This window comes from Pedobacter sp. ok626, assembly GCF_900100435.1.
Taxonomy (GTDB): Bacteria; Bacteroidota; Bacteroidia; order Sphingobacteriales; family Sphingobacteriaceae; genus Pedobacter.
Genome location: NZ_FNEX01000007.1, coordinates 115,344 through 173,014 on the forward strand (window position 1 = coordinate 115,344; position 57,671 = coordinate 173,014).

Here is a 57,671-nt window from a genome sequence, read left to right on the forward strand (position 1 = left end):
TGGTTAATGTTCAGATTTCGGTAAATTAAAACGGCTACCAACACCAGTATTCCATAAAAAAAGAGGATGGCCAAGGCAATAGGGAAAAAATAACCAAAAATCTCTCTATCAATAAATGATTTTGAAGAGATAAAGAACAGTTTATAATCAGAAAATGGCCCCGGCAAAGTAATCTCAGTACTCAGATATACTTCTGTAGTATCTAATGGGTCGTAAGTAAGTGGTGCTATTCTAATATATTGATACAACAACGGACGAGGGTTGATGATCTTTATTTTATAAGGATCTAATTGAAAGGACAACATATCCTGTTGATAAACAGGACTGGGATTTAAAGTATTCCGCAACATCTCCTTATAGATCTTCAAATCCTCAAGTCTTGGAATATTCAGGTAAGTGATCTTATTGGTACGAACATTACTAAAATTACTAAATAGCTCATCCTGCGTAGGGATACGATTGGTATCCAGACTTTCAATATAAGATACCAGCTTTAATGCCAGCGCATTAAAATCATCGCCAACAATAAAATTCCGGGTGTTATTTCTTGAGAATAGGCGAATAGAATCATTCGGTACCAGGCTTCCAAACTGATAAATATTTTTAGGCCCGAAAGAGAACTTGCCAGTATTTAAGCCATCATTAACCGGCGTATTACTTACCTCAGAATCGTAAAAAATAACCTTTGAGACAAAAGGGTATTCCAACAAAACGGTGTCTACAAACCTCGAAGCTGTTGCAGAATCCAGATATCCGTTATAGAAAGAAACTTCAGGAAGTTTTTTTTGAAAGAAATCGTTATAAGGTTTAATACTTTGCTCCAGCACATTTACCTTTTCCGAGACAAATTCGTTTTCGATATATTTAGTACTGAACCTATAGGCTAATCCCAAAGAGAGCAGAAACAGCACAGACATCAACACGATGAAAGTGAGTATCAACGAAAAATTCTTACGGTAACCGTCTTTCTTCTCTGAAGCCATAGGCTGTGAATTTACTTCCTTTTCAGGTTAAATTCTAAAAACTCATCCAGTGTAGTGTAAAATTTGTGCCTTAAAGCTTCATTTTTACCGGCATATATATCACCTTGATTTTCGATATAAGTAACACTTACATTGCGTTTTTTGAGATTCTTAACAAACTGCATGGTTTCACTCGAGTTGTTATTTGGATCTTTAATATTTTGAGCCAGCAATACAGGTGAATTAATTTTATCTGTTTGGAACAATGGCGACACTTGCCTCATTTTATCTATATCTGTAAGTGGATTACCAATAATTTCGTAATACATCTGCAAAATAGGTTTTTGATAAGGCGGAATTGACTTTAAGTAAGTAAACAGGTTGATCACACCAGCATTTGAAGCGGCACAAACATACTTATCTGGGTGTAAATACAAGCTATTTAAAGCAATATAGCCACCAAAACCAGTACCATAAATACCAATCCTCTTTGGATCGGCAATTTTATTGTCAACAAGCCATTTCACACCGTCATCAATATCATCCTGTATTTTACCACCCCATTGCTTAAATCCTGCCGCTACAAAGGTTTTTCCATAGCCTGAAGAGCCTCTGTAATTTATCTGTAATACGGCATATCCTCTATTCGCCAAAAACTGAACTTCCGGATTATATCCCCATAAGTTCCTTTCTACAGGACCGTCGTGAGGCAATACCACCACAGGCAAATTTTCTGCTTTTTCATTGAGCGGAAGGGTCAAATATCCATGAATCAACAAGCCGTCCCTTGATTGGTAACTTACATGCTTCATTTCACACATTTCTTCTTCCCGGATAGACGAATTAAAATCACTCAGCTTCCTAACCTTACTTGTATTAGCGAAATAAAGATAATAAGAGCCCGGATTTTTATCTGTAAATGTCCTTAGTATGAATACATTTTCAGCTTCGTCCTTATCAAAAATTCTGGCTTCCGTTTTCGGCAAAAGCTTATCCAAATTGGCATACACCTGCCTTACCGAATCGTCCAAAAAGTACTTCTCCTTTTTCCAGGTTTCGTAAACCACAAAAGATATTTTTTGTTTCTTTCTAGAATATTGCGCTTCAGTAATATTTAAAGTATCGTTACAAAAAAGATTCTTTACTTCTTTTCCTGTATTGCAATCCACCTCTACCAAGGCCGTTTTATCTCTGTTGATGTCAGATATGGCATAGATAATATTAGGCTGGCTATGACTAAAAGCAATGGGTCTGAAAGTATCTTTAAAATTACTCGTAAGTACAGATTTAAAGGGTTGATTTTCTGTAGCTCTGTAAAGAATAGTTGTATTAACCCCGTCGCTACTCATAGCCAGTCTTAACTTACCTTCTGCATCAGTTCTCCAGTCGATAATATTCCCAGGATTTTTAGCCGCCATTTCCATAGCACCATTACGTACATTTAAACGATAAACATCAAATACCGTCGAATCTCGTTTATTAGAAGACACCAGTAAGTATTTATCATCAATCAATTGATCATCAACAATTTTTAACCTACTCTTCTCATTCTTTACAAGCTGACGCTCATTTTCTCCTTCTTTGTCAATAATATACATATCAGACCGATTGCTGCCAGCATCAACCTCTTTATAATAGATCAGTTCGTTATCGCTCACCCAGCAATAAAAAACAATATTCATCCCTTTAAACTGGGTGATACTCTTTCCTTCACCGGTTTTAAGGTCTTCAATGTAAATATTCCTGTCTGCTCCCTTTAATTTAAGGTAGGAAAGATTTTTCCCATCTGGGGACAAACGATAGCCCACCTTATTTTGTGATTTGAAAAAATCATCAACAGGTATCGTTCGTGTCTCTTTCTGGCGCTGACATGCAAAAGCAAACAGTACCAGAATGAAGAAAAAATATTTTTTAAATCCAATCATATCATTCAAAGCCCACAAAGCTACACAACACCAGCTTTGTAAATAGGCAATACACCAATATTGTTACTTTAAAATCTTAATGTTACGTTTAATGCAAATGCGCACAATCCTACTGTTTCTTCACACCTGGTTCACACCTCCTTCACACCAAGGCCACAATCAGGTACCTTTTTGTGAAGAATGTCTGTAGAATGTGTGTATCATGTGAGGACTTATCCTTACCTGTGGTACAGATCCCCTACTGTTCCTGGGAGGAAGTTAGTTAAAAATCATTAATTTTAGGTCCGGAACTTTAATCCTTGAAATGAAAAAACTGGTCATAATCGTTGTATTTTGTTTTGTAAACCTATTTTGCCTTGGACAAGATAATGTAGACGATGCCCTGGCCTACCAATATTATCAGCAAGGCCAATACCAACAAGCGGTAGTTTTACTCGAAAAACTATTTAACAAGACCAAAAGCGATACCCATTTTGAGCTCTATCTCAACACACTACTTAAACTAAAAAAGTATGATGATGCCGAAAAACTGGTCAAAAAGCTAATCCGGCAAGATTCAAAGAATTTAGAATATGGCATTGCATTAGCAAGAGTTTATCAGGATAAAGGCCAAACAGAAGCCGCCAATAAACTCTATATGCAAGTGATCAGCAACCTGCCAGCTGATGAATTCAAAATCAGAGAAATTGCCAATTATTTTTATGGTTTTCAAGCTTATGACCTGGCCATTTCTGCCTTTTTACAGGGGCGAAAAATATTGAATGACGAAAAACCCTTTACTTATGAACTGTTGAGCATTTACCGTTATAAGAAAGACAAAAACATGCTTGTTCAAGAATACCTGAACGCATTACCGGAAATGCCCCAATTGCTACCCCAGGCAGAAAGCGTATTATCAACTGTATTTGAAGACAACAATGATTATCAGATTTTACAGTCCGCCCTGCTAAAAAAAATACAAAAAGAACCTCAGACAGAAATTTACACCAAACTACTCATTTGGCAATACCTGCAACAGCAGGAATACGACATGGCTTTAAGGCAACTTATTGCGCAAGATAAGCGCATCAAGGATGATGGAACTATTTTATTTAATACCACTAATACTTTTCTGGACAACAAAGCTTATCCAGTAGCGATTAAAGCCTACGAGTATTTGTTAACCAAGGGCAAAGAAAATCCCTATTATCTGCCTTCGAAGGTCGAAATGATCAATGCGAAATATCAGCAGGTGATGGGCGGTCAGAATGACAAAAAAATCATAACAGAATTGGCCGCTGAATACCAGGCTATAATTGATGAATATGGCAAAAATCGCCAAACACTTTTCGCACTAAAGAAACTGGCCAATTTACAAGCTTATTATCTCAACGACCATAAAAAAGCTGAAGCTGCACTCGAAAATATACTAACTATCCCGGGTATTCCTGCCACTGAAATCGGACAAATAAAATTAGACCTCGGCGATGTGTACATCTTAACACAACAACCCTGGGAAGCATTTTTGATTTATGAACAAGTGGCTAAGCAATTCGAGAATCAGGATATAGGTAATGAAGCTAGATACCGATCTGCCCGACTTTCTTTTTATCAAGGCAACTTTACTTATGCCAAATCACAGGCTGATGTACTGAAAGCCTCTACCTCGCAGTTAATTGCCAATGATGCGCTAAACCTTAGTTTACTGATCTCAGACAACCTACAATCTACTGTCGACAGCAATGCCCTTAAAATGTATGCAGACGCTGAAATGCTTGACTTTAGTAACCTCCCTTCAAAAGCATTAGCAAAACTAGATAGCATCGCGATTGTATTTCCAGGCAATACGCTTGTTGATGATATCTTAATGGCAAAATCAAGGGTATGTATTAAAACCAACGACATCAACAATGCGGTAATTGCACTTAAAATGCTCACCGAGCAACAATCAAGCAGCATTTGGGCCGACGACGCTTTATTTATACTTGCCGATCTTTACGAAACAAAACTGAAGGATACTGAACAAGCCAAAAAGCTATACCAGAAATTAATCAATGACCATCCGGGCAGTATGTATACCAACGAAGCGCGTAAACGTTTCCGAAAACTTCGCGGTGATAATGTTGGTACTTAGTATTATCTTTGCAGCATGCTATTATATAATGTAACTACGATAATTGAAGACGCAGCAGCAGACAGCTGGCTGAAATGGGTGGAGGAGACGCATATTCCTAATGTTATGGCATCAGGAAAGTTTGTTTCTTATCGTTTATTAAGGGTGTTGGACTCACCTAATGAGGGAGTAACCTATTGCGCCCAATATGTTGTTGATCATATGGCTGATTATCTTGATTACCAAACAAACTTTGCCCCAGCATTACAAGCCGAGGTAAACGATCTTTTCGAAAATAAATTTGTTTCTTTCCGTACTTTAATGGAATACATCGCTTAATTATACATGCAAATTACTCAAACCCCAATAGAAGGCCTTTTAATCATCGAGCCGAAAGTATGGAGAGATAACCGTGGTTATTTTTACGAAAGCTATAATGCAAAACTATTTGCAGAAGCAGGTATAAATGTAAATTTTGTTCAGGACAACCAATCCTTTTCGCAAAAAGGAGCCCTACGCGGATTACATGCGCAGGCCCAACCTTTTGAACAAGGAAAATTAGTCCGTGTACTACAAGGTGCCGTTATGGATGTTGCTGTCGACATCAGAAAAAACTCACCTACATATGGACAACATTTCGACATCGAATTAAGTGAAGAGAACCACAAACAACTTTGGGTTCCTGCAGGATTTCTACATGGATTCTTAACGCTGGAAGATCAAACGATTTTCACCTATAAAGTAAGTAATTACTACGATAAAAACTCGGAAATAGGTGTAATGTGGAACGATCCTGACTTGAATATTGAATGGAGCAGAGATATCGCTGAATCTGAATTCTTATTATCTGATAAAGACCAGGTGCTTTCTCAATTTAAAGACTTTAAAAGTCCTTTTTAAATAAAAAAATGCCTTTAATAAAAATCGCCTGTATCATTTCTAGTGATGCAGGCGATTTTTATTTTACTGCTTAATCAAATTGTACAATTCATCCAGTTTCGGTGAAAGCACAATCTCAATTCTACGGTTTTTACTTCTGCCATCAGCAGAGGTGTTTGGACCTAAAGGCTGAAACTCACCTTTACCAGTCGCTGTCATACGGACCCCTTCAACCTTGCTTACTTCGGTTAAATACCGCACCACTGAGGTAGAACGCAATACACTCAAATCCCAATTGTCTTTAATCTGACCAAGATTAGTAATTTTTTGAGAATCTGTATGGCCTTCAACAGCTATATTAATCTCTGGTTGTTGTTTCAACACACTAGCCAGCTGGCTTAAAGCTTGTTTTCCCTTTTCATCAATGATAATACTGCCCGAAGGGAACAATAGTTTATCCATTAATGAAACGTATACTTTACCATTGCGAATTTCAACGGTTAAACCATTTTTAGTAAAGCCCAATAGCGCTTGCTGTAATTTTTCCTTTAACTGGTTGGTGGCCTCATCACGCTTACGCAAAATCTCTTCTACCTCTTTAAGTCGTTGCTCACGTTTCTTTAAGTCGGCAGACAGCTTATTAATCTCATTAGAGCTATTACTACGTAACTTTGTATAGTTGTTATCCATCTCCGAGTATCTACCCTTTAAATCGCTTAAATAGCTATTTAATCCGCTAGTATCTTTTCGCAGTTTAGCGATTAAGCTTTCCAGGTTCTCGTTCATTAATTGTGACTCATTCCAGCCCTTGTTTAAGGAATCTTGTTTGGCCAATAATGTCTTATACTTTTGAGGCGACAGGACTACGCAGGAAGTGAATGCACTGGCAAACAATCCGACAAATAAAAACAAACTGATTTTCTTCATTAGTGTATATTGAATTAAGGATTATATTCTGCTTAAGCCCAGTTGAGCTTACAGGTAGCAGAAATTAGGGTTCATTTGGTTTTAGGACTTAATTTTTTCGATGCAAAAACTATTGCTCAACTGCTTTTCTCAAAAATAGAATAAAAGGATATACACTTTCAAAAGCATTTTTCAACTTATTAACGATCCCGGGTTTTAAAAACTCTTCGTCCTTAATAGGAAAAGTAGCAATAAAGCTTTTTAGCTTCAACAGTTCTATCTGAGGATGATCTACTTCATAACCTTTAGGCGCCTTTTTCAATTTATCTTCCTGACTCAGTGTAAAGGTCTTTTTGAAATTTTCCGCGTTAATAATATCCAAAAAATCACTTGTATTGTAGTCGATCTCTTCTCTAATCTTTTTCAGATCTGATGCTTCCGGCATCCAGAACCCTGCTGCAAAAAAACAGCTTCCAGGTTGTATGTGCAGATAATAGCCTGGTTCGTCTATGCCTCTTCCTTTTACACCGAAAGAAATTCCGTAGTTGTTTTTATAAGGATCCTTATTTTTACTAAAACGTACATCTCTGTAAATACGCATCAGGCATTTTTTTGCCTGTGTCTCTATAGAAAATTCCGGATCGGCAGCAGCAAGCCTTGGGATGAGCTGATCAATAAAGTTCAAGACATCAGTTTTGGCAATTTCATACCTTTCTTTATTTTCAGCAAACCATTCGCGGTTATTATTTTCCGCAACGTCTGTTATAAAGGCAAGTGTTTCTGGCTTAATCATGGCTTATCGTAATACGCGTTATACTTTATTTTTGGAGATAGCCAATGTAATAAAATCACGCGGGAATAGCGATAATTGAAGGGGGATAAAAGTAAACATCCTGTAAAAATTACACCTAGATAAAGCCAGAATGAATCGAAATCCAAACGACCACCAGATAAAACATAGGTAGCAATGCCTAGTGTAATCATTTCAGCACAGTTCATGGCATAGCTAACATACATAGCCGCATAAAAATACCCTGGTTCTATTTCAAACCGCTGGCCACAATGTGGGCAAACCGTATTTGTACGTTGTACATTGAAACCATATAAACTACCGGTAAAGATATCACCGCGGCGACATTGCGGGCATTTGCCATGTATGATTGCGTGAAGCTTTGATGTTTTCTGCATGGTATCAGAAGAACTAAGACATGCCTTGGGTTGGTCTTTTACGGAATTTCACATACCATAAAACGCCAATACCCGTAAGCAAAACATAAGGAATAGCTAACAAATATAAAATACCTGTATTTAGACCATTACCCTGCGTATTGCCATTTTTAACACTTTGCTCTGCATTAACAGAACACATAGCACATTGTGCATCGGCTGTATTACTTACAGCGATGGCCGACAGCACGATAAAAACGAAGACAAATGCAATCCTTTTCATATTTACAAATATAGGGAAACAATCTGATTAAGGAGCGCTTAATAACTATAATAAGGAGAGATCATTAGGTATACCACTACACCGGTAATAGCAACGTATACCCAAAGAGGGAAAGTGATTTTAGCTATCTTTTTATGCTTATCAAAACGCTCAGCTAAAGCCCGTACATAAGTAATCAATACCAAAGGTATGATAGCAATAGACAAGAGAATATGGGTAAGCAAAATAAAGAAGTAAACGTATTTAATAGCTCCTTCACCACCAAATTTCGTAGAAGGAGTTGTCATGTGATAGGCGATATACATCCCCAAAAATAACAACGAACAGGCAATTGCACATTTCATTAAATTCTCATGCAACTTACGCTTGCCATTTTTAATGGCTATAACAGCTACAATTAATAAAACTGCAGTTATACCATTTATGGTCGCGTATATTGGTGGCAAAAATGGCAGTGGTGTAGCATTAGGAATTTTAACGTAAAACAATACGGCTACGGCCAATGGAATAACAATCGAGAGCAAAATGATCCATTTATTATATTTCTGTTCAATTGGGGTGTTGTCACTCATATCTCGTGTAAACGGATTAACGTCCGTCGTTATTGTTTCTTAATTCTTCTATGATTAATACTTTGATCTCGTCGTCTAATTTATTCATATCAACCTGACTAGTGGCCTCATAATAGCCTCTAATGCGGTGATGATAATCCAGCAAAACGAACATGTTGCTGTAAACAAATTTCTTCTCACCATTAACCAGCTCCTGATGGGCATCTACAGAAAGTCCCTTATTAATGAGATTGTAGATTTGCGTACTGTCACCGGTCAGCAAATCCCATTTATCAGGTTTAGCAGAAAGCTTTTCTGCATACGGTTTTAAACGTGCTGGTGTATCATATTCAGGGTCTATACTTAAACTGATTAGGTTTACTTTCTTATTTGGTCTGTACGTGAATTCAAAAGATTGCATTGCTTTATTTGCAATATCTACCGAAGTGGTATTTCCCTTGGTATAAAAAAGATTTACAACCAATATTTTCCCGTCATAATGCTTGTTAGTAACGGTATCACCAGCCTGATCGACCAGCTTAAAATCACCTACCTGATGATAAATTGTATCGGGGATCTGTTTTCCACGAACGGAATGGAAGGTAGTGGCTACTACTTTCGGACCGAAAATAGGCAATGGTCTATACCTGTTTTTGCCCTGATCCTGTAGTAAATAATATAAAAATCCTGGTACCGCTAAGATGGTGACCAGGATTAAAACTTTTTTTATTGAAGTACCCTTCATTAAACCAGAGGCATATGTAAGTGTAAATATCCGCCTTCAATTAACATTAAAACAATAAAGTAGAATATGAAAATGAAAACAACAGATAAAGAGACCTGAAGTCCAACCTTCTCGAATTTAAGGTGCATAAAATATGCAACAATATAAAAGGCTTTTAATAACGTCAATGCGATGTAAACATAGTTCCCGATATGTTGAGTCATGTGTTTACCTGGGATAGCCCACAAAGCGATAATAAACTCAACTACTGTAATGGCCAACAGGATACCAAATACCTGCCAGATTTTCTTTTTGTCTAAAGCCGCATGCTCACCGTGTGCATGCTCATCATGCGTATGTTCTGTATGTTGTGACATAATATCTTAATTGAGAAAAATTAAACTAAATAGAAGAAGGTAAATACGAATACCCAAACAAGGTCTACAAAGTGCCAGTATAAACCAACCTTTTCAACCATTAGGTAATGTCCGCGTTTTTCGAAAGTACCATTAATCGTCATGCATAAAATGATGATGTTAATGATTACACCACTAAATACGTGGAATCCGTGGAATCCTGTGATAGTGAAAAACAAGTTCGAGAACTGCAAAGCAGATACTGTAGACACTTCGCCATCAAACAAATGATGTAAAGTTTCCATTGGAGGAATTTTACCCCATCCAAAACCTTCATGGAATAAGTGAGTCCATTCTGCTGCTTGACAACCAAGGAACATAAAACCACCAATAATGGTCCCTACCATCCACCAAATCACTTCTTTCTTAGATCTCCTGTGTCCTGCTTCAACAGCCAATACCATTGTTACAGAGCTCATGATCAGGATAAAAGTCATGATACCAACAAATACCAGTGGGTATCCTCCTTCTGCTATACCTGGAACTGATTGAAAAACCAAATCCGGATCTGGCCAGGTAAGTTTACTAAAGCGTTGCGCTCCGTAATAAATCAATAATGATGAAAAGGTAAATGCATCAGAAACTAGAAAAAACCACATCATTATTTTGCCGTACTCTACTGACCACGGCGAGCGGCCTCCGCTCCATGGAGTGGTTTTTACCTGATCTAATTGTGATAATGAACTCATTTTATAAATTGTAATAGTTTGTTAAAAAGTCTAACTGTTCAAAAGTAAAAAAACATACAGATATATCCATAATATATCTATAAAATGCCAAAATATAGAAGCAATATCCATCCGGAATTTGCTCTTTTCTGCCGAAATGCCCATGTAAGCACCAACTAAGGTACTTGTCACAAAACATAAACCAGCAAAAATGTGTAACAGGTGAAGTCCTGATACCACGTAAATCATAGAAATTGCTGCATTATTATTTACAAAGGCAGCTCCTGTATGGAATAAAGTCCCCCAGGCATCAACCTGTAAATAACCAAAAACACAGCCCAATACCAATGTTCCCCAAAGCAATAATTTCTGACTGGCAATATTGCCATTCTTTAGGGCTTTTGAGGCCAGAAACAAGCAAATGCTGCTTGCAATTAATACCGCCGTACTGTACATAAAAAGATCTGGCAATACCAAACCATGCCCTTTACCTTTTGATGCAGCAAAAACAATATAGTAACTCGTAAAGCCACCAAACATAATCGTTGATGAAACTACAAATAACCACACTACAAATTTCCTCGGCTTAGCATTAAAGGCCGCTTCCATCTTTAAATCCTCTTCTTTTAATGTGTGTACCATTTAAAATCTATTTAACTATAAAATCAAACAATAAAACCAGCTGAACCAAGGGTAGGTAGAAGAAAGAACAGAACATTACTTTTCTTGCACTGTCCAAATCCATCTTTACCCATAACTTAAATCCCAGCCAGGCAAAGACAAGGCCCGCGAACAACGAAACCCCGCCAATATAATAACCCCCGAAACCGTCAATGGTAGGCAACAAGCTTACCGGGATCAATATCAATGTGCTTAAAAATGTAATAAAAGCACTTACTTTATCTCTTTTTGTCGTAGGCAAAAGTCTAAACCCAGCCTTCTTGTAATCATCATCCAACACCCATGCAATCGCCCAGAAATGCGGAAACTGCCATACAAACTGGATTAAAAATAAAATCACCGCTATTTTATCAATCTTACCGTGTGCCGCTACATATCCAATTAGTGGCGGTAAAGCACCCGGAATTGCGCCAACAAATACGGCAATTGGAGATTTACGCTTTAAAGGTGTATAAGCAAATGCATAAAGGAAAATAGAAAATACCGAAAGTAAACCGGTCTCAATATTTAATTTACCAAGTAAATAAGTCCCCAGTAGTCCCATCACCAATCCTGAAACCAATCCCTGACCAGTAGTCATATGACCTGCAGGCATAGGACGATCCTTAGTTCTGGTCATTAATTTATCAAGATCAACTTCGATCACCTCATTAAAACAATTTGCAGCAGAAGTAACCAAAAAGCCCCCTATAATTAAAATCACCCAGTTCGTCCAATTGATCCCTGGAACTACTCCATCGATCGGCACTTGAGAGCCAATTAAAAAAGTAACTGACGCAGAGAACACTACCAGGAACGTTAACCTGAATTTTATGAGCTTAGAGAAATCTGAGAAAAACCTTTTCAATTTGTATATAATTAATTCTGTTGATTGTAAGTACTAGTCCTGTAAACTAATAAATACAGGTAATATTGTAAACTAAACAAAAGCGTAGAGAACAAAATATGCAACGCCTGTGCATAAGGCGGAAGCGCAAAGTTAGACAATAATAGGCCGGTTACAATTTGAATAATCAAAACAATCCCAATTGAACTCCCTACTCTTAAAGCTATTGTCTTACCATTAAACTTATCCTTAACAATTTTATAAATAATGATATTTACAATCAGTACCAGCATAGCCAGATCGCGGTGATAAGAAAACAGATCCCCCACCTTCGAAACCCAACTGTGTCTACCATTGTATAACATCGCTTTAGATATTGCATCTATGGCCTCCCTAACCTCTGTACCAATCACGATTTGGATCACACTCAAAGCAACAGATCCAATAGTTAAAATCTTAAGCCAACCCAGCTTACCCATAATGATCGTAGCCTCCTTATGCAGCTGATGGGTATAGTTATAAGTATAAACCAAAATACCCAATATCACCAATGCCAATAGCATATGTACGGTAACGATCCAGGGCATTAAATTGGTAGAGACTACTATTGAGCCTAACCAGGCCTGAAAACCAACGATGATAAGATTTAAAAAACTAAGAATAATGATTCTATTTGCTTTACCCTTATAGGTAAATGAAAATACAGCTAAACCTAACAACAGGAATCCGGTAATCGCCCCCATCAGCCTGTTGATGTATTCCGTCCAGGTCTTTCCGGCGTTAAACGTTTCAGGCTGAAGAATAGACTCATCATGTCTGATGCTATCGGCAAGATGCCCTTTACCCATTCTATCGAGTGTTTTCGCAAAACGTTCGTTCTTAGCGACGCGTTCAGCTACATATTTCTCTTTATAATTAGCAGGTAATTGCGAAACAGAGGTTGGTGGAACGTATTGATCAAAACACTTTGGCCAATCCGGACAGCCCATACCAGAACCTGTACTACGTACTATCCCACCTGCCAAAATTAGCAGTAAGGTTACAACTATAGTGATAAGGTTAAGCCTGATAAATCTCGTTTCAGATTTAGGAACCATGGTATGTGTTAGATTAAAAAAAATGAGGTACCTGTTGTAAGTATTTACTTACTGCAGATACCTCATCGTATTAGATACTACGTATTAGTCTATTTTGACGCATCTGCAGAAGGGTTTTCTTCTTCCCATTCTCTTTGTATACGTTCAGACTCGCTATTGCCTTCAAAATCATGAGGCATATTAGAACTCATTGTTTGTGAGAAAGGAACTGTTTGAGGGATAAAATCTTCCTCAGCTCCTGGCTTACTGTAATCATACGGCCAACGGTATACTGTTGGGATTTCTCCTGGCCAGTTACCATGTAAACGCTCCACTGGAGTCGTCCACTCTAAAGTATTTGCACCCCAAGGATTTTGAGTTGCTACTTTACCTTTAAAGATCGAATAGAAGAAGTTGAATAAGAAAGCAACCTGAGCCAGTGCAGCAATAATTGCAGACCAGGTAACTAAAATATTAACAGTAACCCACTTTTGCATAAACTCAAACTCAGTGAATGCATAGTAACGACGTGGAACACCATCTAATCCTAAGAAGTGTAATGGGAAGAATACTAAGTAAGCACAAGCAAAAGTAATCCAGAAGTGTAAGTAACCTAACTTGCTGCTCATCATTCTTCCGAACATTTTAGGGAAGTAGTGATAAACACCCGCAAGCATACCAAATATCGCTGCAGAACCCATTACCAGGTGGAAGTGGGCAATTACAAAGTAAGTATCGTGTAAGTTGATATCTAATGAAGCATTACCTAAGAAAATACCAGTTAAACCACCAGAGATAAAGAAGGACACCATACCGATGGCGAACAACATCGCAGGAGTAAACCTGATGTTACCTCTCCATAATGTAGCTAACCAGTTGAAGGTCTTAACAGCTGAAGGTACCGCAATAATCAATGTTGTGATCATAAATACACCACCCAATAGCGGGTTCATACCAGTCACAAACATGTGGTGACCCCAAACGATAAACGACAGGATAGTAATACCAATCAATGAATAGATCATCGCATGATAACCGAAGATCGGTTTTCTTGCATTCACAGACATAATCTCTGAAGACAAGCCCATCGCTGGCATAATTACGATATATACCTCTGGGTGTCCTAAGAACCAGAATAAATGTTGCCACAGGATTGGAGATCCACCCTCATTTGGAAGGATCTGAGTACCCATAACAATATCAGAAAGGTAGAAACTAGTCCCGAAACTTCTATCAAATATCAATAATACAACACCTGCAACTAAAACAGGGAAAGATAAGATACCTAAAATAGCAGTAAGGAAGAAAGCCCAGATTGTTAAAGGCATTTTCCAAAGGTCCATACCCTTAGTACGCATGTTTAAGATTGTACTTACATAGTTGATACCACCCATTAAAGATGAAGCAACGAAAAGCACCATACTAACTAACCACATAGTCATACCTAAACCAGAACCGCTAATCGCAGTAGGCAAAGCCGACAATGGAGGATAAACCGTCCATCCAGCACTTGCAGGTCCTGTTTGTATAAAGAATGAACCCATCATGATTACACAAGCAGTAAAGAAGAACCAGTAAGAAAGCATGTTCAGGAATGGTGAAGCCATATCCCTTGCACCAATCTGAAGTGGTATCAATAAGTTACTAAAAGTACCGCTCAACCCTGCTGTCAATACAAAGAATACCATGATGGTACCATGTATGGTTACTAAGGCAAGGTAAAAATCCGGTTTAATACGACCACCCTCAGCCCACTTTCCTAGGAAAGTCTCTAAAATAGGGAAGTCTTTTTCTGGCCATGCAAGTTGTAAACGAAACAATATCGACAGTCCCATTGCAATAACAGCCATAATAATACCTGTTATCAGGAACTGCTTAGCAATCATCTTGTGATCCTGACTAAAGACATACTTCGTTAAGAAGGTCTCTTTGTGATGCCCATGATCATCATGGTTATCGTGGTTATGTGTATCGTGTAATGATATAGTTGACATAATGTGCTATTCCAGTATTATTAATTTTTTAAAGCTAATTGTTTTGTTTTAACTGCCGACGTATCCTTTGCTGTTGTATCAGCTGCCACAGCAGTTGCAGCAGGAGTTACAGGTATGTTAAATTCTTTTTTCAAATCGTCAGTTAAATAAGCTGGTTGTTCTTTCACCCATGCCTCATACTCAGCCATAGAAACAACTTTAACTTCTTTTTGCATTTTGTAGTGACCATCTCCACAAATCTTGTTACATAAAAACAAATATTTGAAAGTAGGATCATTTGTCTTAGCCTTCATTTCTTCAGTAGTAATGGTAGGCGTAAACTCAAAGTAAGAAGTCATACCTGGTACAGTGTTCAATTGAACCCTGAAATGTGGCATGTAAAAACTATGGATTACATCTTTACTGGTCAAGATTAAACGCACTGGCTTGTTAACCGGAATAACCATTTCATCTGCCGACTGATCATCAAGTGTATTTTTATCTTTAAAATCAATACCTAAGGCATTAGTAGACGTGATCAGTTTGTAATTTTTTGTACCTACTACCCCATCAGCACCTGCGTAACGGATCGCCCAGGCAAATTGAGATGAAGTAATCTCAATACTGATAGGCTTGTTATTAGGATCTTCGATTTTGTAGAAAATTGATCTCCAGGTCAAGAAACCCATCAATACCAATATTGTTAAAACGAATGCTGGAACAATTGTCCAGATACGCTCAATAGTATTGTTGTGTGGGTAGTAATATGCTTTTCTTTTGTTCGTGTATTTGTAGAAATAAGCGAAAGCAAATAAAAGAATGTGAGTAGCAATAAAAACTATAGTAGTAAGGATCAACGTAATGTTAAACATCTGGTCGATTTTCTTACCGTGCTCCGAAGCCGCTTCAGGTAGAATCATGTTTCCATGAACTGTATACTCCCAGTATACACCATATAGACCTACAATAAGGAACAATGCAAAAAGCACACCGTTAACTTTATTCCAGTCAATTCCTTTTGGTTTATCCTGAGCCTCACGGGTCAATTCATATACCTTCAATGCTTTTCCGATGATTGCTACGAATAAGCAAACCAGCAAAAAGGCCATGGCATAAAATATCACCGATTTATAAATCGGCCCCATATCTACGGGCTTTTTAGCGGTCTCAGCGGCTGCAGCTTGTGCAAAAGCGCTGGTATTTGCAAATGCAGTTAAAATCACTGCTAGTGCCGCTATCGTTTTGTTACTTATAAATTTTCTTAAACTCATTTCCTTAAAAGTAGTAACGCTGTACTTCTATTATACTATTATTTTTTATTCTCTATAAAGACCACCAATTACAGCTGGTGATGTAAACTTTCTTGCAAAAACGGATGGTTCTTAGCAATTAAAGGTTTCTTACTTAAAGCATTTAAAACTGTAAAAGTAAACAAACCTACAAACCCAATTGCAGTACCAACCTCAATTATACCAAATCCGTGTTCTTCAGCAACGGTTCCAGGCATAATCATTTGATAATAATCAACCCAGTGACCGCATAAAACAACAATAGATACAGTTAATAATATATTTTCTTGTCTCTTATTGTCTCTGTCCATTAACAGCAATACTGGAGCTAAGAAGTTCAATACCAGGTTCAGGTAGAACCAGAATTCATAGTGCTCAAATCTTTTATAGAAATAAACTGTCTCCTCTGGCATGTTTGCATAGTAGATCAATAAGAATTGCGCAAACCATACATAAGTCCAGAAAATAGAGAATCCGAAGATAAACTGTCCTAAGTTATGTAGGTGACTGTTATTTACCCAGTTCATATAACCCGCTTTTTTCAACAGGATAATGATAATAGCAATAGTAGCCAAACTGCTTACCCACATGGCAGCAAAGTTGTACCAACCAAACATCGTTGAGAACCAGTGTGCCTCAAGTGACATAACGGTATCAAAAGCGAAGATTGGTGTAGTAAATCCGTAGATCACTAAAAATATACAAGAGTATTTAAAACTCTTTCTGTAAGAATTTAAACCACCTTCAAGATCCTCATTGTTTGACCATTTAGCTAGATAAAAAGCAAAAGCGCTATATATTGCTAAAAAGACAATCTGACGTCCCATAAAGAAAGGAACATTCAGGAAAGCTGACTTACCAGCGATTAATTTATCAAAGTTTGGACTGTTCGGATCAGTTAATCCCTCCGCGTGCCAATGATGATACAAGTTATGTGAGTATAAACCTGCTCCCATTACCAAAAGTAAAATGATAACAGCGATAGGCAACACTTTGGCCATGGCCTCTGGTACACGTAATATAGAGGCAGACCATCCTGCTTGTGCTACAAACTGAACAGCAAGAAAGAAAGCTCCAGACATGCATACACATGCGAAGTAATAAGCCATTAGCAACAGGTTTGCGAAGGTACGCTCATGAAGCGCCTCAGCAGAAAAACCATAACCTATAGCCGCCAGACCTATTACAATAGCGATTATGCTTAAAGTTTTTGCTTTACCTGTAAACTCAAACTGCTCAGTAAAATTATAATTGTGAGTTCCCATTTATATTGTGCTTTTCTATTGTATTTTTTGTAATTGTTGAACATACATCACTACTTTCCATCTTTCTTCTGGAGATAGTTGAGAGGCATGTGATCCCATATTATTTAAACCATACTCAATCGTATGATAAATTTTTCCCGCTGTTAAATCTTTCATCAGACCACCGCGTGAAGAAGCTGCATCACCATGATAAGAAGGTACACCGCTGAATTTATCAATTTTAACTAAGTGACCTTGTCCATCCCCTTTTTCTCCGTGACATGGAGCGCAAAATACAGTGAAATAATGCTTACCCGATTCCAGGTTTGCTCCCGTCAAAGGAAGCGGATTAAGTAAGGACGCACCAGCTGCTTCATAACCTTCCTTAGTGTTAGGATAATCGTCATACTTGTTAAATCCTACCGGTGTAGTATTAGCCGGTGGAACTTGTGCAGTTGCTCCGTTCTTAAAATTCTTGTTCGGTTGATCCGGATTGTATGCAATTGGATCATACATATTCCTGGCGTATTCTAAACCTGTACTTCTTTTATCCTTACATGCCGAAAATAAAACAGCTCCTGTAAGTATACAAAATGAGGCTAAAACTACTCTACTCTTATTCATAGCTAATATACTTCCTTTCATTATGCTTTACTTCCAAAGCACCAGCTTCCTTTAATAAATCATCAATCTTAGTATGATCGGTATTTTCTTTTGCATCAACTGCAATAACAAAACGATCATCCGTTGCCCTTAAATCCATTACTCTTGGTGCTCTTCCCGGAAATAAGTGGGTTGATGCGTAGTAAGAACCTACTAAACCAAAAGCACAAAATAAAATGGTCAACTCAAATGTAATTGGAATAAAATCCGGTAAAGCAAAGTGCGCCTTACCCCCAATGTTAATTGGCCAATCAATAGCAGCTGCATAATATACAAATGAAAGCATGGTACAAGTACCAGTGATTCCGAAAAAGAAAGCGGCGATATCTAACCTAGAACGTTTAACCCCTAACTTTGCCTCTATGCCGTGAATAGGCATTGGTGTATAAACATCATGTATCTTAATGTTGTTTTCCTGCAATTTATCGATGCCGTGCATCATTTCATCAGGATCACCAAAGCTGCCTAAAATATATTTGGTATTGTTCATCGTTATATTTTTGCGTATTCTTCTTGTTTAACACTATCAAATTTCTCCAAAGACTCTACGTATTCTGATACGTGCGTTGGATCCAAATGACCTTCCTTAATTTGTTTCAACTTAGCCTGCTCACTTGCACTCTTCAGTAGCAATTTAACCTCTGCAATTGCAATTGAAGGTAATACCCTTAAGAACAATAAAAACAAAGTAAAGAACAAACCGATCGATCCTACAAACACACTCACATCAACCCATGTTGGATAGAACATCGCCCAACTTGAAGGAATATAATCACGGTGTAATGAAGTTACGATAATTACGAAACGCTCAAACCACATACCAATGTTTACTACGATAGATAGAATCCAGGTAGCAGGAATGCTGGTACGGATCTTTTTGAACCATAACAACTGTGGAGAGATTACGTTACAAGTCATCATCATCCAGTAAGCCCACCAGTATGGACCAGTTGAACGGTTGATGAAAGCATATTGCTCATATTCAGAACCTGAATACCATGCAATAAAGAACTCAGTTAAGTAAGCCACACCCACGATTGATCCTGTCAAGATGATAATCTTGTTCATCGATTCAATGTGGAACATGGTGATGTAGTTCTCAAGACCTAATACTTTACGTGCAACCAATAATAAGGTTAACACCATCGCAAATCCTGAGAAGATCGCCCCAGCCACAAAATATGGAGGGAAGATCGTTGTATGCCATCCCGGAATTACCGAGGTAGCAAAGTCCATAGATACAATCGTGTGTACCGAAAGTACCAATGGTGTAGAGATACCAGCCAAAATGATCGATACAGCCTCAAAACGTTGCCATGTCTTCACATTTCCTGCCCATCCAAAAGATAGTACAGTATAGATTTTACGTTTAACACCTGTTGCACGGTCACGAATAGTCGCGATATCAGGCAATAAACCTGTATACCAGAATAATAGTGATACCGAGAAGTAAGTTGAGATCGCAAACATATCCCAAACAAGCGGTGAGTTAAAGTTTACCCATAATGACCCGAATTGATTTGGTAATGGAAGCACCCAGTAAGCTAACCATGGTCTACCCATGTGAGATACTACATACGTTGCCGCACAAATAACGGCGAAAATCGTCATCGCCTCAGCCGATCGGTTAATCGAGTTACGCCAGTTCTGACGGAAGAGTAATAGTACTGCAGAAATTAGTGTCCCTGCGTGACCAATACCTACCCACCATACGAAACCGGTGATATCCCATGCCCATCCTACTGTTTTATTTAATCCCCAAGCACCGATACCAAACCAGAAGGTGTAACTAACTGCTACTACCCATAGTAAAGCTCCGCATAGTGCGACGATAAATCCTATCCACCAAGCCTTGTTTGGCTTGTTCTCTACCGGCATTAAAATATCATTCGTAATCTTTGCATACGTGATATCCGTGCCGGTGATTAGTGGTTCTCTTAATATTGATTCGTTATGTCCTGACATAATTTATTTTCTTTTAATATCAGCTATCCGCTTACGCTTGTACTGTTGTATCTGTATTTCTAATTTTCGTCATATAACCTATACCCGGTTGTACGTTAATTTCTTCCAACACATAGTAAATACGTTCACTACGTAATGCTTTAGAAACTTCCGATTCAGGATCATTGGAATCACCAAAGATGATTGCATTTGCAGAACAAGCTTGTTGACATGCCATCTTGATATCACCATCTTTCAATGGACGTTTCTCAATTTTAGCTTGCAATTTACCTGCCTGGATACGCTGAATACACATCGAGCATTTTTCCATTACACCTCTTGAACGAGTAGTTACATCAGGGTTAAGTACCAACTGAGTAAATTCATTGTTCAGGTAGTTGTCAAAACGTGAATCATTCCAGTAGTTAAACCAGTTGAAACGACGTACTTTATATGGACAGTTGTTCGCACAGTAACGAGTACCTACACAACGGTTATAAGCCATGTGGTTTAAGCCGTCTGATGAGTGTACAGTTGCCAATACCGGGCAAACCGTCTCACATGGAGCATGATCGCAATGTTGACAAAGCATTGGTTGGTGTACAACCGATACATTGTTCATTTGATCTTCGTTCAAATGAGCGATCTCTTTCTCTTTCGTTACAGAATTAATTGCACTATGACCATGAGCACCTTCAGCATGCGCTTCACCTTCCTGGTTAAAGCTGTAGTAACGATCGATACGGATCCAGTGCATCTCTCTGCGTCTGCGTACTTCATCTTTACCTACAACAGGAATGTTATTCTCAACGTTACAGGCAACAATACAAGAACCACAACCAGTACAAGCATTCAAATCGATTGCCATTACCCAGTTGTTACCTGGTTTTTCGTATTTATCCCATAAATCGTAAGTTTTATGTTTAGCGTGGTCGTTACCCGAACCAGCAGCAGGATTCTTTTGGTATTCAGCAAATGTAGCCTCACGGATTACATTTCTACCTTCAAAAGAATAATGTGTTTGTGTTTGAGCAAGTTCCTCTCTTCTGCCAGTAGCTGCTAATTTAACAGTTGTAGCATACTTTAAAGTACCATTGCTAAAGCTTACAAATGGATAAGCATTTTTACCTACATTATCTCCAGCTTTACCAACTTTGGTACGGCCGTAACCTAATGCAATGGATACAGTACCTATTGCTTGTCCCGGTTGGATCAACAAAGGAAGCTCAATAGTGTAACCGTTATCTGCTTTCACAGAAACGATATCGAATTCTTTAAATCCTAATTTCTCAGCATACTTAGGCGCAATAGCTACATAGTTATCCCAGGTTACTTTCGAAACCGGATCAGGAAGCTCTTGCAAGAAAGCATTGTTAGCATGTTTACCATCGCGCATCGGAACACTCACGTATACCTGAAGCTCAATGTCTTTAGCTAATGCTTTGCTGTTATTTAAGATAGATGGAGCGACAGCAGCTAAAGAAAGATTGAAAGTATAAGCACCAGCAGCTTTTTCAGCAGTAGCGAATACACCTTTTTGTAGTACTTCTTTCCAGTTAGAACCTACTGCAGGTAATATATTTTTCTCCCAGTTGTTACGAACATACTGGTAATATTCTTTAACAGCATTGTCAGACCAGATCAATAAACTCTCTTCTGCTTGACGTGAGTTAAACACAGGGTTAATTGTTGGCTGTACAATAGAGTAAATACCTTCGTACGAACTTGCATCACCCCATGCCTCTAAATAGTTATGGTTAATTGCAACAACATCACACAAGGTAGAAGTTTCATCCTTACGGTCAGAGAACGACACTTTCAAGGCAACTTTCGCTAATGCATCTGTAAACGCTTTACTGTTTGCTACATCGTAAACTGGATTGCTATCTAAAATGAATACAGCAGCAACTTCGCCTCTGTTCATTTCGTTAATCAATTCAGCAAATTCAGCGTCATTACCTGCATAAAGGTTGCAAGGGTTATCCAAATCAATAGTAGTACCGTAACTGCCGATAGCAGCGTTAATGGCATTTACCAAAATTTGAGTAGAAACATCATTTGATCCTGAAACTACAAGGGCTTTACCTTTATTTTGTAAAAGCTCCTTACCAACTAATTTCAATGCTTTATCAGCATTAACGTTATTTGGTAAAGCACCGCCAGCTAAGCCAGCGCCAGTAATTGCATTATATAAGGTAATCAAAGCAGGACCTTCTTCCGATAGTTTTACCGGAACACGTGTATCTGCGTTTGTACCTGTTAAGCTCATTCCTGCCTCAAATTGGAAGTGACGGGACATTTTGCCATTTTTCAACGATTTAGCGTTCCTGTTAGAAACATATTGAGCAGTAAACTCTTCACCGTTAATCCAGGTACCTAAAAAGTCAGCTCCGAAACTTACAATCAGATCTGCCTTGTCAAATTTGTACTTAGGCACAACAGCTTTACCGAAGCTATTCTCATTCGCTTTAATGATACCTGTATAAGAAACCGCATCGTATTGTACGTGTTTAGTATTAGGGTAAGCAGTAGCGAAATCAGCAATAACAGCTTTCGTAGAAGGACTGTTTACAGTAGAAGAAATCACACGGATTTTCTTTCCTGATGCCTGAGCTTTGTTCAACTCGCCTTTTACAAACTCATCTACCTTAGTCCAGGTTGTTTCGTTTTCTTTTAATAAAGGCGACTTTAACTTAGATACATCATACAGATCCAACACTGAGGCCTGAGCATGCGCATCAGTACCACGGTTAAATACACCTGCATTTGTATTTGCTTCAATCTTAATTGGTCTACCTTCTCTGGTTTTAACCAAAACTGGCTGACCTTTAAAACTTGAAACATAATAGTTAGGGATACCCGGAACAACCTCTTCAGGTTTAATTACATAAGGAATTGCCTTATGAACAGGGGCTGTTTGACAAGCCGCAAGTGTCACCGCACCTAATCCAAAGCCTAAAGCTTTTAAAAAGTCACGGCGAGGAGTTACGGTACTTAACCCTGCTTCATTTAAAACATCTTCTATTGGAAGTGGCTCAGCAAATTCGTTCTTGTTGTTTTCAACAAAATCCGGAGTGTTATTATACTCTTCTAAGCCTTTCCAGTATTTTTTATTGCTTTCCATTTAAGCTATATTACTGTTATCGAACGTTCTTTGTTATTAAACTCTATTAATAGTGACATTTACCACACTCTAAACCACCTAGCAATGCAGGAGTGATTTTCTCGCCTTTTTTGATTTTCTCATGGGCTTCGATCACTTTAGTGTAGAATGCGTTGTCTTTACCTGAAACTTCTGCGTTTTTATGGCAGTTGATACACCATTTCATGGTTAGTGGAGAATATTGATAAATTTCTTCCATTGTATCTACCGGACCGTGACATGCAAAACATACAGGCTCATTAGGTTGTAAACCTCTTTCTTTTCTTATCGCTTCTTCACCAACTACAACGTGTTGTGAGTGATTGAAGTAAGCAAAATCAGGCAAGTTGTGTACACGAACCCATTCAACCGGTTTTTCTTTCGATTTATCGTAAGTAAGCGTATTAGGATCATAACCTATAGCTGTGTAGATCTTTTGGATCTCTGGAGAAATCTCTCCGTTATACTTTTCAGTAGCTTGTACAGATTTGTGACAGTTCATACAAACGTTAACCGATGGAATTGAAGCATTTTTAGATTTAAATGCACCAGAGTGACAATATTGACAATCAATCTGATTCACACCAGCGTGTAACTCGTGAGAGAACTTGATCGGTTGTACCGGTTGGTAACCAGTGTGAACACCTGTATTCCACATTCCCATCCAGCCAAATGAACCTAAGGTTACAATTAAACATAGGATGAAGAAGAATACAAACTTCTTGTTTTTAAACATTCTACGTGTGCCGTCTGCAAAAGAAACTGGTTCTTCTTCAACAACCTCAACGCCTTGTTTCTTAAGAATCAAACGCTCTAACATCTTCACCGCACGGCCTAAAACAACCAATACAGCTATAGAGATTAAGATAATTAAGGCAACACCTGCAATAGAGAATGACGAAACCTCGTCAGAACCCGCCGCTACAGCAGCACCTGCTGCCGCTTCTTTTTTCGGCTCGCCTGCTTTTGCGTATGCAATTACACTTTTAATCTGCTCGTCAGTCAACGTTGGAAACGTTGTCATCTCAGCAGGTGAAAACTTCGATGCTTCGATTGCTGTTTTATCACCAGCGTCAACTAAAGCCTTCCAGTTTCTAATCCACTTGATGGCAAAAGCTTCATCCAGCTCTTTCAGCTTAGGTGTTAATGCTGGACCAGTACTGTTACGGTCTAATTGGTGACAAGAAGCACATTTATCTTTAAATATTTTTCTTCCCTCCACTACATCTTGCGCTTGTGTTGCAGAAACGATTAAAACAGATAGAGCCGTAAACATGAATGCCGACTTCCAAACTCTTCTAATGATCAATGAGATATCCCTCATAATGAGTATTTTATGCTATTTTTTAAAAAACTTTATAAACGTTATTGATGTTTAAACACGAGGCCTTCACCAAAACGTCCACAAAAGTAAAATTTATTAACGTACCAATGACAAAGAAATGACAGTAAATACAATTTATAATCAATCTAAATAATGTCATTTTAATGCTTTAAACAAAGAAAATCACCAATTTCTTATGAAAATTGGTGATCATCCAAAGGCAATAGAATATTACCTCATTTGTTATTTTGAATTACATTTTTAATATCCATGCAAACATCAGTGGAGCTACAATAGTTGCATCCGATTCAACAATAAATTTGGGCGTATGAATATCTAACTTTCCCCATGTAATCTTCTCATTAGGCACTGCACCCGAATAAGAGCCGTATGAAGTAGTCGAATCTGAGATCTGGCAGAAATAACTCCAGAACGGAATATTAGGCATTTCCATATCCTGATATAGCATCGGAACCACACAGATTGGGAAATCACCAGCAATACCGCCACCAATCTGGAAGAAGCCAATTCCCTTACCTTCACTGTTCTTGATATACCAATCAGCTAAATAACCCATATACTCAATACCACCTTTTACAGTCGTTGCTTTCACTTCACCTTTCATTACATAAGAAGCGAAAATATTACCCATTGTCGAATCTTCCCATCCTGGTACTACAATCGGCAAGTTCTTTTCTGCCGCTGCAAGCATCCATGAGTTTTTAGGATCAATCTCATAGTACTGCTCTAAATCACCGCTCAACAACATCTTGTACATAAACTCATGCGGGAAATAACGCTCTCCTGCTTCTTCTGCATCTTTCCAGATTTTATTGATATGTTTCTGCAATCTTCTAAATGCCTCCTCTTCTGGGATACAAGTATCTGTAACGCGGTTGTAATGGTTTTCTAATAGATCCCATTCATCTTGTGGACTTAAATCACGATAGTTAGGCACACGTTTATAATGTGAATGTGCAACAAGGTTCATGATATCCTCTTCCAGGTTAGCACCTGTACATGAAATAATGGAAACTTTATCCTGACGGATCATCTCAGCCAGTGAAATACCCAACTCTGCAGTACTCATTGCACCAGCAAGGGTAATCATCATTTTTCCGCCTTCATCTAAATGTGTTTCGTATCCTTTAGCCGCATCCATCATAGCTGCTGCATTAAAATGGAGATAATTACGCTCCATAAATTGAGATATCGGTCCTCTTGTTGTACTCATCTTAATCTATTTTGTTATGGCCGCAAAAATAGATAAATATTATTACTTAAAACTATTTGGCGTTAAACTTGCTGTGCAGACACCGATATTAAATCCTTTCCACTATTTTAGGCCGATGAAAAAACTTTCAATTTGCACCATATTCGTTTTAATCACTGTAAACGCAATAGGGCAAAAGAAACTGATAGAAAAATACTTATCTAATAAAACTGATACTACGCGAAAAGGCAGCTTTATGCCACTACCAGTATTCAGATACAGCCAGGAAATAGGCATAGAGCTTGGGTTAGGCGCACTTTATTCTGTTTATCTTGATAAAAAAGATCCGACCAACCGAAGTTCCAACTTTACCGGAATACTATCCGCTTCGACCAAAGGGCAATATAATGTGTCGTTAAAGAGTGACATCTGGACAAAACAAAACAAGTACAACTACATTGGCGAAGTTAAACTGAGACGTATGCCCTTTAATTATTACGGCATTGGCAACGAAACTATACACACAAACGAAGACCGTCTGGTTCAGGATCAAATAAAGTTGGTTATGCATGCAGCCAAAAAGCTTGCACCAAATCTATATACAGGCTTTTCGCTCGGATTTGAGCACTATAGTTTTAAAGATAAAGCAGCAGGTGGGATCTTTGACTCCGATCCATATTTAGTCGGCAAGACTGGCGGCAATGTGATTTATGCAGGTATTTCGCAAAGTTACGACACCCGGAATTCCAACAATTACCCTACAAAAGGCTTTGTAGGAAAGGTTAGTTATCAATATGCACCCGACTTCTGGGCTGGAGAAAATTTCACCGGCAGTCTTATAAAAGTGAACGCGAGCAATTTCTGGTCACTGTCTCGCAAATTTGTCCTGGGCTTAAACGGTCTGTTCTATACCATACAAGGTAAAAACACCCCCTTCTATTTATTACCTCAAATGGGAAATGACGAAATGATGAGAGGCTATTACACCGGTCGTTACCGAGATAAAAATCTACTGGCTGCACAAGCAGAACTCAGATATAGATACAACAACCGATTCGGCGCGGTGATATTTGGTGGCGCCGGACAGGTTTTTGACAATGGCGGCCTTGCAATTAAAAGCTTTAAACCTTCCATTGGCGCAGGCGGCAGATATTTCTTCGATCCCGAAAAGGGCCTAAGTATGCGTTTAGATTATGGCATTGGTGAGAAACGTCCAAATGAAAAACGTCAGACGGGTTTTTACATCAGTCTGGCCGAAGCATTTTAAGCCATTACAACCTAATTTCAAAACTTAATCTTAAAATGCTCTTTTACCTGCCCATTTCTGAAGTAAACTAAGCCTATCCAAAATAAATCGATAGTTACTGTTACATCAGGATGATTCTTTATTTCAGCCCAGGCCTCTTTCATTCCTTTACTCCAATAAATATCATCAAATATCAGCAGCGAACCTTCATGTACTTTAGGCAGGCACCAGTTAAAATAGTTAAGTGTAGCGTCTTTTCTATGATTGCCATCAATATAAACAAAGTCCAATTTTTCCTGCCCCGCGATAACTTCGGGCAACAATGTATCAAAATTACCTACTTGTAACTCAACATTCTCCAGACCGAGCTCCTGGAAATTCCGATGAGCAACCTTTGCGGTTTCAGGGCAACCCTCAATGGTCACTACAGCAGCATCTGGACAAGCCTTAGACAAATAGGCAGTAGTAATCCCCAGACAGGTACCCAATTCAATAATACTCGAAGGGTTGCAATCTTTTGCGAGACGGTAAATCAGCTGAGCCAGAGCCGGACTTTTCAATGCATTTTTTGCGATCTCCTTTACCTTTTTAGTCCTGTCTTTATTCAGGTGAGACCCTGCTCCTAGGTCTGTAACAGTGATTAATGAATCGTCATTGAAAAGTTTTTTTCGCTGCGCCTCAATGTTTTTGTAGTCTGTTTTGGAGTTAAAATCGTAAATTACCTCATCGGTAAGTTTATATACAAATGGAGAATGTGTACCGTGTCTGCTTTTAGCAGTCAAGCGATGCTTCAAAAAATCACCGATAAAATTAAAAACCATAGCCGCAAAAATAGGCATTCAAATTTGCATGTTGTAATGGAAAATAGTAAAGAAATAAATGCATTAATAAAACTGCTCGACGACCCTGATCAGGAGGTGTTCGCGCATGTCGAAAAACGCCTGATCGAATATGGAACGCAAGTAATTGATTATTTAGAAAACCAATGGGAGCACTCCCTGGATACTTTGCTTCAGGAGCGCATTGAAAATATAGTACATAAGATACAATTCAACAGTGTAAAAGAAGACCTTAATTTATGGTACCAAAGTGGAGCATTTGATCTTTTACAGGGCGCTCTTGCCATTAACCGTTATCAGTATCCCGATCTCGACGAACAAAAGATCATCATTCAGATCGAAGACATCAAAAGAGAAATCTGGTTGGGCTTACAATACGAAATGAGTTCAATTGAGAAAATAAAGCTCATTAACCACGTATTTTACAACGTATACGGCTTTAGTGGAAATACGAAGAACCATCACGATCCTCAAAATTCCTACATCAGTCAGGTGTTGGAAAGCAAAAAAGGAAACCAGATATCTCTAGCCATTATCTATTCCACCCTTGCCCAGAAACTGGACATTCCTGTATATGGAGTCAACCTGCCTCAACATTTTATCCTTGGATATATTGACGAGAGCAAACGTGATGAGCAAGAATTTGGCGTGCTATTTTACATCAATGCTTTTAACAAAGGGGCTATTTTTGGCAAGCACGATGTAGATCAGTTTCTTCGTCAGCTAAATCTTGAACCTCTACCGGGCTTCTATGCACCATGCAGCAATGTCGAAATCATTAGAAGGATCATCCGCAATCTTATTTCAGCGTATGAAAACCTGGGATCAACAGAAAAAGTTGAAGAGTTGAAACAACTACAGGAAATCCTAAATAGTGATAACCTATAAAAACTTATTGGCCTTCATCCAGTTCTCCAGGCTATTAAACCATTCTTCTTTAGTGGTTTTATTTTTCAGCCCAAAACCATGTCCACCGGCCTGATAAATATGCAATTCAGCTTTCGCGTTTGCTTTTACCAGCGCCTGGTTAAATAGTATGCTATTTTCTACAGGCACCGTACGGTCATCATTGGCATGAACCATAAATGTCGGTGGAGTTTCTGCATCGACATGCTTTTCATTAGAAAAATATAATTTCAGCGCTTCATCAGTCCCCACCAAATTCTTCGCAGAGCCTGCATGTGCAGATTCGGTAAATGAAATTACCGGATACATTAAAATTGAAAAATCAGGACGAAGACTAATGCCCTCCTTATTTTCAATTTTAACGTCCCTATAGTGTACAGTTAAACTTGATGCAAGATGTCCGCCTGCCGAAAAACCCATTATACCTATTTTCGACGGATCAACATTCCATTTCGCAGCATCCTTTCTCACCAGATACATAGCCTTTTCCACATCCTGAAGCGGCCCCATAGACCTATCCTCCATAATTGCATCACTAGGCAAACGATATTTCAGCACAAAAGCGGTTACTCCTATTGACGCGAACTTCTCACCAACCTGGTAGCCCTCATGCCCCATAGCCAATCCAGAATAACCACCACCAGGGCAAACGATCACAGCTGTTCCGTTCGCCTTATTTTTTGCAGGTTGGAATACTGTAAGCGTCGGCACCGACACCTTTGTGATGCCAGCCCCTCTTTCCCCGCGATCTACGGTTACCTCTTGATAATCCGCAGGCGTTGGCTTCGCCCCGGGAATATTCCCTGAATAAAGTGGCAATACCTCCTGAGCCAACAGCCCATTTACAGATAACATTAACGTCATGAATAATCCGCTTAAATACTTCATTTTTAAAACTCCATTAAGTATGCTTTCAAAAAATCATTCAACTCCCCGTCCAGCACAGCTTGAGGATTTGAAGACTGGAAATTTGTTCGGTGGTCCTTTACCCTTCTATCATCCAGCACATAACTCCTAATTTGTGAGCCCCACTCTATTTTCTTTTTATTGCCCTCAATTAATGCCGTTGCTTCCATTCGCTTCCGCATTTCCGCTTCATACAACTGAGATTTCAATAAACGAATTGCATTCTCCTTATTTTGTAGTTGAGACCTCGACTCCTGGTTTTTGATAATAATGCCCGAAGGTTTGTGATGCAACCGCACAGCAGTCTCTACTTTATTTACATTTTGTCCACCCGCTCCACCAGAACGGAAAGTCTCAAACTCAATTTCTGAGTCTTTCACTTCAATCTCAATTGTATCATCCACCAAAGGATAAACATACACCGAGGCAAAAGAGGTATGTCTGCGGGCATTCGAGTCAAAAGGAGAAATTCTTACCAAACGATGGACGCCATTCTCCCCCTTTAAATAGCCATACGCAAATTCGCCAGAGAACTGTAATGTTACCGATTTAATACCGGCAACCTCACCCTCCTGAGAATCCTGTTCGGTGATTTTATAACCATTTTTTTCCCCCCACATCATATACATACGCATCAGCATATAGGCCCAGTCGCAACTTTCAGTTCCACCGGCACCCGCAGTAATTTGCATTACAGCAGGCAACTGATCCTCCTTACTTTTCAGCATGTTTTTGAGTTCCAGATCCTCGATGGCTTTTAAACAGAGCTGATATTGCTCGTCCATCTCTTCCTCCGTTGCATCTCCGCTTTGAAGGAAATCAAAAAGCACCTGCGTGTCTTCCAGCAAGGCATTTGCCTTTTGCCAGGCATCAGTCCATACTTTTTTGGAGTTAATTTCCGCTATATGCTTTTCGGCTTTCTTAGGATCATCCCAAAAATTCGGCTGTAAAGTGAGCTCCTGTTCAATACGTATGTCTTCTAGTCGATTTTCAACGTCAAAGATACCTCCTCAGCGACGTTACCCTGTCCCTTAAATCCTGAATTTGTTCTTTTGTCATATCACAAATATAGCATATAAAATAAAACAGGCTATATCAAATTGCTTTGATATAGCCTCCGTATAAAATGTATGCTGTTACGCTAGCTTAAAAGTCCCTTTAATTTATCCACCAAACCATCATCCTTACCATCTCCGTTTACATCAGTCTTTTCCGTAAACATTCTTGTCACATCAGATAAATCAAACTTTCCATCCGGTCCGGAAACCTTTGCTATAACATCCTGAATATTAAAGGAGCTGTCATTCGGATCATTCGTCTTATTTACCAACTTACCCATAATTGAAGGGATAACCGAAGCCGCTATATTTTTAGCCGTCTCCATGTTAATACCCATACCTGCAAGTTTATCCGTAAAACCCGATGCGGCTTCCTGTGCAACAGTACTTCCTTCAGCATTTCCTCCTTTAAAGGCATCGACCAGATTACCAATATTGCCAGAAGATAATTGCTGTTTAAGAGCATCAATAATTGAGCCCGATGCGGCAGCGATGGCCGCTTCATTTTGTTCGTTCGGCACTGCACTATTGTTCACAATAGCATCCTGAACATTTTCCTTAACCAATTGATTTAAATTCTCTAACATAGATGTTCTTTTTTAAGGTTTTTATATTCTAATATAATACTAATAATCTGTTCTTTATAGCAAACACAACAGCTACCTATTGTGTTTTACTTTATCGTTATTAAATGTAGATAGGACTTTATGAAATAAAATAAACTATTACATTTACAAAAACATTAAAATTATGCTTCCTACAGTAAACTTCACAGAAACCGCTGCGTATAAATACCTTGCCGATCATTTCATTGACATCAACAAGAAAAGTATTAAAGATCTTTTCACAGAAGATGAAGCAAGATTTGACAAATTCTCACTTTTATTTGAAGACATCCTGGTAGATTATTCTAAAAATAGAATAGATGACACCACGATTGCATTACTCATCCAACTGGCCAGAGAATGTAAACTAGATGAAGCCATTAAATCAATGTTTAGTGGCGAAAAGATCAACCAGACAGAAGGCAGAGAAGTACTTCATATCGCTTTGCGCGACCAAAGTAATGACGAAATCTTGGTAGAAGGCAAAAACGTAATACCTGAAGTATACAAAGTGCTTGACAAAATGGAGAAGTTCAGCCAACAGATCATCTCAGGAAGCTGGAAAGGATATACAGGAAAAGCCATTACTGATGTGGTAAACATCGGCATTGGAGGTTCAGATTTAGGTCCGGTAATGGTTACCGAAGCATTAAAAGCTTACAAAAACCATCTCAATATGCATTTCGTATCCAATATTGATGGTACGCACATTGCAGAAACACTTAAAAATGTTGATCCTGAAACCACATTGTTCCTGATCGCCTCCAAAACTTTCACTACACAGGAAACCATGACCAACGCCAATTCTGCGCGCGACTGGTTCCTTGAAAATGGTGCGAAAAACGAAGATATAGCCAAACATTTTGCCGCATTATCTACCAATGCAAAAGATGTATCGGCATTTGGCATTGATACCGAAAACATGTTCGAATTCTGGGACTGGGTAGGTGGCAGGTATTCTCTATGGAGTGCCATTGGTCTTCCTATTGCCTTAAGCATTGGTTTCGACAACTTTAAACAATTGCTTGCTGGTGCTCATGCTGCTGATCAACATTTTGAAAGCGCCGAGTTCGAGATTAATATACCAGTAATACTGGCACTAATTGGTGTATGGTACATCAACTTCTTTGATGCAGAAACACAGGCCATCTTACCTTACGATCAATATATGCATCGCTTTGCAGCTTATTTCCAACAAGGAGATATGGAAAGCAATGGCAAACATGTAGACCGTAACGGAAATGATGTGACTTATGAAACCGGCCCAATTATTTGGGGAGAGCCTGGAACCAACGGACAACATGCGTTCTATCAGCTTATTCATCAAGGTACACGCATTATTCCATGTGATTTTATTGCCCCTGCACAAAGCTTAAACCCAATAGGAAATCATCACCCAATCCTGCTTTCAAACTTCTTTGCACAAACGGAAGCGCTGATGAATGGCAAAACCAAAGAAGAGGTAGTTGCAGAACTAAAGAAAGATGGTAAATCGGATGCGGAAATAGAAAAACTTGCTCCTTTCAAAGTATTCGAAGGAAACAGACCTACCAACTCCATCCTATTGAAAAAAGTAACTCCATATAGCCTGGGAAGCTTGATCGCCATCTATGAGCACAAGATATTTGTACAAGGTATCATCTGGAACATATTCAGTTTCGATCAATGGGGTGTAGAATTGGGCAAGCAACTTGCAAAAAGCATCTTACCAGAACTGAATGGTGATGCCGCAGTTACTTCTCATGACGGATCTACAAATGGCCTTATCAATCAGTATAAAAGCTGGAGATAAGGGCCTCAAACTTTTTTAATGATTTTTTTGTTCTGTTAAAATATATTATCTCATACAACATAAAGAATAAAAGCCTGCATAATTTATGGAAAATAGCTTGTGCAGGCATCATATAGTTGAAAGGACGCAGTTAACCTGCGATATAATATTGTACAAATCATTAAAAAACATAAAATGAAAGCAATTAGAAGTATTCTAGTAGTCGCCACATTGCTGATTGCAGTGCAGGCAAATGCACAAACAGACAAGGAGACTACCATTAAGGTAATTAACAACCAGCATTATATATTCAATGCTACGTCTGCAATGCCGATGGCTAATAATGATGTGAATAGAGTGCTCAGCAGAATGCCGGGTGGCGCTGGCGGTGGAATGATCCAGCTTACCGGATCACAATATCAGCTTATTGTGACCAAGGATAGCGTAGAATCTTATCTGCCTTATTACGGAAGAGCATATACTGCGACTATGAACCCTGATGATGCTGGTATCAAATTCAAGTCTAAAAAATTCACCTATAAAGCCGAAAAAAAGAAAAAAGGCTCATGGTTAATTACCCTGAACTTCAAGGACACTAAAGACACGCAATCTATGGTCTTAAACGTGTCTGAGAATGGCTATGCAACGCTAAGCGTGAACAGCAATAACAGACAGTCAATATCCTTTAATGGCTTCATTAGCGAGCCTAAGGAAAAAGAGAAAAAGAAATCATAAGGTATAAAAAAACGGTCTTGCAGATCTGCAAGACCGTTTTTTTATACCTTATTTTTTAGCTGCCAGCTTTACTTCAAACATCTTCGGCCATTTCTTTCCGGTCACAAACAATCTCTTCCCTGCATTATCCCAGGCAATACCGTTTAATACATTATTTGCGCGATCATTGTCGGTCTTAAAGTAATCAACTGGCAACAAGCCTGAAAAATCGATCTGCTTCTCTATAACACCTGATTTAGGATCAATCACGACAATAATATTCTTGGTATACACATTTGCATAAATCTTACCATCAATGTATTCCAATTCATTTAGTGAATCTACAGGACCAATGTTATCATACACGTCTATAGATCTTTCCTCTTTATAATTATCTTTATTCAAGAACCACAGCTTATTCGTTCCGTCTGACTTAATCAATTGAGTCCCGTCAAAACAAAGACCCCAGCCCTCTCTACTTGACTGATATGGAAATGTAGACAATTGCTTAAATGATTTTGCATCAAATACCAATCCTAAGTGGCTCTCCCAGGTCAACATAATCACCTTATCACCTACCAGGCTCGATCCTTCGCCAAAATATTGATCTTCTAATTTAATCTGCTGCAACACTTTTCCAGATTTCACATCCACCCAACGCAGTGTCGAATGTTTCTCCTGTCCTGTACTTTCCAAAAACCTGCCATTGTGATATTCTAAACCCTGTGTATACGCAGAGGTATCATGTGGCATGGTATTCAGGACCTGATACCCGTAAAGTGCTGGTTTAACTCCTGATTTAAGCTCGATATTGATCGTTAAGGTGTCTTTTGCTGTTCCATCATCTACAATTGCCGTAATGAGCTTATAGCCCAAAGAAAGGCCCACAGTACTTACAGAAATAGCTTCTGCATTATTTTTTACACCTACCTCTTTACCATCTAACAGATAGGTAGCAGAACTAAGCTTTGTCCCTTCGGGAATACCTAATTCAATCTTTACCTGATCGCCAAGGCCAAAAGCCTGGCCCTGCTCAGGCAACTTAAAAGAAAAAGCTGGAACTGATGATTTTTCCTTACAGGAACCAGCGAACAATAAACTAAATGATAAGCAACTCAACATTGCTCTACTAAATATACTTTTAACTTGGCCAGAATGCATCTTCAATATGATTAATTTTATAAAGGTCTTTATTTTCAAAAACAATTGCAATAACGTCAAAACGAATCTCCCCCTCATGCTGCTTCATTTCTATATAGGCTGATGAAGCAAACTCAAGCTGCTTTTCTTTTCTATAGTCCACAAACTCCTCCGGATGCCCATAATCTACAGAACTCCGTGTTTTCACTTCTACAAAAACTATAGTCCCCTGTTGCTCAGCAATCACATCAACTTCTGCTCTTGCACACTTCCAGTTCGTATTTAAAATCCGGTAACCAGAGTTTTCCAGATAAGCTACCGCGATTTCCTCGCCCCGTTTGCCAAGATCATTGTGAGTTGCCATTCCTATTTCAAGATCGTAATTCCTAAATGCTTAGAAATTTCCTTTTCCACAACTTTCATCGCCATAAACTTATGCATTAATATTTCTAAGTTCGCCGGATCTGCTTCCGTTTTAATTTCGTTGGCAATATCGGAAAGAATCCCAGCTATTTTTGCTTTTTTCAGATGAAATAAACCGCCCAAAATAGTCGATTTTAAATTTACACTTTCATCCTTCACATAAATATCATGTTTGTGCTCCCAATTCTCACTTAAGGCATAGGGAGAGGTAGAAAGGTTGATCGCCAACTCAGCAATATCACGATCCTTACTCTGTATAAATTGACTGGCAACAGGCAAATGTCCATTCTCAATTTCAGCTCTATAGGTCTCAATGACACGATCACAAAGTTTATCTTTAAAAACTACGTCCGTTAAATTCTGGATTATGAACGATCCGATATACATGTTATCAATCCCCCCCCAGGTAACGAGCTCGTGTCCAAAAGCCAATAATAATCGGACAATTTCCTTCTCCTGAACCTCGTCAACACTAGCTTGTTCGGGTGGAGCGGGCGCCTCATAAGGTCCTGAGGTTTCAAACAAGTTATCAGGCGGTCCATCTTCATAGGGCTGATAAGCGTTACTTTGATGTTGTTGAAAAGATTGCGTTTGTGGACTTGGAGAATTCCCCGAAGCTTTCTTAAACTTAGCAACGCGCATTTTATTGAGTTCAGAAAGTAATGTCCTTTCCTCAACCTGCAACAAGCTACTACATTCTCTTATAAAAACCGCAGCCTTAATCTCATCAGGAATCTTGGCAATACTTTCAATAATATCTCTGATGATCCCAGCCCTTTTTATCGGATCGGTGCCAGCCTCCTTCAGCAAGATTGTAGCTTTATATAAAATAAAGTCCCTACGGTTATCTTCTATGTACTTTTTAAACTCTCCCGATCCTACATGATGCATGTAGGAGTCTGGATCATGACCGTCCGGGAAAAGCACGACTTTAACGTTCAGGCCTTCTTCCAGGATCATATCCAATCCACGCAAAGAAGCCTTGATTCCCGCAGCGTCCCCATCATAAAGGATGGTCACATTTTGGGTAAATCGTCCAATCAATCGGATTTGCTCGGTCGTTAAGGAAGTTCCTGATGAGGCCACTACGTTCTCTATTCCTGCCTGGTGGACAGCAAGTACATCGGCATAACCTTCTACCAGATAGCAATTGTCGAACTCTCTAATGGCTTTCTTCGCATGGTACAAACCATACAGCACATTAGATTTATGGTAAATATCGCTCTCCGGCGAGTTTACGTACTTAGGAACATTTTTATCTGTTTTTAAGGTACGGCCACCAAAACCAATTACCCTACCGGTAAAGTTATGGATCGGGAACAATACGCGACCTCTAAAGCGGTCGTACAACTTGCCTTTATCATTTCTGATGGCTAGTCCAGTTTTCTCCAGGTATTCTTCTCTATGCCCTGCACCGACGGCACTATTAATCAATGCATCCCACGAATCGGGCGAATAACCTACCTGGAATTTCTTAAGAATATCTTCTCTAAAACCACGCTCTTTAAAATAGCTTAAGCCAATTGCCCGGCCATCGCTACCGGTCCATAACTCATTAGAAAAATAATTAGCAGCATACTCCGAAACAATGTATAAGCTTTCCCTTGCGTTTTGCGCTTCAATATTTTGGGGCGACTGTACGGTCTCCTCTACTTCAATATTGTATTTCTGTGCAAGGTATTTTAGGGCCTCCGGATAAGAATACTTCTCGTGGTCCATAATAAAATGGACTGAGTCTCCCCCTTTACCGCAACCAAAGCACTTATAAATCCCTTTAGTAACTGAAACGTTAAAAGAGGGCGTTTTTTCATTATGAAAAGGGCAATTTCCAATTAAACTGGTCCCCCGCTTTTTTAGCGCAACAAAGTCGCCCACCACCTCTTCAATACGGGCGGTGTCCATTATTTTGCTTATGGTTTCCTGGTTAATCATTCGCGCTTATCTCTTTTCTATTTACCATTTATCATTTGCAGCGGCTACCCATTCAGCCGCCGCTGTACTATTTTTATTTAACCAAAGGCAGCAAAGTATCTGCCAAAGTCCGGTTTCCTTTTTCATTCAAATGTACGCCATCGCTAGTCAAAATACCTTTTTCCAGATCCTCAGGATTGTTTGCCATATCGTACTCCGTAAACAGCTTTCTTAAATCCGCAATTGGAAGATTATTTTTTGCAGCCAAATCTCTAACTGCGCCTGAATATTTATCCAATTCCTTATCCATTGGATTAGCGCCGTTCTTTTTCTCGCCAATTACAGCAGGCGTGCAAAGCACAACTTTAGCACCTCCAGCCTGGATTTTATTAATCAGACCTTGATAAAACTTACCAAACTTATCATAATCAGTCCCAGTTTTAGAAGTCAGCTTGTGCCAAACATCATTCACTCCAATGTAAATCACCACCAAATCAGGCTTTTTATTCAGTACATCATCCTCCATTCTCAGGTATAAATCATATACTTTATTACCGCCAACACCGGCACCAATAATTTCATATTTAGCAGGGTCTAAATCCTTTTTTATCAAATCAACATAACCGCCCGGCTTTATTCCAGCCGCGGTAATCGAGTCGCCAAAGAAAATAACTTTTTTAGGCTTACTTTTCATCGCAGAGAAAAGCAGCACCAATATTAGTGCTGGCAACAACAATAATTTAAAAGAAGATTTCATTACTAGGTTCATTATATATGGTTTAGGGGTTAAATAACTACGACTAAGTTAAAAAATTACTTCCCTTTTCCAAGACGATATTCTCTTTGCAATACCAGCACACTTGCTTTTTCCGGCTTCTTCATCGGAACATTCCAATTGCCCTGATAGCTGACCTTAGCCGGCAACTTCTCCTCCCCAAAATAACCCATTTCAATATTCATTTGTACATTAAAATCAAAAAGCATATTGCTGTATTTCATATCTACATAACGACCTAAAATTTCAAAGTTGCGTTTGTCAAAAATAGTTGTTAGCTCTTTAATCATCAGCCCATCCTTAGTCCAATTACTTAAATCAGGCTTTACCGTAACCTTAAACCGGTAGACAGAAATAGAATCCAGATAGGTCCCACTGAAAAAGCTATAATCGTAATACTGCCGCATGTTGGCGGTAAAGATCTCTGTTTTGCTTCCAATAAAAGGCAAGCCCTTAACCGGTCGACCGGGAGAAAAGATCAACGTTTTCAGTTTATCCTTGTATCCGGCAATGGCACCGTCAGACTTTCCCACAGCAGATTCTGAAGAATAAGAAGACTGATAAGCATTCATAAAAATATAATCAAACATCTCAACCGTATAAAGATTGTATTTCCCGTTTTTCTTAAAAAGCTTACCAGTGTCTTGCTTTACCAGATATTCCAACCAGGGAGCGGTATTGTTCCGTTTCACCTTACGGTATAAGCGTCCGCTTACCTTATTCTTTTTGTCATAGGTATAAATACTATTTTCTGCTACAAAGGAGTACTTCTTCATATTGCGGAAAGCCTGATAGAAACTCGTATCAGTGGTGACGGCCCTGATAAAAGTTTCTACGCTTAAGCGCTCTGAAGTAATGTTTACAGCCGAATCCAGTTGAATGGTTTTAATCGTATCCGGATTAAATCGGGGAATCTCCTGCCCAAAAACATTAACAAATGATGTGAGAAATAGAATCAGTACAAGGGATTTCTTCATGGAGGCAGAAAACCTAATTCCCCAACTGTTTTACCGCCATATAAGCCATTAAACCTGTCGATACCTTCAAAGCATCCTCGTCAATGTCAAAATTAGGCGTATGCACAGAATAGTAAGTATCCTTAGCTTTATTTCCGGTGCCCAGTCTGTAGAAACAAGCATCCGTAATTTGCGAGTAATAGGCAAAATCTTCCGCAGCCATCCAGATGTCCAGATCAAGTACATTTTCCTTACCTAAGTAATCTTCTGCACAAGCACGTGCATTTGCCGTTACCTGCTCTTCATTGATTAAATAAGGATAGCCATCCATGATGTTAAACTCACAACTTCCACCCATACTTTCGGCAATACCTTCAGCCATTTTCTTCATCAAACGTTTAGCCTCTTTGCGCCATTCTTCATTCAGTGTTCTAAAGGTACCTTCCAATTTCACCTCATTAGGAATGATATTCGTTGCACCATTGGCAATCACCTTACCAAAAGAGAGTACTGATGGCAAACGCGGATCGGCATTTCTGCTCACGATCTGCTGTAAAGCCACGATAATGTGCGAAGTGATCAACACAGGATCTATATTCTGATGTGGTTGTGCACCGTGCCCACCTTTACCACGAACCGTTACGTACAATTCATCCGTAGAGGCCATATAAATGCCGGAGCGGAAACCAACCTTACCAGACTCAATCAAAGGCATCACATGCTGCCCAATGATCTGCTGAGGCTTAGGATTCTCTAATACACCTTCTTTAATCATAATGCTTGCCCCACCAGGCAATATCTCTTCTGCAGGTTGGAATATCAATTTTACGACACCACCAAACTCTGCTTTAAGGTTATTCAAAATATAAGCAGTACCCAGCAAAGAAGAGCTATGTACATCATGCCCACAAGCGTGCATTACACCTGGGTTTTTAGAAGTATAAGGTTTATCATTAGCCTCCAATATCGGCAATGCGTCCATATCCGCACGCAAAGCGATAACCTTATCAGAAGGAAGCTCGCCCGTAATCAATCCAACAACACCAGTATTGGCCATTTCAGTAAAAGGAATGCCCCAATCTGTCAAAATACCCTTAATAAATGCTGAAGTCTGAAATTCCTTAAAAGAAAGCTCCGGATTGGCGTGTAAATGCTGGCGATAACCAACAACCTGCTCAAAAATATTACCGGAAAGTGCCTGAATCTTATCTTTAATCATTGCTGTAATTTAAATTAGGTGCATTAATCTTTTCCCTGAAAATAAATAAAGTAGGGAACATTGGTCTAAGCTCATTCAATAAGCGCTGTGCTTCCAGCCGCGTCCTGAAATCGCCAACCCGTAAATAATAATTTGGTTGTTTATAAGTAATGTAAGTATTTAACTCAGGATAGCTGGAGTTGAATTTACTCTGCTCGTTAAAAACCTCACGCCTGTCAGATCCATAAAATATTTGAACCCGGTATCCCATTTGTGAAACAATCGTTGTTCCCGGCCTACCGGTTACCGCGCCCGAAGGACTGGTAGCTGTAGACTTTAAGCTCAATTCTATGCGTTTGGCAATCAAACTGTCTATCATAGGGTCTTTTATTACCGAGACCACACCCTTTGTTTGGGCAAATGCCACAGCAGAAAAACAACACAATAAACCAGTTAACAATTTCTTCATGAAAGGATATAAAAAAAGAATGCCGAATTCTTTACAAAACTCGGCATTCTATATGTTTAATACAAATTACAATCCTGCACCGTGACAGTTTTTGTATTTCTTACCACTACCACAAGGACAAAGGTCGTTTCTACCTACAGTAACTTCTTTACGAATCGGTTGCTGAGGGGCCAGTTCACGAGTATCATCCATTACATCCGCAGTGCTGCTTGAATGTCCAAACTCAGGTTTAGACATTTTCAATCTGCTTGGTGCAGGTCTTGGTGCCTGTGCTTCTCTGATATCATTTGGGTCTGCCTGTACAGGGATCCCGCCTTTATATAAGAAACTTACCACCTCTTTGTTCACAGCATTCAGCATGTTTTTGAACAAGTTAAAGGCCTCCATTTTATAAATGATCAATGGATCTTTTTGCTCATAAACCGCATTTTGCACCGACTGCTTCAATTCGTCCATTTCACGTAAATGCTCTTTCCATGATTCATCGATCAAGGCCAGTACAATCGTTTTCTCAAATGACTTAGTAATCTCACGACCTCCATTGTCTATTGCCTTTTTAAGACTAACAGGTACTTGTATGCTACGTAATCCATCTGTAAACGGAACAACGATTTGCTCAATCTGCTCACCACGTTCTGCAAACACCTGGTTCAATACCGGCATCGCCTGACTAATGATCGCATCTGATTTCCTTGCATAGAAAGCAGTAACCTCTTCAAACAATTTATCTGTTAAATGATGAATACCTTTAGATGTGAATTCTGCCTCATCAATACTTGTATCTGCAGAGAAGTTTTTAATTACTTCCAGTTTAAAACCTTCGTAATTACCTTCTTCTTTATATTCAGTTACGATATCTTCTGCAACATCAAACACCATATTGCTCATGTCTACATCTAAACGATCGCCAAACAAGGCATTTCTACGTTTCGAATAGATCACAGTACGTTGTGAGTTCATTACGTCATCATACTCCAGCAAACGCTTACGGATACCAAAGTTATTTTCTTCAACTTTCTTCTGGGCACGCTCAATAGATTTGGTAATCATTGAATGCTGAATCACTTCACCATCTTCAATACCCATTTTCACCATGATGCTAGAAATCCTTTCAGATCCGAATAACCTCATTAAGTTATCTTCAAGAGATACGAAGAATTGAGATGAACCTGGATCACCCTGACGACCGGCACGACCGCGTAACTGTCTGTCTACACGACGAGACTCATGACGCTCAGTACCTACAATCGCTAAACCACCAGCTTCCTTAACGCCTGGGCCTAATTTAATATCCGTACCACGACCAGCCATGTTGGTTGCAATCGTAACCTGACCAGCCTGACCAGCTTCAGCAACAATATCCGCCTCTTTCTGGTGCATCTTCGCGTTCAACACATTGTGCTTAATTCCACGAAGCTTCAACATCCTGCTTAGTAATTCCGAAATCTCTACCGAAGTTGTACCCACCAATACCGGACGGCCTGCTTGCGTTAGTTTTACAATTTCTTCTGCTACTGCATTGTATTTTTCGCGTACGGTACGGTACACATAATCCTGATGATCTTTTCTTGAAATTACTCTGTTTGTAGGAATTTCTACCACATCCAATTTATAGATAGACCAGAACTCGCCTGCTTCCGTAGTCGCAGTACCCGTCATACCGCAAAGCTTGTGGTACATTCTAAAGAAGTTCTGTAAAGTAACAGTAGCGTAAGTTTGCGAAGCATCTTCTACTTTCACATTCTCTTTAGCTTCAATTGCCTGGTGTAAACCATCAGAATAACGACGACCATCCATAATACGGCCAGTCTGCTCATCAACAATTTTAATCTTTCCTTCATCGATGATGTATTCTACATCAATCTCGAACAAAGTATAAGCTTTCAACAACTGGTTTACAGAGTGAATGCGTTCCGCTTTGATTGAATAATCGCGCATTAAAGCATCTTTCTTCGCAATTTTCTCTTCGCTGCTTAATGATGATTTCTCGATCTCTGCAATCTCAGTACCTACATCAGGCAATACAAAGAAATGTGCATCCTCACCAGATTTAGTGATCAGCTCAATACCTTTTTCGGTCAATTCAACCTGGTTGTTTTTCTCATCAATGTAGAAGAACAGTTCCGAATCTACCTTAGGCATATTCTTAGACTGATCAGCCATATAATGATTCTCTGTTTTCAATAAGGTTTGTTTTACACTACCCTCACTCAAAAACTTAATCAAGGCTTTATTTTTAGGCAAACCACGGTGAGCACGTAATAGCGCTAAACCACCTTCACCTTCTTCGGTTCCGGCTTTACCATCGTTAATTAATTTCTTAGCTTCATTCAAAGCTCTGGTTACATATTCTTTCTGTGCGTTTACCAGGCGTTCAATCCTTGGTTTCAACTCATGAAACTCATGCTGATCACCAAAAGGAACAGGTCCAGAAATAATCAAAGGTGTACGGGCATCATCAATCAATACTGAATCGACCTCATCCACCATTGCAAAATGCAATTTGCGTTGTACCAATTGGTCTGGAGTCTGCGACATGTTGTCACGCAGGTAATCAAAACCAAATTCGTTGTTGGTACCGTATGTAATGTCAGCCAAATAAGCGTTTCTACGCTCTTGCGAGTTTGGCTCATGCTTATCGATACAATCTACCGAGATACCGTGGAATTCAAATAATGGACCATTCCATTCCGAGTCACGACGAGCAAGGTAATCATTCACCGTTACGATGTGTACACCTTGTCCGGCTAGTGCATTCAGGTATGCTGGCAATGTACTTACTAAGGTTTTACCCTCACCAGTAGCCATCTCGGCAATTTTACCACTATGCAACACCATACCACCGATCAACTGCACATCATAATGCACCATGTTCCAAACCACTTCTACACCGGCAGCTTCCCAACGGTTTGACCAAAGTGCTTTATCGCCTTGAATTACAACGTTTTTCTTACGAGCAGCATAATCACGATCAAACTGTGTCGCGGTCACTTCCAACGTTTCGTTTTCAGAAAGACGTCTAGAAGTTTCTTTCACTACCGCAAAAGCTTCTGGTAGGATTTGTTGCAAAACCACCTCAAGTTCTTTATCGCGATCTTTAATCAAGGCATCAATCTGATCGTATAAAGCTGTTTTTTCAGTTAATGACAATTCCTGACTTTCACCATCCACTTTTAAAGCAGCGATTTTACCATCAATTTCAGCTAAGGCTTTCGCAATAACATCCTTAAAGTATACTGTTTTATTACGCAGTTCATCGTTGCTTAATGAAGCTAACTTTGCGTATTCCTCGTTCGTTTTTGCAACAAGAGGTTGTAAGGCCTTTATATCTCTTTCTGATTTGCTTCCAAAAACCTTGGTTAAAAATCCTAACATATTATGTTTTGTGTTTATTTCTTTTAAAATGATCAAATTACAACAACCAAGCCATGTAGCCAAATGAGCCACAATGTCAGTTGTAGGGTACTAAAAGTACAAAATATCCTGTACTTGGGGCGGTTAGCCCGTATTTCATTTAACAGGGAGGGGATTATGGACTGTTGTTTTTAGTCTGTTCCTTTATGGTCAGGTCAACTATAATGTAATTATTGATCCTTTGTTTTTCAATCTTTTTCTCAGGCAACAAACCTATTGAGGTCAATTCACTGGCAGACAAAAAGAAAGGATGTCTCTGGTCATCAGGTAAATTCACCCTAACAGATGCAGCATCTTTGTCCACCTGCTGACTGTTACAAAACTTTGTTACCAAGCGCAATCCTTCAATCCGATCAGCCTTTGCAAGGTTGGTCAGACTAAAAAAGACTAACGAAAGAGTAACGATATGTTTCATGTTGGCGGCAATAATTTAGTTAAGATGCAATGCTCCAGCCCTCAAATCTAATTTTAATCTTTTAAATAATGAAATTCAAGACTCAGAAATTACATTTCACCCCCGCTAAATTCAATCATTTACTGAGGATTTAACTCCTTCAACTCTTCAAGATCCGCCCGAAAACCCTTCTCATCTTCTCCCAAATTAGGCCATTCTGGTTTCTTCCCAGCGTAATAATAGGAAAAAACCATCACCGCAGCCAAACAGAGTATGGAAATAATTGCACCGGATATCCCCGATTTCGGTATGTAGATTATAATACGCCCAAAAGAGAGCAGCATAGAAGAACAAAACATAAATATGACTGTATATCTCAAAAGCCTTCTGTATTTTACATAAACAGCGATGATATGCAGTAGTGATTCCTGTAGGTTTTGCCTATCCAGACTTATTTCTTTAAGCGCCATGCGCGCCTTGAACAAAAAGATCACCATCACTATACAGCTTAAGACTAAAGCTGCAAGCGGCAGATACTGTGCCCTTGAGGTATAATCGAAAGGATTCCCGAAGAAACAAAATGTAAGGCAGACCGCGTAAAACATAAAAAGACATATCATCTCAGTATAACGCTTTCTAATCCTGGCTATTCTGGAAACAGATCTTTCCTTGATCATACTTGCAATCACCTTCTGGTTAATTTCTTCTGTAGCCTGTAATCTGCTATCATATTCTAGCCATGCTGTTTTCAACTCATCTAAGTTCATAACGATCTGATTTAATAATTTTTTCCAATTTGATCTTAATCCGGGTGATCCTCACCCCTACATTACTTTTACTTATCCCGATGACATCGCTAATCTCATCATAGGTCTTATCTTCCAGGTGCAACAAGATGATGGCCTTTTCTATCTCTGTTAAGCAATCAATGGCCCGTTTAAGTAGCGACATCTGTTCATCTTCTTCAGGATAAGCGCCCAGATCAGGAATTTGAAACTCATCCGTTGAAATCCCCCTGCTTTCAGGTCTCCGGCTTGTTTTCCTGAAATTAGTAATAGCCGTATTCAATGCAATCCGGTACATCCAGGTACTCGGCTTCGATTCCTGTCTGAAGGAAGGAAAAGCTTTCCAAAGCTGCAACACGACCTCCTGGAACAGATCATTTTTATCTTCCTGATCCAAGCCATATAAGTTGCAGACTTTGTATATAATTCCACGATGTATGTTGATCATTTCGACAAATGCATGCTCCATCATATTTCAATTTGCACAATAAGTCGCAGTGGCTAGATAAAAATTACACATTCGATAAAAATAACTAATTTACCCATCCAGATCACCCAATATTATTGTATGTCAGATTTCCGTTTAACTGTTTTTCATACTGTTGCCAAAAGACTTAGCTTCACTAAGGCTGCTGAAGAGTTATTCATTAGTCAGCCAGCTGTTACAAAGCATATTCATGAGCTAGAGCAGGAATATAACAGCAAATTATTTGACCGTAACGGAAACACCATTAAGCTTACTCCTGCCGGAAATCTATTGTTAAAACATGCAGAAACCATTTTTGCCATTTATAGGGCTATAGATTTTGACATGAATGCGCTACAACAGAAAGATAAAGGCTTGTTGCACCTTGGTGCAAGTACAACCATATCTCAATATATTATTGCGCCAATTCTAGCTGGCTTTAAAAAGAAATTTGCTGAGATTGAATTAAAACTGATTACGGGCAATACGGAACAAATAGAAAAAGCATTAATCGACAAAGAAATTGAACTTGGTATTGTAGAAGGCCAGTCGAAAAATCAGGAAATCAGTTATTCCGACTTTATCGAAGATGAGATTGTATTGGTTTGCCATAAAGACCACCCTCTTGCAAAAACAACAGAAATTGCGGCTTCAGAGCTTCCATCCTACAATTTTATTGTGCGTGAACAGGGATCTGGAACACGTCAGGTGATTGATCATGCATTAAAAACGCAAGGTCTAAACTTATCCGACTTACCTGTCGAGATTCAATTAGGCAACACAGAAAGCATCAAAGCATACCTATTACACTCTACAGCAGTAGCCTTTTTATCAATACACGCAATCAACAGAGAGCTATTAAGTGAAGAGTTACGCATTATAGAGATTAAAGACATCAGTATAACCAGAAACTTCTATTTCATTCACCTTAAGGGCAAATCAGACCCTATTGCGGAGAAAATGATGCGGTTTGCAAGGCTGCATTATAACTTAAAGTAATGTCCGATAAACATTCGGAATAACAATACCCCAACATACCGGGGTACTTTTGCAGTATTAAATCTGCAACACGAATGGAATACCCTACAAAACATCTAAGTCAAAAAATCATCTTTATAGCCGCCGCAGTACTTTCATTGCTCCCATTTATCTCTCCGGCAATCGCTTTATTAATGGGACTGATACTGGCACAAGTAATGGAGCATCCTTATGCTGCTGCAAGTCAAAAAGCAACACATATTTTATTAAAAATCTCTGTTATTGGCCTGGGCTTCGGAATGAATATCTTTAGCACTATCGAAGCCGGTAAAGAGGGAATATTATTTACCATTGCCTCTATATTTGGTGTATTAACGATAGGCTACCTCATCGGAAGATTGCTTAAAATAGACTTCAAAACTTCCTCTCTGATATCTGCCGGGACTGCGATCTGTGGTGGAAGCGCAATTGCAGCACTTTCTCCGGTCATAAAAGCAAATCCGAAGCAAATTTCTGTTGCCTTAGGAACGGTATTTATTCTCAACTCCATTGCCCTATTCCTATTTCCCCTGATTGGCCATTTACTTCACCTTACGCAAACCCAATTTGGTCTATGGTGCGCCATTGCTATCCATGACACGAGTTCTGTTGTAGGTGCAGCAAGTAAATATGGCGAACAGGCGCTTCAAATAGCGACTACAGTGAAACTTGCAAGGGCGTTGTGGATCATCCCGGTATCCCTTGCAGCAACTTATGTCTTTAAAACCGACAAGACTAAAATGCAAATCCCCTACTTTATTGGTTTATTTATTTTAGCCATCCTCGCAAACACCTATCTGCCGTTGATCACCAAAGCGGGACCTTATTTAGTTGCTTTTGCTAAAGCAGGATTAAGCTTAACCTTATTCCTCATCGGTTCAGGCTTATCGTTTAAAACCTTTAAAAGTGTTGGTATTAGTCCGCTTGTTCAGGGCACTACCTTATGGATATTGATATCGATTGCCAGCCTTTGTGCTATTATGATATTAGCAAAGGGTTAACCAATCTCAAAAGCATCCAAATTAAGCGTATTTTCATTCATTAATTCGATTATGTAATGACATTCATTCACCGTCATTCTCGAATATTGATTTCCCATATATTTAAAACATACGGTTAGCACCTAGGTTAATTAAATATAAGACTATCATCTAGTGGTGTGTTCTTTTCATCTTCATAATAAAAATAGCTTCCTATTAAACGGTTATCTTTCGAAATCAATTGAAGCTTCACTTCTATTACAAACTTGTCAAGTTTACGTTGAAAAAACTGCACACGTATAAAATCCTCCATCAGAATAATTTCATCTATTTGAACATCAATCTCATCTTTTAGATAATTATTATCCGGATTCGAAATACATTTATCAAAGGAAAGCTTTGCTTTCAAATATAGATCTTCAAAAAAATCAACTTCTAGTTTTATCATTTATCCAAATATTTATTGGCCTTTACAAGCTTGTTTTTGATCGCTTTTTCCCTCCACTTTTATCCAGAAGATGGCGGAACTATGAACTGCACCAAATCAATACTCAAATTTATTCTAGGTTTTTATATCCTTAACCTGAAATATAGGAGACTTAACGCCATCATTTTCTAAAAGAACAAGTTTTTCTTTTTTTACTAATTTTAGTAAGCCGGCATGAACATCATCCAAACTAAAATTTAGCTTGTTCCATTTCTTATTAGTTTTAATAAATTCATACATTTTCCAGGAGGAAAATTTAATAGGAAAATCGTTTTCAGGTAAAAAATCAAATTCGCAAACAATACCGTCACTTTCAAGCCTACAACCTGCACCATGGTAAAAAAAATTATAGTTACCAATTTTCCCATTATTCATATTTATATAATCGGCCTCACTTTTATTTTGACTTCTTAAAAGACTTTTATACCCTTCTATAAAATCCACATAATCAATCAAAATTTCTTTTAAACAGTTCTCCATTAAAATAATCCTTTTTGTATTTCTTGATTCTTACTTTTAAACATTTGCATTGCGTGACTCACATTTAGCTGAATAACATTTAGAGTCTGATTATTTTGAATAGCGGCTTTCATCCTGTTATGCCCGTAGCTCACATTATTCCTACAATTGCAGCGACCTTTTCGGCAGACTGCGCCCCTTTCTCAGTAGATACTAAAGTTTTTAATTTCGCTGGATTGTATTTCAAAAATGAGAATACTCCACACCCCCCAATGAATTCGAAACTTCCAGCTCCTCCAATTGAGGCAAAATTAACTATTTTCCCATCTGAATCTACTTGATATCTGAAGCCGTTCTCATCAGTCCATTCTCTTGGTTTTAACGCATACCAAATTTTTTCCTAATGTAAATGACTTAGCCTCAAGAACTTTTTCACCCTTTCCTGTGGTTAAATCTTCTACAATTTTTCTATCTGAATCCTGCAATGTACCGAAATTACCTTTTAAAAGCTTTCTCATACTATTTAATCCCTCTTGTACTTTTTGAAGATGAGAACCACTCACTGAAGTTTTTGTCCATTTTTGATCTCCTCGATGAAGCGAAACTGTTATACCCTGAAAAAATGAATTGAATAGAACTTCATCACGTTGGGCCCAAATATATCGGTGGGCTTAGTGATGGACTAACTGCATCTATTAATGCTTCATATCATCAAATGATTACAAATGAGTTTAGAAGCCTATATCCCTATGGTCAAGGTGCTATAGCTGACCAAGTGATTAGGCAAAATTTAATGAAAAAAGTCTACGAGAAATTTCCGCTTCCTAAATTGAATCTTAAAATACCCCATATAAACAATAAGCCTGTTAGAGATAATAATATTAATTTGCACATAAATGATAAAAAATGTGGACCCTAAAACAAATATCAAAAGAATTAGGAGGAACTCTTAAATCTCAAAACCTTTTCCATCCAAATTTAGAGGAAATTTCTATCAGAATAATCGAAATTGCGGATTACAAGAATTTTAAAATCAGAATTAATGAATTTCAATCGCAATATGAGATATTTATATCTATAAACTCTCCCTTTATATTTTCTATTAATAATTTTGATAAAATTCTTCCTATTAATAAGTTGGTTGTAGTAGATCTATTTCCCTACAAGGTTTTTGTCTCGAATAAAAATCCATTTTTAAATGAGTCTTTCTTGGAGTTTTGGAGAGCATTTGTACCTATTTTGATCGAATTCAAGCTTTCCAAAGATGAAACTATTGTGTTTTATCAAAACAAAATATCGTTAGTGATTAGTCAGCAAAGATCAATTGGGCAATTTCTATCTATTTTTTTAACGTTGTTAGATAGCAGGAGCAAAATTTTCAATGCGAGTTCCAATAAAGTAAGAATTTTCGCTAGAAATATTCCTAAGAAATTGAGAATACTAAAACCCATATTGGTAAAGTGGGCTCTATCTGATGGTATTGAAAGGCAACAATTAATTGAAAAGACAAGCAAAATTCAAAAAACTAAATTAATAAAAATCGTTAATCCATTGATGAATGATATTAATGGATTTTTGGATTCTTTTAATGATAAAGTCATGAGTGAAGAGGCTATTCAAATAGGTAAGTTGGCAGAATTTATAAGTGAATTGATAGTTGAAGGAAATGGAAAAACCACAAAATAGAAGAATTCGATGTTTACATATTGCAGCGGCTAGAACATACAATTCGCGCTGTTCTTTGGTTAATTTACTTACGCCCATAATTTCAAATATTCTTTTCAAAGTTTCTTCTGTCATAATTCTCATTTTTATTCATGAAGAATCTAATCTATTCACAGATAAAAAACACATATTTTAAAAATTAATTTATTTTCCAAAAATCCTAATCCCCGATATATTTTCGTTTTATACAGAAAAACGACCAATTTACCTCTTGTCCATTTCAGCATTAGGGCAAACAGCCTTCAAGCTCCAGCATAAAAAATCATTTTTCCTCAAAAACAACCTGCATTATCAGCTACAAAATAAAATTTCAATTCTTTTGCTAAATCATTTTAGTATAGCTATGTTTGAATAAATTATCTCTATTAATTAAGCCATATTCTAACCAAATTCAACCTTAAACCATGCAACAAAAAGCTGCCTTTACAGACAAAAAATTCCTTGTCACCCTAGTATTTGTCACCTCACTTTTTATGTTCTGGGGTATCGCCATTACCATGGCTGATGTACTGAACAAACACTTTCAGCATACCATGAGTCTTTCAAAAACACAATCTGCCTTTGTACAGTTTGCAGTCTTTGGCGCTTATGCTGTAATGGGAATCCCAGCTGGTCTGTTTATGAAACGCTTTGGCTACAAGAAAGGCGTACTGTTAGGTCTTTCACTTTTTGCTTTAGGTGCTTTTCTATTTATACCTGCGGCCAATATCTCTTCGTTTGCCTTTTTTGGCATTGCCTTATTTATAGTTGGCTGTGGATTATCTACCCTGGAAACAGTCGCTCACCCTTTTGTTGCTTCTTTAGGCGATCAGCGCACCAGCGATCTGCGTATCAATTTTGCCCAAATGTTTAATGCAGTCGGAGCTATTATAGGCCCACTAATTGGTGGATATTTTTTATTGAGTAATAATGTTGTAGGCAGCACCGACTTAACTTCTGTTAAAGTTCTATATGCGGTAATCGGCTTAGTTATACTCGCAGTTGCAGTATCTTTTTCTTTTGTAAAAGTACCACCAACCACAGATCCACATGCAGTTTCAGCAGCAGACGCTGACGCAGTGAACGTGGATGTTGCACCCGATAAGAAACTATTCGACCACAAACATTTTGTTTGGGCAGTTGCAGCGCAGTTTTTTAACGTAGCTGCTCAGGCAGGTACATGGGCCTTTTTCATCAATTACGTTCATGAAATAGTGGGTTTCAGTGATGAAAAAGCCTCTTATTTTATGGGCGTCTTCATGGGTATGATGCTTACGGGACGTATTTTGGGCACCTTTTTAATGCGCTTTATCTCACCAAACAAATTGTTGGCAACATTTGCACTAGGTAATATCATCATGTGTATCATCGTAGCACAAAGCTTGGGTATGGTGTCATTCTTTGCGTTGTTAATGATTAACTTTTTCTTTAGCATCATGTTCCCTACCATATTCAGTCTTGGCCTTAAAAATATGGGTTCACGTACGCAACAGGCTGCATCATTTTTATCGATGGGTGTAGTAGGTGGTGCATTCTTCCCTTTTGTTATGGGTTATGCTGCAGATCAATTTGGTATCGCTCATGCTTATTATGCCCCGATCATTTGTTATATCGTGATCTTCCTATTCGCTTACAAATTTTATAAAGTAAAACACTAATACATAGGAAGTCCGCATAAAACACATTTAGAACTAATATGGGTAAACTTTCAATTAAAGATATTGCACAACAATGCAATACATCAATAACTACAGTTTCCTTTGTGCTTAACGGCAGGGCAGAAGAAAAACGGATCAGCAAAGAGCTTAAAGAAAGGATCCTTAAAACCATTGAAGATACCGGTTACAAGCAAAACCAGTTTGCGAGAGGCATGAGGACCGGGAAGACCAATATCATTGGTTTGATCATAGAGGATATTTCTAACGCTTTTTTTTCGGCGGTAGCCAGAATCATAGAAGAAAACGCTTACAAAAGAGGATATAAGATAATTTATTGCAGCACAGACGACAACACAGAGAAGACCAAAGAACTTATTAAACTCTTTGTAGAAAGGAACTTAGATGGCTATATCATTACACCTCCAAAGGGAATCGAAGATGAAATTCAATCTCTAATTAACCAGAAAATACCGGTAGTTCTTTTTGACCGGTATTTTCCTGGGTTAGAGACAGACTATGTTGTGGTAGATAACTTCAATGGCGCTAAAAAAGCAGTCCAACACTTGTTTGATGCTGGTTTTGTAAACATCGGATTGATCACCACCACATCGGATTTAACCCAAATGCAGGAAAGACTCGATGGTTACGAAGAAGCAATCGCGGAAAATGGGAAAAAACCGAAAATATTAAAAATACCATTTGATAACTCTGCCGAGCAGAACATTGAAACCATAAGTTCCTATCTAAAAAAGAACAAGGATTTAGATGCCATTTTTTTCTCCACCAATTACCTGGCATTCAGAGGGCTTGAGGCAATAAATGAACTTAAAATGAAAATCCCCGAGGATATAGCTATTGTGGCTTTTGACGATCAGGAGTTTTTCAAAATCTATAACCCTTCTATAACCGCGGTTTCGCAGCCTATAAAAGACATATCCATTAAGTTAATTGATATTTTACTACAAAAAATGGAGTCTATAGATAAACCAATAGAAAAAGTCATTCTGCCTACAAATCTGATTATTCGCAATTCTTCAATCAAAATCAAGTAGATTATCCTGCCGAAGGAAGACATTACCAGTTCTATTTTCATTATTTAAACTTAAACTGTGATAATTTAGCTAAAGCGGTATATTTGCTGAACAATAAACGCTGCTCACACCATAAAAACAACAAATCAGACATAGATGAATATCTTACTATTAGGTTCCGGAGGCAGAGAAAGTGCCCTTGCATGGAAAATCAGCCAGTCTTCGCAATGCTCACAACTATTTATCGCACCAGGTAATGGCGGTACGAATGCTTACGGTAAAAACGTAAACATCAACCCAAATAACTTCGAAGCGGTAAAAGCGCTGGTACTTAAAGAAGCGATAACATTAGTCGTAGTTGGTCCGGAAGAACCACTAGTAAATGGTATTCATGATTTCTTTACAAACGATGATGACCTGGCCAAAACTCCGGTAATCGGACCGAAAAAAGAAGGCGCCATACTTGAAGGAAGCAAAGACTTCTCTAAACAGTTTATGGCACGCCATGGCATTCCTACACCAGGCTCAGCGTCATTTACCAACGAAACATTACAACAAGGCTTAGCATACCTGGATAACCACAGCCTACCAGTGGTATTGAAAGCAGATGGTCTCGCAGCAGGTAAAGGCGTGGTGATTTGCCAAACAATCGCTGAAGCTAAAGATGAATTACAACTGATGCTAGGTGGTAAATTTGGTACTGCCGGATCACTGGTTGTCATAGAGGAATACCTAACAGGTATTGAGCTTTCTGTATTTGTACTTACTGATGGCGATAACTACGTAATCTTACCTGAAGCAAAAGATTACAAAAAAATTGGTCAGGCTGATACCGGCTTAAACACCGGCGGTATGGGCTCTGTTTCACCAGTACCTTTTGCCGACAAAAAGTTCATGGATGCAGTAGAAGAAAGCATCATTAAACCAACTATTAACGGCTTAAAGAAAGATAAAATCGACTATACCGGCTTTATTTTCTTCGGTTTATTTAAAGTTGGCGACAAGCCAATGATTATCGAATACAATTGCCGCATGGGCGATCCGGAAACGGAAAGCGTAATGCTAAGGATCGAAAACGACCTTGTTGAATTATTCATGGCAACCGCTAAGAAAAAACTAAAAGATTATAAGCTAAATATCAGTCCTAAAAATGCCGCAACGGTGATGATTGTTGCTGGTGGTTACCCGGGCGAATACGAAAAAGGAAAAGCCATTTCTGGAATTGAGAATGTACGCCAATCCTTGGTATTCCACGCAGGAACAGCTCTTGAAGGTGGAGTAGTAAAAACCAATGGCGGACGAGTTTTAGCAGTCTCAAGCTTACAAGACAGTCAATTTGAAGCCCTACAATCGGCAACAGCTGATGCCTCACGCATTTACTTCGATGGTAAGTACTTCAGGGAAGATATAGGTTTTGATCTCGTATAATGCATTAAAACATTAACCATGCAAAAGGGCGTATCATTTTTTATGACACGCCCTTTTTATAGCTTATAAATGAAATAACTAAGGTTGAACCGGCAATTTCAGTCCAGAAATACCTGTCACGACTTCTTCCTCCTCTTTCTTACCTTTTTTGTTTTTCTTCTTTTTAGCACCGCCATTTAAACGGTCTTCCAGTACTTTTTCAAACTCAGGGAGTTGATCCCCTTTTAAGATCGTTCTAATATTGTCATTGGTATCATTCTGAAGCTTATAGAACTTTGTTACATCATCTTCTTTAGATGTTCCTGCCTGCTGCCTTTTAATCAAATCCAACTGCTGCTTTGACATATCGAACACGTAATTATAAATCACACTTTTCTGTGTTGGGGTCAGCTTCAATCTTTTTTCTAGCTCATCAACACTTTTAACAGTCATTTCTTGTGCTGTAGGCATTTTCTGCTGTGCTTTAATGAAGGTGTTAAAACCCAATAACAGCATTACAGCTAAAATATATCTTTTCATGATCATGTAATTGTATTGGCGCAATTTAAAAATAAAATAGGGATTCTCCTCGGAGTCTGGAATCTTTTCCTGAAGAAGGAAAATCTTCCTAGGTCTCCTCGGAAAACCCAATTTTCCCCTCACAAATCCCATAACCTGCATACAGCATAGAATTAGCAGGAAACTCTAGTACGTAAAAAGGGCAAATAAACCGGTTAACCCGACCTATTCGCCCTTTTTACTATTTGATAGGAAGCAGTTCCTTGTTTTTTGTCAGGAGGAAAATTACCTTCTCAGAAAGAGCCTCAGCGTTCTTCGCCCTTCAGCGAAGCAATGCAGCTCTTGAGGAGAATGGTTATTTTCCCGCCTTATTTAAAACCTCAGCCAATTTCTTGTGCAACTCTTCACCTCTAACATTTTTAGCGATGATTTTACCTGTTGGATCGATCAAGAAGTTTGCAGGGATACCACGTACACCGTACATTTTTGAAGCTGCATTGTCCCAACCTTTCAAGTCAGACAATTGAGTCCATGCTAAACCATCTTTTGCGATAGCAGCTAACCAAGCATCTTTTTTACCTGGGTTATCTAAAGAAACACCAAGAACAGTAAAGTTTTGATCTTTGAACTTGTTGTAAGCAGCTACCACGTTAGGGTTTTCACCACGACATGGACCGCACCATGAAGCCCAGAAATCAAGCAATACATATTTTCCACGGAAGTCAGACAATTTAACTGGTTTATCATTCACATCATTTTGAGTGAAATCCATTGCCATTTGACCTACGCCTGTCTTTTTAGCTGATTCGATTTCCTGGCTAATGTTTTTACCTAGATCAGTTGCTTTTACAGCTGCAGAGAATTTATTGAATCCAGCTTCAGTACCTTTAAGGTCAGCATCTAGATCCATAGTTTCTTTATAAGCTACTAAACCAACATAAGAATTAAGGTTAGCCGCAGAAAACTGCTTGTTTAATACATCAAATTCTTTTCTGATAGCTTCATCACGGCTATAAACCGTTTTCATGTAAGCCTCGTCTTTTTTCTCCTCAGGAGACTTGCTGCGATATTCAGCCATTAAAGCTGCATTTTTATCACTAGCAGATTTAGTTAATGCTTTGTATTTAGCATCATCCTCATTTACTTTAGAACCTTTGATAACAGCATGCACTAATGAATCTGATGTTGATACCACTTGCATTGCAACTGGCTCAAGATAGAACATAATTGCATCAGGAGCAGTACCACGTACAGTCGGTGCAGCATGTTTAACCCTAAGAGAAGCTTGAGTTATTCCTGAAATTGGTCCTGCGAAAGCGAATTTACCGCCAACGATATCTACAGAATCAATAACTTGTTTAGCCCTTGGGCCATAATATAAGTAGGCCTTTGCAGGTGAACCTAAGTTCCCTACCTTACCTGTAATTGCAAATTTGCTTTGCGCCATAACGGCAGCAGGCAACAAACAAGCCGCGATCAGTGTGATCTTTTTCATAGTTTTTCTTTTATTGAAATAATAAGTTTGGTTATTCTGGTCCAAATGTAATTAATAGACTAAAAATATAACGCATGGTTTAATGTAATATTATAGTAGCTTTTGGAAAGTGCGCCACCATAAATCAGGCATATCGCCATTAACCGCCGTGGTATAATCATCGTATCGGCAAGGCACCAGATGATAGCGTTCATTTTTAGAAATCCCTGTTGGATAAGGTACTTGCATCCACCAGCGGTCAGATTTTTTACTCTTTACAAAAAGTAATTCCGATGAACCATCGTTTAAACTGGCTCTGTAGATGAGGTATTGCGATTTCGGAGTCAATGGAAAATCTTTCTTGCGGTTGTAATAACCATCCACAAAATACCATACCATTTGAGCAAGCAGCATCGCTGTTTGTCCATTTTGATCAAATGCAGGATTAAATTCGTAAAAACCGATAGAGGTTAACTTATCGCTCATTCCGGCATAGCGCGTAATCGCACAGGCCTGCTCACCGTAAAAACCGTTCGGCCCGGCATTGGCATTGGCACCTGCATCCGACGAGCGGATAGCACCGATATCGAAACTAATCATGCTCGCATTGCGGATGATAGGCTCGGTTAAAGTGATGTCATCAGAAAATTCACCCAATCGATGCGCATCAAAATATAGCTTGTTCATTACCTTTAAGCTATCCTGATTCACATAATAGGTTTGATAGCCTACATTACTAAAGTTGAAAAGGTAATTGGGCTGGTGTAAAAGAATCTTGTTCAGGTAGGTGTCCGACTTTGCGGCAAGCCCTTCCTGATCTTCTTCATCAAGGTCAAACTTACTGTCCACCACCACAAGATCTACCTTTTGCTCCAAACTTTCATAAGCAAGATACTGCGCATAAGTAAGGTCTTGTCCACCACCAATAATAACTGGTACAATATCCAACTTTATCAATTCTGCCACGACTGTTTTTACCGCCACATAAGTATCCGAAATCGATGCCCCCGC

General features: G+C 38.6%; 56 protein-coding genes (2 of these 56 cut by a window edge). 13 read left to right on the top strand and 43 right to left on the bottom strand.

Annotated features, from left to right (window positions below; genetic code table 11):
* Both BLS35_RS11810 and BLS35_RS11815 read right to left on the bottom strand, forming a co-directional pair.
* Positions 1 to 983 carry the 5' portion of a sensor histidine kinase gene (locus tag BLS35_RS11810; RefSeq protein WP_090781156.1) on the bottom strand. Its footprint begins 685 nt before the window's first position, so 983 of the gene's 1,668 nt are visible here — the first part of the coding sequence; its start codon is at positions 981 to 983; the stop codon falls past the left edge of the window.
* An 11-nt stretch (positions 984 to 994) separates the two neighbouring features.
* Positions 995 to 2,887, bottom strand: a complete 1,893-nt coding sequence (locus BLS35_RS11815; RefSeq protein WP_090781158.1) for a S9 family peptidase — start codon at positions 2,885 to 2,887, stop codon at positions 995 to 997.
* Positions 2,888 to 3,191: 304 nt separating this feature from the next.
* Between BLS35_RS11815 and BLS35_RS11820 the strand changes: the two genes are divergently transcribed.
* From BLS35_RS11820 to rfbC, 3 genes are read left to right on the top strand one after another with little or no spacing between them, the layout of a single operon-like run.
* Complete coding sequence (locus BLS35_RS11820; RefSeq protein WP_090781160.1) at positions 3,192 to 5,000, top strand: tetratricopeptide repeat protein; 1,809 nt, start codon at positions 3,192 to 3,194, stop codon at positions 4,998 to 5,000.
* 15 nt (positions 5,001 to 5,015) lie between these two features.
* Positions 5,016 to 5,318 (top strand): DUF4286 family protein, encoded by a 303-nt coding sequence (locus BLS35_RS11825; RefSeq protein WP_090781162.1) that lies wholly within the window; start codon positions 5,016 to 5,018, stop codon positions 5,316 to 5,318.
* Positions 5,319 to 5,324: 6 nt separating this feature from the next.
* A complete protein-coding gene (rfbC, locus tag BLS35_RS11830; RefSeq protein ID WP_090781164.1) occupies positions 5,325 to 5,879 on the top strand; it encodes a dTDP-4-dehydrorhamnose 3,5-epimerase in 555 nt (184 codons plus the stop codon).
* A 63-nt stretch (positions 5,880 to 5,942) separates the two neighbouring features.
* Here rfbC and BLS35_RS11835 read toward each other — a convergent pair whose 3' ends face one another.
* From BLS35_RS11835 to BLS35_RS11930, 20 genes are all read right to left on the bottom strand, one after another.
* Positions 5,943 to 6,785: an OmpA/MotB family protein gene (locus BLS35_RS11835; protein WP_090781166.1), complete on the bottom strand. Its 843-nt coding sequence runs from the start codon at positions 6,783 to 6,785 to the stop codon at positions 5,943 to 5,945.
* A gap of 109 nt (positions 6,786 to 6,894) precedes the next feature.
* Positions 6,895 to 7,557: a DUF2461 domain-containing protein gene (locus BLS35_RS11840; protein ID WP_090781168.1), complete on the bottom strand. Its 663-nt coding sequence runs from the start codon at positions 7,555 to 7,557 to the stop codon at positions 6,895 to 6,897.
* The gene (locus BLS35_RS11845) at positions 7,554 to 7,952 is read right to left on the bottom strand and encodes a DUF983 domain-containing protein (protein ID WP_090781169.1); all 399 of its coding nucleotides are present in this window, start codon (positions 7,950 to 7,952) and stop codon (positions 7,554 to 7,556) included. Before BLS35_RS11845 ends, BLS35_RS11840 begins: the two co-directional genes overlap by 4 nt.
* Positions 7,953 to 7,965: 13 nt before the next feature.
* Complete coding sequence (locus BLS35_RS11850; RefSeq protein WP_090781171.1) at positions 7,966 to 8,214, bottom strand: hypothetical protein; 249 nt, start codon at positions 8,212 to 8,214, stop codon at positions 7,966 to 7,968.
* Between the two features lie 38 nt (positions 8,215 to 8,252).
* Positions 8,253 to 8,786, bottom strand: a complete 534-nt coding sequence (locus tag BLS35_RS11855) for a DUF420 domain-containing protein (protein WP_090781173.1) — start codon at positions 8,784 to 8,786, stop codon at positions 8,253 to 8,255.
* Positions 8,787 to 8,802: 16 nt separating this feature from the next.
* Positions 8,803 to 9,510 carry an SCO family protein gene (locus tag BLS35_RS11860; RefSeq protein WP_090781175.1) on the bottom strand — a complete coding sequence of 236 codons (708 nt, stop codon included), beginning with the start codon at positions 9,508 to 9,510 and terminating at the stop codon, positions 8,803 to 8,805.
* Positions 9,510 to 9,866, bottom strand: a complete 357-nt coding sequence (locus tag BLS35_RS11865) for a cytochrome C oxidase subunit IV family protein (protein WP_090781177.1) — start codon at positions 9,864 to 9,866, stop codon at positions 9,510 to 9,512. The genes BLS35_RS11860 and BLS35_RS11865 overlap by 1 nt, the downstream gene beginning before the upstream one ends.
* 20 nt (positions 9,867 to 9,886) lie before the next feature.
* Entirely contained in the window at positions 9,887 to 10,594 is a 708-nt protein-coding gene (locus BLS35_RS11870; protein ID WP_090781179.1) for a cytochrome c oxidase subunit 3, read from the bottom strand.
* Positions 10,595 to 10,624: 30 nt separating this feature from the next.
* Positions 10,625 to 11,215 (bottom strand): cytochrome c oxidase subunit 3, encoded by a 591-nt coding sequence (locus BLS35_RS11875; protein WP_090781181.1) that lies wholly within the window; start codon positions 11,213 to 11,215, stop codon positions 10,625 to 10,627.
* A 7-nt stretch (positions 11,216 to 11,222) separates the two neighbouring features.
* On the bottom strand, positions 11,223 to 12,101 hold the full coding sequence (gene cyoE / locus BLS35_RS11880) for a heme o synthase (RefSeq protein ID WP_090781183.1): 879 nt from the start codon (positions 12,099 to 12,101) through the stop codon (positions 11,223 to 11,225).
* An 11-nt stretch (positions 12,102 to 12,112) separates the two neighbouring features.
* Positions 12,113 to 13,177, bottom strand: a complete 1,065-nt coding sequence (locus BLS35_RS11885; RefSeq protein WP_090781185.1) for a COX15/CtaA family protein — start codon at positions 13,175 to 13,177, stop codon at positions 12,113 to 12,115.
* A gap of 89 nt (positions 13,178 to 13,266) precedes the next feature.
* Positions 13,267 to 15,150 (bottom strand): cytochrome c oxidase subunit I, encoded by a 1,884-nt coding sequence (locus BLS35_RS11890; RefSeq protein WP_175459593.1) that lies wholly within the window; start codon positions 15,148 to 15,150, stop codon positions 13,267 to 13,269.
* Between the two features lie 20 nt (positions 15,151 to 15,170).
* A complete protein-coding gene (locus BLS35_RS11895; protein ID WP_090781190.1) occupies positions 15,171 to 16,400 on the bottom strand; it encodes a cytochrome c oxidase subunit II in 1,230 nt (409 codons plus the stop codon).
* Positions 16,401 to 16,468: 68 nt separating this feature from the next.
* Positions 16,469 to 17,683: a quinol:cytochrome C oxidoreductase gene (locus BLS35_RS11900; protein WP_090781192.1), complete on the bottom strand. Its 1,215-nt coding sequence runs from the start codon at positions 17,681 to 17,683 to the stop codon at positions 16,469 to 16,471.
* Positions 17,684 to 17,698: 15 nt separating this feature from the next.
* A complete protein-coding gene (locus BLS35_RS11905) occupies positions 17,699 to 18,286 on the bottom strand; it encodes a c-type cytochrome (RefSeq protein WP_254778845.1) in 588 nt (195 codons plus the stop codon).
* A complete protein-coding gene (locus BLS35_RS11910; protein WP_090781196.1) occupies positions 18,279 to 18,815 on the bottom strand; it encodes a DUF3341 domain-containing protein in 537 nt (178 codons plus the stop codon). Before BLS35_RS11910 ends, BLS35_RS11905 begins: the two co-directional genes overlap by 8 nt.
* 2 nt (positions 18,816 to 18,817) lie before the next feature.
* Positions 18,818 to 20,290 (bottom strand): NrfD/PsrC family molybdoenzyme membrane anchor subunit, encoded by a 1,473-nt coding sequence (gene nrfD, locus BLS35_RS11915; protein WP_090781198.1) that lies wholly within the window; start codon positions 20,288 to 20,290, stop codon positions 18,818 to 18,820.
* A gap of 31 nt (positions 20,291 to 20,321) precedes the next feature.
* Entirely contained in the window at positions 20,322 to 23,393 is a 3,072-nt protein-coding gene (locus tag BLS35_RS11920) for a TAT-variant-translocated molybdopterin oxidoreductase (RefSeq protein ID WP_090781200.1), read from the bottom strand.
* Positions 23,394 to 23,439: 46 nt separating this feature from the next.
* Positions 23,440 to 24,735, bottom strand: coding sequence for a c-type cytochrome (locus BLS35_RS11925; protein WP_090781202.1), 1,296 nt, complete (start codon positions 24,733 to 24,735; stop codon positions 23,440 to 23,442).
* Between the two features lie 253 nt (positions 24,736 to 24,988).
* Positions 24,989 to 25,969, bottom strand: a complete 981-nt coding sequence (locus BLS35_RS11930) for a deoxyhypusine synthase family protein (protein ID WP_090781204.1) — start codon at positions 25,967 to 25,969, stop codon at positions 24,989 to 24,991.
* Between the two features lie 16 nt (positions 25,970 to 25,985).
* Between BLS35_RS11930 and BLS35_RS11935 the strand changes: the two genes are divergently transcribed.
* Positions 25,986 to 27,215 carry a BamA/TamA family outer membrane protein gene (locus tag BLS35_RS11935; RefSeq protein WP_254778847.1) on the top strand — a complete coding sequence of 410 codons (1,230 nt, stop codon included), beginning with the start codon at positions 25,986 to 25,988 and terminating at the stop codon, positions 27,213 to 27,215.
* Positions 27,216 to 27,232: 17 nt separating this feature from the next.
* Here BLS35_RS11935 and BLS35_RS11940 read toward each other — a convergent pair whose 3' ends face one another.
* Positions 27,233 to 28,033: an O-methyltransferase gene (locus BLS35_RS11940; protein WP_090781206.1), complete on the bottom strand. Its 801-nt coding sequence runs from the start codon at positions 28,031 to 28,033 to the stop codon at positions 27,233 to 27,235.
* 18 nt (positions 28,034 to 28,051) lie between these two features.
* On the opposite strand from BLS35_RS11940, the gene BLS35_RS11945 reads away from it, so the two are divergent.
* On the top strand, positions 28,052 to 28,921 hold the full coding sequence (locus BLS35_RS11945) for a transglutaminase-like domain-containing protein (RefSeq protein WP_090781441.1): 870 nt from the start codon (positions 28,052 to 28,054) through the stop codon (positions 28,919 to 28,921).
* On the opposite strand, the gene BLS35_RS11950 is transcribed toward BLS35_RS11945, so the two are convergent.
* The 3 genes from BLS35_RS11950 to BLS35_RS11960 form a co-directional block, all read right to left on the bottom strand.
* A complete protein-coding gene (locus BLS35_RS11950; RefSeq protein ID WP_090781208.1) occupies positions 28,916 to 29,827 on the bottom strand; it encodes an alpha/beta hydrolase in 912 nt (303 codons plus the stop codon). The two genes, BLS35_RS11945 and BLS35_RS11950, sit on opposite strands and share 6 nt — an antisense overlap.
* A gap of 2 nt (positions 29,828 to 29,829) precedes the next feature.
* Positions 29,830 to 30,904, bottom strand: a protein-coding gene (gene prfB / locus BLS35_RS11955; RefSeq protein ID WP_132225984.1) for a peptide chain release factor 2 whose coding sequence is annotated in 2 segments (ribosomal slippage) — positions 29,830 to 30,843 and positions 30,845 to 30,904 — 1,074 coding nt in all. Because the reading frame shifts where the segments join, the coding sequence is not laid out codon by codon here.
* 82 nt (positions 30,905 to 30,986) lie between these two features.
* Positions 30,987 to 31,490 (bottom strand): hypothetical protein, encoded by a 504-nt coding sequence (locus BLS35_RS11960; RefSeq protein ID WP_090781212.1) that lies wholly within the window; start codon positions 31,488 to 31,490, stop codon positions 30,987 to 30,989.
* Positions 31,491 to 31,653: 163 nt separating this feature from the next.
* Here BLS35_RS11960 and pgi point away from each other — a divergent pair, with 163 nt between their 5' ends.
* Positions 31,654 to 33,300, top strand: a complete 1,647-nt coding sequence (gene pgi, locus BLS35_RS11965; protein ID WP_090781214.1) for a glucose-6-phosphate isomerase — start codon at positions 31,654 to 31,656, stop codon at positions 33,298 to 33,300.
* A gap of 174 nt (positions 33,301 to 33,474) precedes the next feature.
* Complete coding sequence (locus BLS35_RS11970) at positions 33,475 to 34,014, top strand: DUF4251 domain-containing protein (RefSeq protein ID WP_090781216.1); 540 nt, start codon at positions 33,475 to 33,477, stop codon at positions 34,012 to 34,014.
* A 48-nt stretch (positions 34,015 to 34,062) separates the two neighbouring features.
* On the opposite strand, the gene BLS35_RS11975 is transcribed toward BLS35_RS11970, so the two are convergent.
* From BLS35_RS11975 to BLS35_RS12025, 11 genes are all read right to left on the bottom strand, one after another.
* On the bottom strand, positions 34,063 to 35,154 hold the full coding sequence (locus BLS35_RS11975; protein WP_090781218.1) for a glutaminyl-peptide cyclotransferase: 1,092 nt from the start codon (positions 35,152 to 35,154) through the stop codon (positions 34,063 to 34,065).
* On the bottom strand, positions 35,135 to 35,497 hold the full coding sequence (locus BLS35_RS11980; protein ID WP_090781220.1) for a YraN family protein: 363 nt from the start codon (positions 35,495 to 35,497) through the stop codon (positions 35,135 to 35,137). Before BLS35_RS11980 ends, BLS35_RS11975 begins: the two co-directional genes overlap by 20 nt.
* A 2-nt stretch (positions 35,498 to 35,499) precedes the next feature.
* Positions 35,500 to 37,488 (bottom strand): DNA primase, encoded by a 1,989-nt coding sequence (gene dnaG / locus BLS35_RS11985; RefSeq protein ID WP_090781222.1) that lies wholly within the window; start codon positions 37,486 to 37,488, stop codon positions 35,500 to 35,502.
* Positions 37,489 to 37,561: 73 nt separating this feature from the next.
* Positions 37,562 to 38,236: an SGNH/GDSL hydrolase family protein gene (locus BLS35_RS11990; protein WP_254778849.1), complete on the bottom strand. Its 675-nt coding sequence runs from the start codon at positions 38,234 to 38,236 to the stop codon at positions 37,562 to 37,564.
* Between the two features lie 44 nt (positions 38,237 to 38,280).
* Positions 38,281 to 39,219 (bottom strand): hypothetical protein, encoded by a 939-nt coding sequence (locus tag BLS35_RS11995; RefSeq protein WP_090781226.1) that lies wholly within the window; start codon positions 39,217 to 39,219, stop codon positions 38,281 to 38,283.
* 13 nt (positions 39,220 to 39,232) lie between these two features.
* The gene (locus tag BLS35_RS12000; protein WP_090781228.1) at positions 39,233 to 40,417 is read right to left on the bottom strand and encodes a M20 metallopeptidase family protein; all 1,185 of its coding nucleotides are present in this window, start codon (positions 40,415 to 40,417) and stop codon (positions 39,233 to 39,235) included.
* On the bottom strand, positions 40,410 to 40,865 hold the full coding sequence (locus tag BLS35_RS12005) for an SPOR domain-containing protein (protein WP_165973300.1): 456 nt from the start codon (positions 40,863 to 40,865) through the stop codon (positions 40,410 to 40,412). The genes BLS35_RS12000 and BLS35_RS12005 overlap by 8 nt, the downstream gene beginning before the upstream one ends.
* A gap of 66 nt (positions 40,866 to 40,931) precedes the next feature.
* Positions 40,932 to 44,240 carry a preprotein translocase subunit SecA gene (gene secA / locus BLS35_RS12010; RefSeq protein ID WP_090781230.1) on the bottom strand — a complete coding sequence of 1,103 codons (3,309 nt, stop codon included), beginning with the start codon at positions 44,238 to 44,240 and terminating at the stop codon, positions 40,932 to 40,934.
* 154 nt (positions 44,241 to 44,394) lie between these two features.
* Positions 44,395 to 44,694, bottom strand: a complete 300-nt coding sequence (locus BLS35_RS12015; protein WP_090781232.1) for a hypothetical protein — start codon at positions 44,692 to 44,694, stop codon at positions 44,395 to 44,397.
* A 119-nt stretch (positions 44,695 to 44,813) separates the two neighbouring features.
* Positions 44,814 to 45,440 carry a hypothetical protein gene (locus tag BLS35_RS12020; RefSeq protein ID WP_090781234.1) on the bottom strand — a complete coding sequence of 209 codons (627 nt, stop codon included), beginning with the start codon at positions 45,438 to 45,440 and terminating at the stop codon, positions 44,814 to 44,816.
* Positions 45,427 to 45,930 (bottom strand): RNA polymerase sigma factor, encoded by a 504-nt coding sequence (locus BLS35_RS12025; protein ID WP_207909105.1) that lies wholly within the window; start codon positions 45,928 to 45,930, stop codon positions 45,427 to 45,429. The genes BLS35_RS12020 and BLS35_RS12025 overlap by 14 nt, the downstream gene beginning before the upstream one ends.
* Before the next feature lie 96 nt (positions 45,931 to 46,026).
* On the opposite strand from BLS35_RS12025, the gene BLS35_RS12030 reads away from it, so the two are divergent.
* Entirely contained in the window at positions 46,027 to 46,923 is an 897-nt protein-coding gene (locus BLS35_RS12030; RefSeq protein WP_090781236.1) for a LysR family transcriptional regulator, read from the top strand.
* A 74-nt stretch (positions 46,924 to 46,997) separates the two neighbouring features.
* Entirely contained in the window at positions 46,998 to 47,942 is a 945-nt protein-coding gene (locus tag BLS35_RS12035) for a YeiH family protein (RefSeq protein WP_090781239.1), read from the top strand.
* A gap of 127 nt (positions 47,943 to 48,069) precedes the next feature.
* Here BLS35_RS12035 and BLS35_RS12040 read toward each other — a convergent pair whose 3' ends face one another.
* The 3 genes from BLS35_RS12040 to BLS35_RS27785 form a co-directional block, all read right to left on the bottom strand.
* Positions 48,070 to 48,369, bottom strand: coding sequence for a hypothetical protein (locus BLS35_RS12040; protein WP_090781241.1), 300 nt, complete (start codon positions 48,367 to 48,369; stop codon positions 48,070 to 48,072).
* A gap of 114 nt (positions 48,370 to 48,483) precedes the next feature.
* Entirely contained in the window at positions 48,484 to 48,888 is a 405-nt protein-coding gene (locus BLS35_RS12045; protein ID WP_090781243.1) for a DUF6896 domain-containing protein, read from the bottom strand.
* Positions 48,889 to 49,226: 338 nt separating this feature from the next.
* Positions 49,227 to 49,385, bottom strand: coding sequence for a hypothetical protein (locus BLS35_RS27785; RefSeq protein ID WP_165973301.1), 159 nt, complete (start codon positions 49,383 to 49,385; stop codon positions 49,227 to 49,229).
* Positions 49,386 to 49,773: 388 nt separating this feature from the next.
* On the opposite strand from BLS35_RS27785, the gene BLS35_RS12060 reads away from it, so the two are divergent.
* The 4 genes from BLS35_RS12060 (at position 49,774) to purD (ending at position 54,688) form a co-directional block, all read left to right on the top strand.
* A complete protein-coding gene (locus tag BLS35_RS12060; RefSeq protein WP_090781249.1) occupies positions 49,774 to 50,553 on the top strand; it encodes a hypothetical protein in 780 nt (259 codons plus the stop codon).
* Between the two features lie 443 nt (positions 50,554 to 50,996).
* A complete protein-coding gene (gene fucP / locus BLS35_RS12065) occupies positions 50,997 to 52,229 on the top strand; it encodes an L-fucose:H+ symporter permease (protein WP_090781251.1) in 1,233 nt (410 codons plus the stop codon).
* 38 nt (positions 52,230 to 52,267) lie between these two features.
* On the top strand, positions 52,268 to 53,281 hold the full coding sequence (locus BLS35_RS12070) for a LacI family DNA-binding transcriptional regulator (protein WP_090781253.1): 1,014 nt from the start codon (positions 52,268 to 52,270) through the stop codon (positions 53,279 to 53,281).
* 135 nt (positions 53,282 to 53,416) lie between these two features.
* Positions 53,417 to 54,688 carry a phosphoribosylamine--glycine ligase gene (gene purD / locus BLS35_RS12075; RefSeq protein WP_090781255.1) on the top strand — a complete coding sequence of 424 codons (1,272 nt, stop codon included), beginning with the start codon at positions 53,417 to 53,419 and terminating at the stop codon, positions 54,686 to 54,688.
* Positions 54,689 to 54,766: 78 nt separating this feature from the next.
* Here the strand turns inward: purD and BLS35_RS12080 are convergent, their stop codons facing one another.
* From BLS35_RS12080 to BLS35_RS12090, 3 genes are all read right to left on the bottom strand, one after another.
* Positions 54,767 to 55,207, bottom strand: coding sequence for a hypothetical protein (locus tag BLS35_RS12080; protein ID WP_090781445.1), 441 nt, complete (start codon positions 55,205 to 55,207; stop codon positions 54,767 to 54,769).
* 334 nt (positions 55,208 to 55,541) lie between these two features.
* On the bottom strand, positions 55,542 to 56,681 hold the full coding sequence (locus BLS35_RS12085; protein ID WP_090781257.1) for a TlpA disulfide reductase family protein: 1,140 nt from the start codon (positions 56,679 to 56,681) through the stop codon (positions 55,542 to 55,544).
* Positions 56,682 to 56,771: 90 nt separating this feature from the next.
* A protein-coding gene (locus BLS35_RS12090; protein ID WP_090781259.1) for a formimidoylglutamase crosses the window boundary here: on the bottom strand, positions 56,772 to 57,671 show its 3' portion. The gene runs 282 nt beyond the window's last position; 900 of the gene's 1,182 nt are visible here — the last part of the coding sequence; the start codon falls outside the window, past its right edge; its stop codon occupies positions 56,772 to 56,774.

What these genes read in the sequence shown, in the direction of transcription:
- BLS35_RS11835 (WP_090781166.1), bottom strand. Translation starts at nt 6,785, where the DNA reads ATGAAGAAAATCAGTTTGTTTTTATTTGTCGGATTGTTTGCCAGTGCA.
- BLS35_RS12005 (WP_165973300.1), bottom strand. Translation starts at nt 40,865, where the DNA reads ATGAAGAAATTGTTAACTGGTTTATTGTGTTGTTTTTCTGCTGTGGCA.
- BLS35_RS11910 (WP_090781196.1), bottom strand. Translation starts at nt 18,815, where the DNA reads ATGAACAATACCAAATATATTTTAGGCAGCTTTGGTGATCCTGATGAA.
- BLS35_RS11925 (WP_090781202.1), bottom strand. Translation starts at nt 24,735, where the DNA reads ATGAGGGATATCTCATTGATCATTAGAAGAGTTTGGAAGTCGGCATTC.
- rfbC (WP_090781164.1), top strand. Translation starts at nt 5,325, where the DNA reads ATGCAAATTACTCAAACCCCAATAGAAGGCCTTTTAATCATCGAGCCG.
- BLS35_RS11905 (WP_254778845.1), bottom strand. Translation starts at nt 18,286, where the DNA reads ATGAATAAGAGTAGAGTAGTTTTAGCCTCATTTTGTATACTTACAGGA.
- BLS35_RS11860 (WP_090781175.1), bottom strand. Translation starts at nt 9,510, where the DNA reads ATGAAGGGTACTTCAATAAAAAAAGTTTTAATCCTGGTCACCATCTTA.
- BLS35_RS27785 (WP_165973301.1), bottom strand. Translation starts at nt 49,385, where the DNA reads ATGAGAAAGCTTTTAAAAGGTAATTTCGGTACATTGCAGGATTCAGAT.
- dnaG (WP_090781222.1), bottom strand. Translation starts at nt 37,488, where the DNA reads ATGATTAACCAGGAAACCATAAGCAAAATAATGGACACCGCCCGTATT.
- BLS35_RS11820 (WP_090781160.1), top strand. Translation starts at nt 3,192, where the DNA reads ATGAAAAAACTGGTCATAATCGTTGTATTTTGTTTTGTAAACCTATTT.
- BLS35_RS11935 (WP_254778847.1), top strand. Translation starts at nt 25,986, where the DNA reads ATGGCCGCAAAAATAGATAAATATTATTACTTAAAACTATTTGGCGTT.
- BLS35_RS11895 (WP_090781190.1), bottom strand. Translation starts at nt 16,400, where the DNA reads ATGAGTTTAAGAAAATTTATAAGTAACAAAACGATAGCGGCACTAGCA.
- BLS35_RS11885 (WP_090781185.1), bottom strand. Translation starts at nt 13,177, where the DNA reads ATGGTTCCTAAATCTGAAACGAGATTTATCAGGCTTAACCTTATCACT.
- BLS35_RS11840 (WP_090781168.1), bottom strand. Translation starts at nt 7,557, where the DNA reads ATGATTAAGCCAGAAACACTTGCCTTTATAACAGACGTTGCGGAAAAT.
- BLS35_RS11950 (WP_090781208.1), bottom strand. Translation starts at nt 29,827, where the DNA reads ATGAAGTATTTAAGCGGATTATTCATGACGTTAATGTTATCTGTAAAT.
- BLS35_RS11815 (WP_090781158.1), bottom strand. Translation starts at nt 2,887, where the DNA reads ATGATTGGATTTAAAAAATATTTTTTCTTCATTCTGGTACTGTTTGCT.
- BLS35_RS11975 (WP_090781218.1), bottom strand. Translation starts at nt 35,154, where the DNA reads ATGCATTCTGGCCAAGTTAAAAGTATATTTAGTAGAGCAATGTTGAGT.
- secA (WP_090781230.1), bottom strand. Translation starts at nt 44,240, where the DNA reads ATGTTAGGATTTTTAACCAAGGTTTTTGGAAGCAAATCAGAAAGAGAT.
- BLS35_RS12045 (WP_090781243.1), bottom strand. Translation starts at nt 48,888, where the DNA reads ATGGAGAACTGTTTAAAAGAAATTTTGATTGATTATGTGGATTTTATA.
- BLS35_RS12015 (WP_090781232.1), bottom strand. Translation starts at nt 44,694, where the DNA reads ATGAAACATATCGTTACTCTTTCGTTAGTCTTTTTTAGTCTGACCAAC.
- BLS35_RS11920 (WP_090781200.1), bottom strand. Translation starts at nt 23,393, where the DNA reads ATGGAAAGCAATAAAAAATACTGGAAAGGCTTAGAAGAGTATAATAAC.
- BLS35_RS11990 (WP_254778849.1), bottom strand. Translation starts at nt 38,236, where the DNA reads ATGAACCTAGTAATGAAATCTTCTTTTAAATTATTGTTGTTGCCAGCA.
- pgi (WP_090781214.1), top strand. Translation starts at nt 31,654, where the DNA reads ATGCTTCCTACAGTAAACTTCACAGAAACCGCTGCGTATAAATACCTT.
- BLS35_RS11960 (WP_090781212.1), bottom strand. Translation starts at nt 31,490, where the DNA reads ATGTTAGAGAATTTAAATCAATTGGTTAAGGAAAATGTTCAGGATGCT.
- BLS35_RS12070 (WP_090781253.1), top strand. Translation starts at nt 52,268, where the DNA reads ATGGGTAAACTTTCAATTAAAGATATTGCACAACAATGCAATACATCA.
- BLS35_RS11900 (WP_090781192.1), bottom strand. Translation starts at nt 17,683, where the DNA reads ATGGGAACTCACAATTATAATTTTACTGAGCAGTTTGAGTTTACAGGT.
- BLS35_RS12030 (WP_090781236.1), top strand. Translation starts at nt 46,027, where the DNA reads ATGTCAGATTTCCGTTTAACTGTTTTTCATACTGTTGCCAAAAGACTT.
- BLS35_RS11865 (WP_090781177.1), bottom strand. Translation starts at nt 9,866, where the DNA reads ATGTCACAACATACAGAACATACGCATGATGAGCATGCACACGGTGAG.
- BLS35_RS11890 (WP_175459593.1), bottom strand. Translation starts at nt 15,150, where the DNA reads ATGTCAACTATATCATTACACGATACACATAACCACGATAACCATGAT.
- BLS35_RS11945 (WP_090781441.1), top strand. Translation starts at nt 28,052, where the DNA reads ATGGAAAATAGTAAAGAAATAAATGCATTAATAAAACTGCTCGACGAC.
- BLS35_RS12085 (WP_090781257.1), bottom strand. Translation starts at nt 56,681, where the DNA reads ATGAAAAAGATCACACTGATCGCGGCTTGTTTGTTGCCTGCTGCCGTT.
- BLS35_RS11825 (WP_090781162.1), top strand. Translation starts at nt 5,016, where the DNA reads ATGCTATTATATAATGTAACTACGATAATTGAAGACGCAGCAGCAGAC.
- BLS35_RS12040 (WP_090781241.1), bottom strand. Translation starts at nt 48,369, where the DNA reads ATGATAAAACTAGAAGTTGATTTTTTTGAAGATCTATATTTGAAAGCA.
- BLS35_RS11980 (WP_090781220.1), bottom strand. Translation starts at nt 35,497, where the DNA reads ATGGCAACTCACAATGATCTTGGCAAACGGGGCGAGGAAATCGCGGTA.
- nrfD (WP_090781198.1), bottom strand. Translation starts at nt 20,290, where the DNA reads ATGTCAGGACATAACGAATCAATATTAAGAGAACCACTAATCACCGGC.
- BLS35_RS11970 (WP_090781216.1), top strand. Translation starts at nt 33,475, where the DNA reads ATGAAAGCAATTAGAAGTATTCTAGTAGTCGCCACATTGCTGATTGCA.
- BLS35_RS12035 (WP_090781239.1), top strand. Translation starts at nt 46,998, where the DNA reads ATGGAATACCCTACAAAACATCTAAGTCAAAAAATCATCTTTATAGCC.
- BLS35_RS11855 (WP_090781173.1), bottom strand. Translation starts at nt 8,786, where the DNA reads ATGAGTGACAACACCCCAATTGAACAGAAATATAATAAATGGATCATT.
- BLS35_RS11875 (WP_090781181.1), bottom strand. Translation starts at nt 11,215, where the DNA reads ATGGTACACACATTAAAAGAAGAGGATTTAAAGATGGAAGCGGCCTTT.
- BLS35_RS11940 (WP_090781206.1), bottom strand. Translation starts at nt 28,033, where the DNA reads ATGCCTATTTTTGCGGCTATGGTTTTTAATTTTATCGGTGATTTTTTG.
- BLS35_RS11930 (WP_090781204.1), bottom strand. Translation starts at nt 25,969, where the DNA reads ATGAGTACAACAAGAGGACCGATATCTCAATTTATGGAGCGTAATTAT.
- BLS35_RS11845 (WP_090781169.1), bottom strand. Translation starts at nt 7,952, where the DNA reads ATGCAGAAAACATCAAAGCTTCACGCAATCATACATGGCAAATGCCCG.
- BLS35_RS12060 (WP_090781249.1), top strand. Translation starts at nt 49,774, where the DNA reads ATGTGGACCCTAAAACAAATATCAAAAGAATTAGGAGGAACTCTTAAA.
- purD (WP_090781255.1), top strand. Translation starts at nt 53,417, where the DNA reads ATGAATATCTTACTATTAGGTTCCGGAGGCAGAGAAAGTGCCCTTGCA.
- BLS35_RS11870 (WP_090781179.1), bottom strand. Translation starts at nt 10,594, where the DNA reads ATGAGTTCATTATCACAATTAGATCAGGTAAAAACCACTCCATGGAGC.
- BLS35_RS12025 (WP_207909105.1), bottom strand. Translation starts at nt 45,930, where the DNA reads ATGATGGAGCATGCATTTGTCGAAATGATCAACATACATCGTGGAATT.
- BLS35_RS11995 (WP_090781226.1), bottom strand. Translation starts at nt 39,219, where the DNA reads ATGAAGAAATCCCTTGTACTGATTCTATTTCTCACATCATTTGTTAAT.
- BLS35_RS12000 (WP_090781228.1), bottom strand. Translation starts at nt 40,417, where the DNA reads ATGATTAAAGATAAGATTCAGGCACTTTCCGGTAATATTTTTGAGCAG.
- BLS35_RS11850 (WP_090781171.1), bottom strand. Translation starts at nt 8,214, where the DNA reads ATGAAAAGGATTGCATTTGTCTTCGTTTTTATCGTGCTGTCGGCCATC.
- BLS35_RS12020 (WP_090781234.1), bottom strand. Translation starts at nt 45,440, where the DNA reads ATGAACTTAGATGAGTTGAAAACAGCATGGCTAGAATATGATAGCAGA.
- fucP (WP_090781251.1), top strand. Translation starts at nt 50,997, where the DNA reads ATGCAACAAAAAGCTGCCTTTACAGACAAAAAATTCCTTGTCACCCTA.
- BLS35_RS12080 (WP_090781445.1), bottom strand. Translation starts at nt 55,207, where the DNA reads ATGAAAAGATATATTTTAGCTGTAATGCTGTTATTGGGTTTTAACACC.